This is a genomic window from Rhizobium sp. CF122, assembly GCF_000282035.1.
Classification (GTDB): domain Bacteria; phylum Pseudomonadota; class Alphaproteobacteria; order Rhizobiales; family Rhizobiaceae; genus Rhizobium.
On the sequence record NZ_AKKA01000024.1, the window covers coordinates 1 to 54,870 of the forward strand.

At 60.4% G+C, this 54,870-nt stretch carries 59 protein-coding genes and 1 pseudogene (1 of these 60 only partly in view); 28 read left to right on the forward strand and 32 right to left on the reverse strand.

What is annotated here, in order from left to right; all coding sequences use genetic code 11:
* The first annotated feature begins 317 nt into the window (after positions 1–317).
* Entirely contained in the window at positions 318–542 is a 225-nt protein-coding gene (locus PMI09_RS06695; protein ID WP_007790177.1) for a hypothetical protein, read from the forward strand.
* A gap of 311 nt (positions 543–853) precedes the next feature.
* On the opposite strand, the gene PMI09_RS06700 is transcribed toward PMI09_RS06695, so the two are convergent.
* From PMI09_RS06700 to PMI09_RS06710, 3 genes are all read right to left on the reverse strand, one after another.
* Positions 854–1,696, reverse strand: a complete 843-nt coding sequence (locus tag PMI09_RS06700) for an aspartyl/asparaginyl beta-hydroxylase domain-containing protein (RefSeq protein ID WP_007790182.1) — start codon at positions 1,694–1,696, stop codon at positions 854–856.
* Between the two features lie 154 nt (positions 1,697–1,850).
* Positions 1,851–2,192, reverse strand: coding sequence for an SMR family transporter (locus PMI09_RS06705; RefSeq protein ID WP_007790183.1), 342 nt, complete (start codon positions 2,190–2,192; stop codon positions 1,851–1,853).
* A gap of 14 nt (positions 2,193–2,206) precedes the next feature.
* On the reverse strand, positions 2,207–2,767 hold the full coding sequence (locus tag PMI09_RS06710) for a TetR/AcrR family transcriptional regulator (protein ID WP_037082118.1): 561 nt from the start codon (positions 2,765–2,767) through the stop codon (positions 2,207–2,209).
* Between the two features lie 146 nt (positions 2,768–2,913).
* On the opposite strand from PMI09_RS06710, the gene PMI09_RS06715 reads away from it, so the two are divergent.
* A complete protein-coding gene (locus tag PMI09_RS06715; RefSeq protein ID WP_007790185.1) occupies positions 2,914–3,303 on the forward strand; it encodes a group II truncated hemoglobin in 390 nt (129 codons plus the stop codon).
* An 8-nt stretch (positions 3,304–3,311) separates the two neighbouring features.
* Positions 3,312–3,680 carry a DUF423 domain-containing protein gene (locus PMI09_RS06720; protein WP_007790187.1) on the forward strand — a complete coding sequence of 123 codons (369 nt, stop codon included), beginning with the start codon at positions 3,312–3,314 and terminating at the stop codon, positions 3,678–3,680.
* 4 nt (positions 3,681–3,684) lie between these two features.
* Here the strand turns inward: PMI09_RS06720 and PMI09_RS32055 are convergent.
* From PMI09_RS32055 to PMI09_RS06745, 6 genes and pseudogenes are all read right to left on the reverse strand, one after another.
* Positions 3,685–4,022 (reverse strand): annotated as a pseudogene (locus tag PMI09_RS32055) (glyoxalase superfamily protein).
* Positions 4,023–4,052: 30 nt separating this feature from the next.
* The gene (locus tag PMI09_RS06725) at positions 4,053–4,367 is read right to left on the reverse strand and encodes an antibiotic biosynthesis monooxygenase family protein (RefSeq protein ID WP_007790189.1); all 315 of its coding nucleotides are present in this window, start codon (positions 4,365–4,367) and stop codon (positions 4,053–4,055) included.
* Between the two features lie 10 nt (positions 4,368–4,377).
* Entirely contained in the window at positions 4,378–4,647 is a 270-nt protein-coding gene (locus PMI09_RS06730; RefSeq protein ID WP_007790195.1) for a hypothetical protein, read from the reverse strand.
* Positions 4,644–5,051: a DUF2325 domain-containing protein gene (locus PMI09_RS06735; protein WP_007790196.1), complete on the reverse strand. Its 408-nt coding sequence runs from the start codon at positions 5,049–5,051 to the stop codon at positions 4,644–4,646. The genes PMI09_RS06730 and PMI09_RS06735 overlap by 4 nt, the downstream gene beginning before the upstream one ends.
* A gap of 112 nt (positions 5,052–5,163) precedes the next feature.
* Positions 5,164–6,438: an energy transducer TonB family protein gene (locus PMI09_RS06740; protein ID WP_007790200.1), complete on the reverse strand. Its 1,275-nt coding sequence runs from the start codon at positions 6,436–6,438 to the stop codon at positions 5,164–5,166.
* A 59-nt stretch (positions 6,439–6,497) separates the two neighbouring features.
* A complete protein-coding gene (locus tag PMI09_RS06745) occupies positions 6,498–6,941 on the reverse strand; it encodes a hypothetical protein (protein WP_443216173.1) in 444 nt (147 codons plus the stop codon).
* A 139-nt stretch (positions 6,942–7,080) separates the two neighbouring features.
* Here PMI09_RS06745 and hemP point away from each other — a divergent pair, with 139 nt between their 5' ends.
* The 7 genes from hemP to PMI09_RS06780 all read left to right on the forward strand — a co-directional run bounded on the left by hemP (position 7,081) and on the right by PMI09_RS06780 (position 12,058).
* Complete coding sequence (hemP, locus tag PMI09_RS06750) at positions 7,081–7,263, forward strand: hemin uptake protein HemP (RefSeq protein WP_037082125.1); 183 nt, start codon at positions 7,081–7,083, stop codon at positions 7,261–7,263.
* Positions 7,264–7,272: 9 nt separating this feature from the next.
* Positions 7,273–8,325 (forward strand): hemin-degrading factor, encoded by a 1,053-nt coding sequence (locus tag PMI09_RS06755; protein WP_007790202.1) that lies wholly within the window; start codon positions 7,273–7,275, stop codon positions 8,323–8,325.
* 7 nt (positions 8,326–8,332) lie between these two features.
* The gene (locus PMI09_RS06760) at positions 8,333–9,229 is read left to right on the forward strand and encodes a heme/hemin ABC transporter substrate-binding protein (protein ID WP_007790203.1); all 897 of its coding nucleotides are present in this window, start codon (positions 8,333–8,335) and stop codon (positions 9,227–9,229) included.
* 2 nt (positions 9,230–9,231) lie between these two features.
* The gene (locus tag PMI09_RS06765) at positions 9,232–10,344 is read left to right on the forward strand and encodes a FecCD family ABC transporter permease (protein ID WP_037082128.1); all 1,113 of its coding nucleotides are present in this window, start codon (positions 9,232–9,234) and stop codon (positions 10,342–10,344) included.
* A 10-nt stretch (positions 10,345–10,354) separates the two neighbouring features.
* Positions 10,355–11,146, forward strand: a complete 792-nt coding sequence (locus PMI09_RS06770; protein WP_007790210.1) for a heme ABC transporter ATP-binding protein — start codon at positions 10,355–10,357, stop codon at positions 11,144–11,146.
* 141 nt (positions 11,147–11,287) lie between these two features.
* Positions 11,288–11,647 (forward strand): DUF883 family protein, encoded by a 360-nt coding sequence (locus PMI09_RS06775; RefSeq protein ID WP_183722415.1) that lies wholly within the window; start codon positions 11,288–11,290, stop codon positions 11,645–11,647.
* A 9-nt stretch (positions 11,648–11,656) separates the two neighbouring features.
* Positions 11,657–12,058, forward strand: coding sequence for a hypothetical protein (locus PMI09_RS06780; protein WP_007790214.1), 402 nt, complete (start codon positions 11,657–11,659; stop codon positions 12,056–12,058).
* Between the two features lie 88 nt (positions 12,059–12,146).
* Here the strand turns inward: PMI09_RS06780 and PMI09_RS06785 are convergent, their stop codons facing one another.
* Both PMI09_RS06785 and PMI09_RS06790 read right to left on the reverse strand, forming a co-directional pair.
* Complete coding sequence (locus tag PMI09_RS06785) at positions 12,147–12,701, reverse strand: RNA polymerase sigma factor (protein WP_007533712.1); 555 nt, start codon at positions 12,699–12,701, stop codon at positions 12,147–12,149.
* A gap of 9 nt (positions 12,702–12,710) precedes the next feature.
* Positions 12,711–12,872, reverse strand: coding sequence for a NepR family anti-sigma factor (locus tag PMI09_RS06790; RefSeq protein ID WP_274533075.1), 162 nt, complete (start codon positions 12,870–12,872; stop codon positions 12,711–12,713).
* 299 nt (positions 12,873–13,171) lie between these two features.
* On the opposite strand from PMI09_RS06790, the gene PMI09_RS06795 reads away from it, so the two are divergent.
* From PMI09_RS06795 to preA, 4 genes are all read left to right on the forward strand, one after another.
* On the forward strand, positions 13,172–13,966 hold the full coding sequence (locus PMI09_RS06795) for a response regulator (protein ID WP_007790220.1): 795 nt from the start codon (positions 13,172–13,174) through the stop codon (positions 13,964–13,966).
* A gap of 197 nt (positions 13,967–14,163) precedes the next feature.
* A complete protein-coding gene (locus PMI09_RS06800; RefSeq protein ID WP_081499027.1) occupies positions 14,164–15,171 on the forward strand; it encodes a sensor histidine kinase in 1,008 nt (335 codons plus the stop codon).
* A gap of 366 nt (positions 15,172–15,537) precedes the next feature.
* On the forward strand, positions 15,538–16,899 hold the full coding sequence (locus tag PMI09_RS06805) for an NAD(P)-dependent oxidoreductase (RefSeq protein WP_007790223.1): 1,362 nt from the start codon (positions 15,538–15,540) through the stop codon (positions 16,897–16,899).
* A 15-nt stretch (positions 16,900–16,914) separates the two neighbouring features.
* Positions 16,915–18,228 carry an NAD-dependent dihydropyrimidine dehydrogenase subunit PreA gene (gene preA, locus PMI09_RS06810; protein WP_007790225.1) on the forward strand — a complete coding sequence of 438 codons (1,314 nt, stop codon included), beginning with the start codon at positions 16,915–16,917 and terminating at the stop codon, positions 18,226–18,228.
* A gap of 109 nt (positions 18,229–18,337) precedes the next feature.
* Here preA and ftrA read toward each other — a convergent pair whose 3' ends face one another.
* Positions 18,338–19,333: a transcriptional regulator FtrA gene (gene ftrA / locus PMI09_RS06815; protein WP_007790227.1), complete on the reverse strand. Its 996-nt coding sequence runs from the start codon at positions 19,331–19,333 to the stop codon at positions 18,338–18,340.
* A gap of 68 nt (positions 19,334–19,401) precedes the next feature.
* Between ftrA and PMI09_RS06820 the strand changes: the two genes are divergently transcribed.
* Both PMI09_RS06820 and PMI09_RS06825 read left to right on the forward strand, forming a co-directional pair.
* The gene (locus tag PMI09_RS06820; RefSeq protein WP_007790230.1) at positions 19,402–19,815 is read left to right on the forward strand and encodes a rhodanese-like domain-containing protein; all 414 of its coding nucleotides are present in this window, start codon (positions 19,402–19,404) and stop codon (positions 19,813–19,815) included.
* 114 nt (positions 19,816–19,929) lie between these two features.
* On the forward strand, positions 19,930–20,997 hold the full coding sequence (locus PMI09_RS06825) for a glycosyltransferase family 4 protein (protein ID WP_007790233.1): 1,068 nt from the start codon (positions 19,930–19,932) through the stop codon (positions 20,995–20,997).
* A 33-nt stretch (positions 20,998–21,030) separates the two neighbouring features.
* Here PMI09_RS06825 and PMI09_RS06830 read toward each other — a convergent pair whose 3' ends face one another.
* On the reverse strand, positions 21,031–21,687 hold the full coding sequence (locus PMI09_RS06830; protein WP_007790235.1) for a TetR family transcriptional regulator C-terminal domain-containing protein: 657 nt from the start codon (positions 21,685–21,687) through the stop codon (positions 21,031–21,033).
* Positions 21,688–21,989: 302 nt separating this feature from the next.
* On the opposite strand from PMI09_RS06830, the gene PMI09_RS06835 reads away from it, so the two are divergent.
* The 3 genes from PMI09_RS06835 to hydA all read left to right on the forward strand — a co-directional run bounded on the left by PMI09_RS06835 (position 21,990) and on the right by hydA (position 25,416).
* On the forward strand, positions 21,990–23,243 hold the full coding sequence (locus PMI09_RS06835; protein WP_007790237.1) for a Zn-dependent hydrolase: 1,254 nt from the start codon (positions 21,990–21,992) through the stop codon (positions 23,241–23,243).
* Between the two features lie 63 nt (positions 23,244–23,306).
* A complete protein-coding gene (locus tag PMI09_RS06840; RefSeq protein WP_007790238.1) occupies positions 23,307–23,942 on the forward strand; it encodes a LysE family translocator in 636 nt (211 codons plus the stop codon).
* 16 nt (positions 23,943–23,958) lie between these two features.
* Positions 23,959–25,416 carry a dihydropyrimidinase gene (hydA, locus tag PMI09_RS06845; protein ID WP_007790240.1) on the forward strand — a complete coding sequence of 486 codons (1,458 nt, stop codon included), beginning with the start codon at positions 23,959–23,961 and terminating at the stop codon, positions 25,414–25,416.
* Between the two features lie 9 nt (positions 25,417–25,425).
* On the opposite strand, the gene PMI09_RS06850 is transcribed toward hydA, so the two are convergent.
* Positions 25,426–25,839 carry a cupin domain-containing protein gene (locus tag PMI09_RS06850; protein ID WP_007790241.1) on the reverse strand — a complete coding sequence of 138 codons (414 nt, stop codon included), beginning with the start codon at positions 25,837–25,839 and terminating at the stop codon, positions 25,426–25,428.
* Between the two features lie 53 nt (positions 25,840–25,892).
* On the opposite strand from PMI09_RS06850, the gene PMI09_RS06855 reads away from it, so the two are divergent.
* From PMI09_RS06855 to PMI09_RS06885, 7 genes are all read left to right on the forward strand, one after another.
* Positions 25,893–26,723: an ABC transporter ATP-binding protein gene (locus tag PMI09_RS06855; RefSeq protein WP_052026516.1), complete on the forward strand. Its 831-nt coding sequence runs from the start codon at positions 25,893–25,895 to the stop codon at positions 26,721–26,723.
* 36 nt (positions 26,724–26,759) lie between these two features.
* Entirely contained in the window at positions 26,760–27,644 is an 885-nt protein-coding gene (locus tag PMI09_RS06860; protein WP_007790243.1) for an ABC transporter permease, read from the forward strand.
* Complete coding sequence (locus PMI09_RS06865; protein WP_007790251.1) at positions 27,641–28,768, forward strand: ABC transporter permease; 1,128 nt, start codon at positions 27,641–27,643, stop codon at positions 28,766–28,768. Before PMI09_RS06860 ends, PMI09_RS06865 begins: the two co-directional genes overlap by 4 nt.
* A gap of 55 nt (positions 28,769–28,823) precedes the next feature.
* Positions 28,824–29,795 (forward strand): ABC transporter substrate-binding protein, encoded by a 972-nt coding sequence (locus PMI09_RS06870; RefSeq protein WP_007790253.1) that lies wholly within the window; start codon positions 28,824–28,826, stop codon positions 29,793–29,795.
* A 402-nt stretch (positions 29,796–30,197) separates the two neighbouring features.
* A complete protein-coding gene (locus PMI09_RS06875; RefSeq protein WP_007790255.1) occupies positions 30,198–31,388 on the forward strand; it encodes an efflux RND transporter periplasmic adaptor subunit in 1,191 nt (396 codons plus the stop codon).
* Between the two features lie 10 nt (positions 31,389–31,398).
* On the forward strand, positions 31,399–34,692 hold the full coding sequence (locus PMI09_RS06880) for an efflux RND transporter permease subunit (RefSeq protein ID WP_007790257.1): 3,294 nt from the start codon (positions 31,399–31,401) through the stop codon (positions 34,690–34,692).
* Between the two features lie 142 nt (positions 34,693–34,834).
* Positions 34,835–35,515, forward strand: coding sequence for a Crp/Fnr family transcriptional regulator (locus PMI09_RS06885; RefSeq protein ID WP_007790258.1), 681 nt, complete (start codon positions 34,835–34,837; stop codon positions 35,513–35,515).
* Between the two features lie 3 nt (positions 35,516–35,518).
* On the opposite strand, the gene ureG is transcribed toward PMI09_RS06885, so the two are convergent.
* The 16 genes from ureG to urtA all read right to left on the reverse strand — a co-directional run bounded on the left by ureG (position 35,519) and on the right by urtA (position 49,193).
* Positions 35,519–36,130, reverse strand: coding sequence for an urease accessory protein UreG (ureG, locus tag PMI09_RS06890; protein ID WP_007790259.1), 612 nt, complete (start codon positions 36,128–36,130; stop codon positions 35,519–35,521).
* A gap of 102 nt (positions 36,131–36,232) precedes the next feature.
* A complete protein-coding gene (locus PMI09_RS06895) occupies positions 36,233–36,904 on the reverse strand; it encodes an urease accessory protein UreF (RefSeq protein ID WP_007790260.1) in 672 nt (223 codons plus the stop codon).
* A gap of 6 nt (positions 36,905–36,910) precedes the next feature.
* Positions 36,911–37,381 carry an urease accessory protein UreE gene (ureE, locus tag PMI09_RS06900; protein ID WP_007790261.1) on the reverse strand — a complete coding sequence of 157 codons (471 nt, stop codon included), beginning with the start codon at positions 37,379–37,381 and terminating at the stop codon, positions 36,911–36,913.
* Positions 37,382–37,478: 97 nt separating this feature from the next.
* Positions 37,479–38,330 (reverse strand): GGDEF domain-containing protein, encoded by an 852-nt coding sequence (locus PMI09_RS06905; RefSeq protein ID WP_007790262.1) that lies wholly within the window; start codon positions 38,328–38,330, stop codon positions 37,479–37,481.
* Positions 38,331–38,672: 342 nt separating this feature from the next.
* Positions 38,673–40,382 (reverse strand): urease subunit alpha, encoded by a 1,710-nt coding sequence (ureC, locus tag PMI09_RS06910; protein WP_007790263.1) that lies wholly within the window; start codon positions 40,380–40,382, stop codon positions 38,673–38,675.
* A 3-nt stretch (positions 40,383–40,385) separates the two neighbouring features.
* Entirely contained in the window at positions 40,386–41,009 is a 624-nt protein-coding gene (locus tag PMI09_RS06915) for a hypothetical protein (RefSeq protein ID WP_007790264.1), read from the reverse strand.
* A gap of 16 nt (positions 41,010–41,025) precedes the next feature.
* Positions 41,026–41,433, reverse strand: coding sequence for a lysozyme inhibitor LprI family protein (locus tag PMI09_RS06920; RefSeq protein ID WP_007790265.1), 408 nt, complete (start codon positions 41,431–41,433; stop codon positions 41,026–41,028).
* Between the two features lie 19 nt (positions 41,434–41,452).
* Positions 41,453–41,758 carry an urease subunit beta gene (locus PMI09_RS06925; protein ID WP_007790266.1) on the reverse strand — a complete coding sequence of 102 codons (306 nt, stop codon included), beginning with the start codon at positions 41,756–41,758 and terminating at the stop codon, positions 41,453–41,455.
* A gap of 10 nt (positions 41,759–41,768) precedes the next feature.
* Positions 41,769–42,023: a DUF1272 domain-containing protein gene (locus tag PMI09_RS06930; RefSeq protein ID WP_007790270.1), complete on the reverse strand. Its 255-nt coding sequence runs from the start codon at positions 42,021–42,023 to the stop codon at positions 41,769–41,771.
* Between the two features lie 7 nt (positions 42,024–42,030).
* Complete coding sequence (locus PMI09_RS06935) at positions 42,031–42,333, reverse strand: urease subunit gamma (RefSeq protein WP_007533656.1); 303 nt, start codon at positions 42,331–42,333, stop codon at positions 42,031–42,033.
* Positions 42,334–42,465: 132 nt separating this feature from the next.
* Positions 42,466–43,287, reverse strand: a complete 822-nt coding sequence (locus PMI09_RS06940) for an urease accessory protein UreD (RefSeq protein WP_007790271.1) — start codon at positions 43,285–43,287, stop codon at positions 42,466–42,468.
* Between the two features lie 179 nt (positions 43,288–43,466).
* Positions 43,467–44,162, reverse strand: coding sequence for an urea ABC transporter ATP-binding subunit UrtE (gene urtE, locus PMI09_RS06945; RefSeq protein WP_007790272.1), 696 nt, complete (start codon positions 44,160–44,162; stop codon positions 43,467–43,469).
* A gap of 1 nt (position 44,163) precedes the next feature.
* Positions 44,164–44,919 (reverse strand): urea ABC transporter ATP-binding protein UrtD, encoded by a 756-nt coding sequence (gene urtD, locus PMI09_RS06950; RefSeq protein WP_007790273.1) that lies wholly within the window; start codon positions 44,917–44,919, stop codon positions 44,164–44,166.
* Between the two features lie 6 nt (positions 44,920–44,925).
* Entirely contained in the window at positions 44,926–46,089 is a 1,164-nt protein-coding gene (gene urtC / locus PMI09_RS06955) for an urea ABC transporter permease subunit UrtC (RefSeq protein ID WP_007790274.1), read from the reverse strand.
* Positions 46,086–47,705, reverse strand: a complete 1,620-nt coding sequence (gene urtB / locus PMI09_RS06960; protein ID WP_007790276.1) for an urea ABC transporter permease subunit UrtB — start codon at positions 47,703–47,705, stop codon at positions 46,086–46,088. The genes urtC and urtB overlap by 4 nt, the downstream gene beginning before the upstream one ends.
* Before the next feature lie 195 nt (positions 47,706–47,900).
* On the reverse strand, positions 47,901–49,193 hold the full coding sequence (gene urtA / locus PMI09_RS06965; protein ID WP_007790278.1) for an urea ABC transporter substrate-binding protein: 1,293 nt from the start codon (positions 49,191–49,193) through the stop codon (positions 47,901–47,903).
* Positions 49,194–49,410: 217 nt separating this feature from the next.
* Between urtA and PMI09_RS06970 the strand changes: the two genes are divergently transcribed.
* Together PMI09_RS06970 and PMI09_RS06975 are read left to right on the forward strand one after the other, a co-directional pair.
* The gene (locus PMI09_RS06970; protein WP_007790280.1) at positions 49,411–52,797 is read left to right on the forward strand and encodes a hybrid sensor histidine kinase/response regulator; all 3,387 of its coding nucleotides are present in this window, start codon (positions 49,411–49,413) and stop codon (positions 52,795–52,797) included.
* Positions 52,790–53,701, forward strand: a complete 912-nt coding sequence (locus PMI09_RS06975) for a response regulator (RefSeq protein WP_007790282.1) — start codon at positions 52,790–52,792, stop codon at positions 53,699–53,701. Before PMI09_RS06970 ends, PMI09_RS06975 begins: the two co-directional genes overlap by 8 nt.
* Positions 53,702–53,731: 30 nt before the next feature.
* Here the strand turns inward: PMI09_RS06975 and PMI09_RS06980 are convergent, their stop codons facing one another.
* Both PMI09_RS06980 and PMI09_RS06985 read right to left on the reverse strand, forming a co-directional pair.
* The gene (locus PMI09_RS06980; RefSeq protein ID WP_007790286.1) at positions 53,732–54,703 is read right to left on the reverse strand and encodes a 2-hydroxyacid dehydrogenase; all 972 of its coding nucleotides are present in this window, start codon (positions 54,701–54,703) and stop codon (positions 53,732–53,734) included.
* A gap of 127 nt (positions 54,704–54,830) precedes the next feature.
* Positions 54,831–54,870, reverse strand: partial view of a branched-chain amino acid ABC transporter substrate-binding protein gene (locus PMI09_RS06985; protein WP_007790288.1) — the 3' end only. The gene runs 1,085 nt beyond the window's last position; the window shows 40 of its 1,125 coding nt (coding positions 1,086–1,125); its start codon lies beyond the right edge, outside the window; it ends in the stop codon at positions 54,831–54,833.

The window sequence follows — 54,870 nt, forward strand, 5'->3', positions numbered from 1 at the left end:
CGCGCCGCCAAAGGCAAGCTGAACGACGTGAGGCATCAAGCCCCACAATCGCGGGCAGCCCCATGTAGAATCGGACCATCAGCAAGCGCTTGAACCGCTTGCTGATGGTCCGTTTTAGTTGGTGCTACCTGCCGAAGATATCTTCGTTGAGCCGGTTGCCGCCGGACTCCGATTTTGCGACGATACAAAAATCAGACGCTAAACTGCCGCTTTAATTGGGATATACGGACTTGGCTGCGCCATGCGCTTAACCATACCGGCTAACCACTCTATTAGCATCCTGTTGAAAACGCGTCGGATTGTGGCACCTTGCTGCCATGACGAACATCAATTCTCCGAATTACAGCGCCGAAGATATGGGACGCTCGCGGGAATGCGAAACCGTCTGCAAAACGGCAATCACCGAAGTTGTCCGTCGCGCGGTAGCGGCGGGATGGCGGGAAGAGGAAATTGCTCTTCATCTCGCGGATGCTGCGGAAAACTATGTCATGTATCTGGCCACCAAAGCGAAACGCAAGGTGATGGCAGCCAATAGCAACTGAGCGCCGTCGACCGCTGGCGGGTCCCGTTGGGGCTGCAGTTGACGGTGTGGTGGGCGCCGGCGCAAGTCGCCACCTATCTCCAGTGCAGCTGCGCCGACCGCGCCCGTTGTGATCCAGCAGCCGATCGTCGTCGGCAATCCATTCCGGCCGATGTCGTCGTCACCCCGGTCCCCGCGACAATCCGAAATGGCCTACGCTGTGATCGATGACCACCACATCATCGTTACCCCCGACGCACCGCGCGTGCAGGTTCTCGACCAATCCTCAAACAACTGGCGCGTGGGGGCTATCTATTGGTTCTGCGGTCACGCTCAATTCTGCGGCCTGTTTCTGAACGCTTCCGCTTCCGCATAGAACTTCTTTTCCCATTCCTTGTGGTTATCCAGCCCCTCACGAATGAAGGGTGTAAACACGGCAAGGTTCATGAGCGCCCAATTGACGACGCGGGCCGGGAACTTCAACGGCTTCACGAAGTCAACAAACAGCACGACACGCGTCTTTTCGGTGTGGTTCCAGGCTTCGTGCTCGTAAGCATCGTCGAAAATCAGAGCCTTACCCTCCTGCCAGTGGCAGATCTGGTCCTTGACCCGGATGGCCAGCTTGTCCGCAGGCTCCGGCACGATCATGCCGAGATGCAGGCGAAGCACGCCGTTATAAGGTCCGCGATGAGCCGGCAGATGTTTGCCGGGCTCGAAGATCGAAAACATGGCGGTTTTCAATCCTGGAATCTTCTGCACCGCTTCCCAGGTTTGCGGGCACGCCTTGATGTTCTGTTCCGACTTCACGCCGAAGCCGACAAGGAAGAAGGTCTTCCAGCCGCTATCGCTGGAAATCGTCTTCACGTCAGTCGAGATGTCCTGGAATGTCGGCAGTTCGCTCTGCCGCACGAGCACACGGTCCAGCTCTGACCGGATCTGCGGCCACGCCTTCTCCACTTCGGCGGCCCAGGGAAATGTGGCGGCATCGTAGACAGGCGGATTGCCGAGCTTGGCGTATCTGAAGTTCAGCTTTTCCGCCCATGCGACGATACCCATGAAAAAGCGCGTGATCGCGCTCGGTCGATCCATCGGCGCGATGCCGGCGGTGTTGAAGGATTGGCCCGCGGTTGCGGATGGATTTTCGGAAAGACCTGCGTCAGCGGTACCGTCAGTCATGGGGTGTCCAATGCGTAGAATAAGCGGTGAAAAGTTCAAGAAGATATGGATATGACAGCATTTTTCACAAGCCCGCGCGGCGGCGGTCAAATGTCGCGACGACGTCCGGGGCGGGCGAAGGTGGTTAGCCAGATAAGCCCGGATGTGGGCGAAATCAATGGGAGATGGATTTCGAGAAAAGGTTGACCACCAGCACGCCGGCAATGATCAGCCCGAGCCCGATGATCGCCGGCGCATCAAGCCGCTGCTTGAAATAGATGAGGCCGACGGCGGAAATCAGCACGATGCCGAGCGCGCTCCAGATCGCATAGGCGATGCCAACGGGAATGATCTTCAATGTCATCGACAGGCAATAGAATGCCGCCACGTAGCAGACAACCAGAACAACGGTCGGTCCGACGCGGGTGAACTGCTGCGACAGCTGCAGCGCCGTCGTGCCGATCACCTCGAGCGCGATCGCAGCAACGAGCAGCGCATAAACAACAGCTGGAGCCATGGCGGGGTCCTACTCTACTTGTTCGTCCATTCGACAAGACGGGCGATCAGCGCCTGGCGGTCCCCGCCGTTATCATGACTGCCGAGCATGTCGGCGAGCCAGAGCCCATCGGCAGCGAACCGAACGATCTGCGCGTCGATGGACGAATCCGTGCCGACGTATTCCTCCGTCCGATCCTGCACCCATGCGCGCCAGCGGCGCCGAAGCCGCGGCTCGGCGAGCAGCGCAACCGTTACTTGCGCCCAGTGCGCGGACTCATCGGGACTGTCTCTAAGATCCGCAACAGCATGAAGATAGGCGCGGCTGAAACGGCCATGCGGCACCGGATCCTCGCGCATGCGCTCATCGATATCAGCATCGAACCGATCCAGAAGACTCTCGAAGAGGGCATCAAGCAGCGCGTTCTTCGTCGGGAAATGGTGCAAGAGCCCGCCCTTGCTGACGCCTGATGCGCCGGACACTGCATCCAGTGTCACGGCACCCATACCTTGCTCCATTGTCAGCCGAGCGGCCACGTCCAGCAGCTGCTGGCGCACGACGAGAGGCTGTTTGCGGCGATGATGAGCAAGTGACATATCGACAAAAGATACCGTCCAGACGGTTTTGTCAAGAAATTTGTCATCACCAAGCCGACGACGGACGAATTGCCGCGTCCTGATCCGAGCGGTTGCAGTCCTCTTCCTCGCAGTGCATTAAGAGTTCGATTTCGAGGAATGGAACCGTGACGGAAAAAGTCATTACGCTTTACGAGGCAATTGGCGGCGACGCGGCCGTGCGTGCGCTGACGCACCGCTTCTATGAGCTGATGGAGACGCTGCCGGAGGCAAGGCACGTTCGCGCCGTCCATCCGCCGACGCTGGAAGGCAGCGAAGTGAAATTCTACGAATACCTGACGGGATATCTCGGCGGCCCGCCGCTCTACACGGACAAACGCGGCCATCCGCGCCTCAGAAGCCGCCATTTCGTTGCCGAGATCGGCCCCGTGGAACGCGATGAGTGGCTGCACTGCTTTCGTCGCGCGCTTGAAGAAACCATTGCCAATCCGAAGCTGCGCGAGATCATCCTGCCGCCCATCGAACGGCTCGCATATCACATGCAGAACAAGGAATAGGAACAACCATGACGCTGAACACGCGTATCGCGCCGCTATTCTATCTGTTCGCCGGCCTGTTCGGTTTTGCTGGCGTGGCGCTGTCCGCAGCCGCGGCGCATGGCGGCGGCGATGCGCATCTCGTTGCTTCGGCTTCGGCAATGTGCCTGGCGCACGCACCTGCCCTGCTGGCTCTTGCCATCGGCACCGAGAAACTAAGGACCGCCTGGCTTGCCGGCATACTTATAGGCGCTGGCACGCTTCTGTTTGCCGGCGATCTCGTCGCTTTGCGCTATGCGGGTTCCGGCTTGTTTCCGATGGCGGCGCCCACGGGCGGATTTGCCATGATGTTCGGCTGGCTGGCGATCGCGGTGGGCGCCTTCTTTCGCCGGGGCTGATCGATCAACTGACGGGTATGCGCCCAAACCGCAACAGGTTGCCGTGCCGATCATGGATATAGGATTCTTCCATGCCCCACGGCCGTCCCTCAAGCGGGCCAGATGCGCCACGCGCTTCCCTTGATATTGCGCATGGAGCGCGGCTATCCGACCGCCACGCAGGTAGACGGGCGTCGCCTCGCATAGCGCTCGGTCGCGCGCCAGCCAGAAATGCAACTCCATTTCGTTCCTGCGCAGGATCAGATAGGCTGGAGACGGGTGGATGATCCGGTTGAAGCCAAGCTCGTCGCGATAAAAGGCCAGTGTCTCATCGAGATCAAGCGATGGCAGAACGGGCAGGATTTCAACTCGATCGGGATCGACCTCGGCCGTTCAGATGCCGTGCACCACGTTGAAACCTTCGAAAACCGGCGGCCCCTTGTACATGGCCTTGCGTTCACCGGCACTGCGGTGCGCGGCGCGGAAGTTTTCGGACTTCGTCCAGTTCACGAAGTCTTCCTCGCTCTGCCAGAGCGTATGCGAGGAAAACAGCGTGTATTCCTCCTCCGTATTCGTCTTGCCCCGCAGCAGGCGGAACTCGACGAAGCCGGGAACCTGCGAGAGGCTGGAATCGCGATTGCGCCAGACTTCCTCGAAGTCCGCCTCGGATCCGATCGCAACCTTGAAGCGGTTCATCGCAATATACATGGAATGATCCCTACGCTTTGTTTTTCACACTGTCGCGCGCCGGCGCGAAGGCCACAACATTATTGCCGTTTGCCGCCTCCAAACCAAGCGGCCTTTCGGGCTGCTGCCCGGGCATCCGTGTCTCCCACAGAGGAAACTCCGACACGTTGGGATAGTCTCTACGCCGCTCGGCATTCCGCAGCAGCAGATCGTAAAGCTCCGGCACAAGGCCGTCACCTCTTTGAGCGGCAAGCTTGTGCAGGCCGATCATCATGACCCCGTCGGGGCGTTCTTCGTTCATCGGGAATTGTCTCGTTCGTTCATTGTCTGTAGCGCGCGTTCCAAACTGGACTTGCTGCCGTTTCTAAGCGGGATGAAGGCCTTGCCGAATTTCTTGCAGCCGGTCTTCACGCGCAGGCAGGCATCGTGGCTGATACAGTCGATCGGGCAGAAAACGCAGTCGACCGAGGGAAGCACGGTATCGATGCGGGAGACCGCCTCGCGCAAGCCGCCGTCGTGGTGGATCAGCTCTGCCCCAAAGTTGCTTGCGATCTGGCGAAGATGCGCCACCTGGCAATCCCGTCCGCCGACATACAGGAAACTGCGTCCATCAAGTTTGGACCGCCCGGACGCTTCCTGAACCGTCTCGATACCAGCGAGGACGCGGATCTCGCGGTTGGAACCCTTCTTCGTCTTTCGAGCCATTGCCCACCCGTTCGCTCGTTGATCGTCACACGATTCCTGCGTGTGCCGGGGGACCTTATTAAACTTGATTTTTAGAGTAAAGTATAAAGTTGATTGTATAAGTCATATTTTATCAGCGACCCGTCACCTGAACATCCTGACTGAAAGACCAGACCGGCTTACCCCACTCGGTGGGGAGCGAAGGGAACGGCGCCGCTCGGCGAATACCGTCGACAACAGCCTGATCCAGCTCGGGAATACCTGAACTGCGCGCGATCGAAAGACCGTTCAGATCGCCGCTGGCTCCAATTGTGAGGCGAACGCGAACACTCATGGACGCGCTCATACGCTTGTACTCCGACGGCACCCTGACAGAGCGACGGATCCGTGCCTGCACCTTGCCGGGATAGTTGGCAACGGCTGCGCTCCCGGCACCGCCGCTGCTACCCGAGCCACGCGAATTTTGGCTCGATGTTGCTGTCTCGGTCCCCTCGGCCGATCCCTTCTTGGAATCCTGCTTGTTTTCGCCGCCGGACCCCGCAGATGGTTTGGCCTTCTTCGGCTGCTCCTTCTTCTCGACGGGTTTTGTAGCTGGCTTTTCAGCCTTCGGCTTAGGGTCAGGTGTGGGCTTATCCGGTTCGGGAGCGAGCGTCGCCGTTTCCATCGGCTGGACCGGCTTCACCTCTTCCGGCGCCGCCTGGGCGACGGGAGGCGTCTCCGCAAGAACCTCGGCCGGCACTTCCGTCGCCATCGGCTGCACGACGGACGTCTCTGCAGGCGACAGAGAGGTCAGAACCTCGGGCTCCACAGCGACCACATTCTCCGGGGAAACGCGCGTCACCTCTTGCGTGGGCGCAACAGTCACCGGTTCCGTCGGCGTTACTGCCGTCGGCCGTATAGTTTGGGTCTGCACGGTCTCGGCCACGATCTGCTCGGGCTGAGGCTCCTCAGCTTTCTCGCCCGCTGCCGCCTGATCCGCCTCCCAATCGCCAAGGATGATGACGCTCACCACCTCGCCAGCCTCTTCGGCTGGATCGTGTGGTGTGACCACGAACCCGACGGTCAGGATTGCAATGACAGCCGCATGGCAAGCGAAAGAGCTGAGACAAGCCATCACCACATCGCGCTGACGTGGTTTTGCGCTCTCTTCCTTTTCGACGGTCGCATCCATCGATGGCGCGGCAACGACGGTGTTGCTCGCACTCTGCGGATCCTGCGGGAAGGATTCAATCAATGCCAGGCGGGCGTAGTGAATGGAGACTTCTGCGGCTGGCTGACGTGGCACATTGCGAAGATCAGACAATTCATGCCCGGGATGCATGCCGGGATTGTTGTCGTTCATTCCGCCCTCAGCGACCGGTTCCTCAACGAGAATGACTCTCGATTTGGATTTTGCTGAAACTGCCATTTGCGCCTGCCTCGGCCAGTTGAAACAGAAAACCGCCGGCTGTCATGCCGGCGAACCACTCAACCCTCGAAGGGAACGGAAACCTGTGAACGGGTGACAAGACCCTTCATGCACTCGCCCGCAGCCGGCCCATCGCAGACCGGCGCATCGTTGATCAACAGGCGCGTCACGCTCTCGCACTTGACGTTCGGCATATCGAACTGGCGCACGCGCTTCTTACCTTGCGGCAGATCGCGGAAGTCCAACACGGTGACCCGGTCGACCGCATTCCTGTCGTTGAAGAAAGCAAGCTCGAAAGAGATCTTGTTGATCGGCGCCGCGAGATTGTTGAGCGCAACGAAGGTCATCATGCAGCCCTTCTGCGACGGCACGAGGCCGTTCAGCTCGACCTCAAGGCCCTTGGCCGGCGAGGCCGCTGCAGCATCCTGAGCAAAAACCTGCGATGCACTCGCAACCGCGATCAGACCGCTTGTCAAAAGCGCTGCAACCTTGCTCACTGCCAGTCCTTCCATCAGTAGACACTAAAACTTGACTTATAAACTCCGCTATTGCGTCATTAAAAAATGATGACTATGAAAGTCAAGATAATTATGGATTTCCCCGGCGCTGGGCGCCGCGGATCGAGCGAAATAACCGACCGAAATGATGGTTGAGAAGCCAGGTAGCTTTAGTCACGCGTCGCTGCAGCGCGAACCAACGGCAGAAATGCGCGTTCTGGAAAGTGCAGACATTTTTCGCGGAGCGAGCGAGATCATGATCCGTCACGACGGCGTGGTCTACCGCATGAAAATCACCCGTCAGGGCAAACTCATTCTCAATAAGTAGGGCTAGGACATGACTGAAACCACGAAACCGGCTCCCGCCGACATTCGCGCATTTCGCGCAGAAAATCCGAAGATGCGTGAGCGCGATATCGCTGCTCAGCTTCAGATTTCGGAAGCTGCACTCGTCGTGGCCGAGGTTGGCATCAGCGCAACCCGCATCGACGGCAGCGCCTTGAAGCTTCTGGAGCGGGTCGCTGAACTCGGCGAAGTCATGGCCCTTTCCCGCAACGAAAGTGCCGTTCACGAGAAGATCGGCGTCTACGAGAACATCACCGCCGGACCGCACGCTTCGATCGTGCTTGGGGAAAACATCGACCTGCGCATTTTCCCCAATCGCTGGGCGCACGGCTTTGCCGTTTCCAAGAAGGATGGCGACCAGGAGCGTCTCAGCCTGCAGTACTTCGACAAAGCCGGGAACGCAGTTCACAAGGTACATCTTCGCCCGAACTCCAATGTCGAGGCCTATCACGCCATCGTCCGGGATCTGAAGCTTGAGGATCAGTCGCAGGAATTCGTCGCCGGTCTGGCGCCGTCGTCGACGGACGAGAGCGGTGAGGTCTCGCGCGACGAGCTGCGCCAGCACTGGAGCAAGCTCACCGACACGCATGAGTTCTTCGGCATGCTGCGCAAGCTGAAGATCGGCCGCCAGGCCGCCGTGCGTACCGTTGGCGACGACTATGCCTGGCAGCTCGACAACACGGCGACGGCAGAGATGATGCATGCTTCGGTCAAGGCAGGCCTGCCGATCATGTGCTTCGTCGCCAACAACGGCATCGTGCAGATCCATTCCGGCCCGATCTTCAACGTGCAGCCGATGGGTCCCTGGATCAACGTTCTCGACCCGACCTTCCACCTGCACCTTCGGCAGGATCACATTGCCGAGACCTGGGCCGTACGCAAGCCGACAAAGGACGGCCATGTGACGTCGCTCGAGGCCTATAGTGTCGAGGGAGAAATGATCATCCAGTTCTTCGGCAAGCGCAAGGAAGGCACCGATGAGCGCGACGACTGGCGCTCGATCATGGAAAACCTGCCGCGCGCAGGAACGAGCGTCGCAGCTTGAGAAAGGGATGACGATGCGTAAGGAACCGCGCCACAACTGGCTTTGGGCACTGGCGTTTTCGGCGGCGGCTATTGCGCTGTCGCTGGCTCCTGTCTCAGATGCCCTGGCGGCCGAGAAACTGGATACGACGCGCCTCGTAGCCGTCGGCGGCGACGTGACTGAGATCATCTATGCGCTCGGTGAGCAGGACCGGCTGATCGCGCGCGACACGACAAGCATGTATCCCGAAGCGGCAATGAAGCTGCCCGATGTCGGCTACATGCGCGCCCTGTCGCCGGAAGGTATCCTTGCGATGAACCCGACGGCGATCATCGCCATCGAGGGATCCGGACCGCCGGAAGCGCTGAACGTGCTGAAGAGCGCGAGCGTCCCTTTCGAGACCGTGCCTAACGCGTATACGCGCGAAGGCATCCTCGCGAAGATCGACCGGGTCGGCGATCTCCTCGGTCAGCCCGACAAGGCAAAGGCATTGGAAGAAAAGGTCGGCGCGGACCTCGACGCGGCGATCGCCGACGCTGAGAAGCGCCCCGAAGGCAAGCGCAAGCGCGTACTCTTCATTCTCAGCATGCAGAGCGGCAAGATCATGGCCTCCGGAACCGGCACGGCGGCCGACGGCATCATCAAGCTGTCGGGCTCCGTCAATGCAGTGGGCAACTTCCCCGGCTACAAGCCGCTGACCGACGAAGCGATCGTGGAAGCCAAGCCCGACGTGATCTTGATGATGAACCGCGGCGACGGCTCGGCCACGAAGAATGAAGATCTTCTCAAACAGCCCGCACTGGCCTTGACACCCGCGGCACAGAACAAGGCGATCATCCGCATGGACGGCCTGCACCTGCTCGGTTTCGGCCCCCGCACCGCGAGCGCCGTCCGTGAATTGAACGCGGCGATCTACGGAAGCTGATGATGGCCCTGCAGGACGCCATGGGACAGAAGCGCGCCATGTTTTCGCTGACAGGTCTCCGGGAGCTTCACAGGGCCGGTGACCGGAGCCGCCTCGCTCTGCTGGCGATCGTTCTGCTTGCGGTCGGCTCCGTCCTGTCCCTGTTGTTTTCGGTGACAACGGGCGCTTCTAACGCTTCGTTCCTCGACGTGATTGCCAACATGGCGGGGTCGGATGAGGCGCTGAATGCGCGCGACCGGATCATCATCGTCGATATCCGCATGCCTCGCGCGATCCTGGGCTTCCTGGTTGGCGGTTCGCTTGCCGTCTCGGGAGCCGTCATGCAGGGCCTGTTCCGCAATCCGCTCGCGGATCCGGGCCTTGTCGGCGTCTCCTCGGGTGCGGGCCTCGGCGCAGTGGTGATCATCGTGCTCGCCGGCACCTTTGCCGCGCCGCTCTACGCTCTGCTTGGCATCTATGCGCTGCCGCTCGCAGCCTTCTGCGGCGGCCTTGCCAGCACGTGGCTACTCTACCGGATTGCGACCGGCAACGGCCAGACCTCGGTTGCCACGATGCTGCTTGCCGGCATCGCGCTCGGCTCGCTTGCCGGCGCGCTCACCGGGCTGCTGATCTACATGGCTAACGATCAGCAGCTGCGCGACCTCACTTTCTGGGGCATGGGATCGCTTGCCGGAGCGACATGGGCAAAGATTGCCACCGCCGCCCCGATCATTCTTCTCTCTTTTGCCGCCATGCCGTTCATGACCCGCGGCCTCAATGCCATGACGCTCGGTGAAGCGACAGCGTTCCATATGGGCATCCCCGTACAGCGGTTGAAGAATATTGCCATCCTCAGCGTCGCCGCAGCGACGGGTGCTTCGGTCGCCGTCAGCGGCGGCATCGGTTTCGTCGGCATCGTGGTTCCCCACGTGCTGCGCATGTCGATCGGCCCCGATCATCGCTTCCTGCTGCCCGCCTCCGCGCTTCTCGGCGGCTCGCTGCTGATTTTCGCCGATGTCCTTGCCAGGACGATCGTCGCGCCGGCCGAACTGCCGATCGGCATTATTACGGCCGCTATCGGCGGCCCGTTCTTCCTTTGGATTCTGTTGCGGCATCGCGCACGCCTTGCCCTTTGAGTATCAAGCAATGATCGAAGTATCCGGCGCTTCCGTACGCCTTTCCGGCAAGACCATTGTTAGCGAGCTCGGCTTCAACGCGCAGGCTGGCCAGTTGACGGCGATCGCCGGTCCGAACGGGTCAGGCAAGACGACGACGATGAAGGCCGTCTCTGGCGAACTCCCCTATGCGGGCTCCATTCGCCTCAACGGGCAGGATGTGAGCGCGCTGCAGCCATGGCAGTTGGCGACGATGCGTGGCGTGCTGCCGCAGGCAAACTCGATCTCCTTCCCGTTCACGGTACGCGAAGTGGTGCGGATGGGCTTGACCACCGGTGTCAATCGCAACCCTGAGAAAGCCGAGCAGGCTGCGGCGAACGCACTGGCCGCTGTCGATCTCGGGGGCTTCGAAGGACGTTTTTATCAGGAGCTTTCCGGCGGTGAGCAGCAGCGCGTGCAGCTCGCCCGCGTTCTCTGCCAGATCACTGAACCCGTCGTCGACGAAAAGCCGTGCTGGCTCCTGCTCGACGAGCCGGTGTCGAGCCTCGACATCAGCCATCAGCTGACCATCATGACGCTTGCGCGCAAATTCTGCGAAGCCGGTGGCGGTGTCATCGCCGTCATGCACGATCTCAACCTGACCGCGCTCTTCGCCGACCAGATCATCCTCATGAAATCCGGGCAAGTGGCTGCGAGCGGCAGCGTTCGCGACGTACTGACAGATGAGACCATGGGCTCCGTCTTTGGCTGTGCCCTGCGGATCAATCAGGTTCCAGCAGACGGCACACCCTTCGTGCTTGCTCATAGTGCAGTTCAGGCCTGATACAATCCAGCGTAGCGGAACTTTTGAAGGTCGACCGCGTTAAGCAACTGATCATGTAGGTCATTGCCGGGGGACAATCTTCATGCAAACTTCGGCGACGGCCCTGTGTTGAACCAGGTCGCGTCAAAGCGCGCCTTACAGATGGAGAAAATCGTGGCCTCTTCGCTCCTCCACCCCATTCGCAGCCGGCGCAATGGCGGCGCGCTTCACAACATTGAATCCACCATCGAAGAGCAGATCGAGGCTCTTCGCGATGACATCGCGGCCCTGACGAAGATCGCTGGAAAGCAGTCGCGGAAGTCTGGTGATCGACTTCGCTATCAGGCAGCAACCAGCTACGACGATCTACTGTCACGCAGCGAAGACCTGATCCACGAATTGCAGGAGGGCTACCTTCGCGGCGCGCAGGAAGTGCGCAACACGGTACGCCGGCACCCCGTAGCCACCATCGGCGCGGCGGCAGCCTTCGGGCTCGTCCTCGCCCTCCTCGCTCGCCGTTAAGGAGGCGAGATGCTCTTCCCGCTTCTCAGCCTGCTGGTAGGCACGAGTGTTCACCGAACCGTTGCGCGGACGAAGCGCAACGGTATTTTCATTGCGATTGCCGTCGTACTCTTGTTGACCGCCTATACGCTCGCGGTGGTCGCTGGCGCGATATGGCTCTCAGGCATTTATGGGCCCATAGGCGCGGCGCTATTCCTGGCTGCCGCTGCGCTGCTGATCGCCGTCGTCGTTCTCATCATGATGATGGTGATCAATGCGCAGGAGGCGCGTCGCGCCAAGGAACGCAAGCAGGCGTTGGAATCGCTTGCCGCAGTGGGCATTGGCCTCGTCCGGGCTCAGCCCCTATTGACGGCCGGGGTTCTCGCAGCGATCGTCATGGCTAATCTCATGGGCTCCAAGCGAGACGACTGACACTTAGATAACGCTTCTGCTACTGCGCTACACCAGAAAGGCCGGCGCCTCGAGGCAGCCGGCCTCTTTCTCGGTATCTGGTCAAGTGTCAGAAGGCAAAAGCTTTGGACGTAAGCGGCGACGATGTCGCGTCAGGTCCGAAATCCGCCTCGCCCGAAATCTGAAGGAGCTCCTGCAGGCGCTGGCGAGCGCGGTTTACGCGGCTCTTGATCGTGCCGACGGCACATCCGCAGATTTCCGCGGCTTCTTCGTAGGAGAACCCCGACGCACCGACCAGAATGATCGCTTCACGCTGATCCGGGGGCAACTGATCGAGCGCTTTCTTAAAATCCTGAAGATCGAGCGCCCCGTACTGCGCCGGGTGCATCGCCATCGACTCAGTGAACAAACCATCGCTATCCTGAATCTCGCGTCCGCTCTTGCGCATCTGGCTGTAAAGCTCATTGCGCAGGATCGTGAAGAGCCAGGCCTTCATGTTGGTGCCCATCTCGAAATGGTCCTGCTTTGCCCAGGCCTTCATGATGGTGTCCTGAACCAGATCATCCGCCCTATCGTGACGTCCAATCAGCGAAATGGCAAAGGCTCGAAGACTCGGGAGCGACGCAAGGAGCTCGCGCTTGAAGCTTGGTTGCTGCTTTTCCATGGAGCCACCTTACTTCGCGACCTTGGCCGAAGCGACCAGCTCAGCCTGGTCAAGCTTCTCGAGCAAATCGAGAAAGCGCTCCGGAATTGCCTCGTCCTGCACGGCAGCATAAAGCGATCGCAACTTCACCCCGATCTGGCTGTTCGGGTCGAGGATATCGCTTGCGCGCATTTCCAGCCGCTGCCGATCTTTTTCATTCTTCCGTGTCGTCATCAATCGTCACTTTACTTGTTATCCGCCCGTTTTGCCACGCCGCCATGATTAAGTTCGTCTTAACTAAATCAGCCGCTTGGGCCGGCTGATTGGCGAACATCCCGTCGCGTGTCATGAAACAAATGCGATGAGCCCTCTGTTTGTAGGCACGATAATGCTGCTGAGAAAAAAAAGTTCCTATATCTCAGGAACATTTTTACAGTCCGTCGCGTTTTAATCGCCATTGAGGCCCCTTACCGGCCTGTTGGGAGCTATAAATGACACTTTCGACTCGAATTGCGCCGCACCTTCCTTATCTGCGTCGTTATTCCCGCGCGCTTACTGGAACGCAGACGTCGGGCGACGCGTATGTAGCCGCCGTACTTGAGGCGATCATTACCGATATATCCATTTTCCCGGATACCGCGGATGACCGCGTTGCACTGTACAAACTTTTCACCTCGCTGTTTGGTTCCGTAACGGTCCAGATTCCTGAACCTGCCTCGCCTTACGCGTGGGAGCAGCGCGCAACGCTGAACCTCGCCAAGGTTTCGCCGCTCGCCCGCCAGGCCTTTATCCTCGCCTCCGTCGAGAACTTTCGGGTTGGAGAAATTGCGGAGATTCTGGGCGTGGAAGAAGACGAAGTCGTCAGCCTGCTCGACAACGCATCGCGCGAGATCTCTCGACAGGTTGCCACTGATGTCATGATCATCGAGGACGAGCCGCTGATCGCGATGGACATCGAACAAATGGTGGAAAGCCTCGGCCACCGTGTTACCGGCATCGCCCGCACTCATGCCGAAGCGGTTGCGCTTTATAACAGAACACGGCCGGGCATGGTTCTGGCAGATATCCAGCTTGCCGACGGCAGCTCCGGCATCGATGCGGTCAACGACATTCTCAAGACCGCGAGCGTGCCAGTGATCTTTATCACCGCCTTTCCGGAGCGACTGCTGACGGGCGAACGGCCGGAGCCGACGTTCCTGGTCACAAAGCCGTTCAATCCGGACATGGTCAAAGCATTGATCAGTCAGGCACTTTTCTTCAACCAATCCACCAAGGCCGCCGCCTGAGGAAATGGCGACTCGAGGAACAAAGAGAACGGAAACGCGTTTTCGGAGAATCTGGAACGCTTTTCCGGCCTTAAGGTTTTTTTTTAGCGCTTTCTTCTAGGATAAGTTTCCCGATCAATGGGCACCCTCCTCCGCCGTGAGGAAGGATCAAAAATGGGAAAGGCGACTAGGTGAACAGGAATGAACCGGTGCCCGGCATGCCCTTCGCGCTGGAAGGCAGAGTGCTTCTACTGCAACGCTCGCTCGCAAGTGCCGGGATTTCAGTGATCTACCAAGATCCTGGCCTGTCGATCACCTATGCCGATAACCTTCCTCCTTATTTTCAGCCGCTTGCAATACCGGGCGGAACTGACGCCGATCTCTTCGGCGAGACACATGGGCGCAATCTGGAGAAGCTCAAGCAGCAGGTATTCGAAACCGGGAAGCAGACGACAACCGAGGTCGACATTTCGATCGACGGGGAAATGCGCACGTACGAACTGAAGATTCAGCGCGTTGGCACGGATCACGCCATGGGCATCCTTACCGTCATATCCGAGGTGACGGAGGCGCGGCATCGCGAAAAAGTGCTGAAGTCCCTTCTTCGCGAGCTATCGCACCGCTCGAAGAACCTCCTGGCCATTATTCAGGGCATCGCCACACAAACGGCCCGCAACACCATATCGCTGGATAGCTTCCTGGCGAAATTCCGCGGGCGATTGCAATCACTGTCGAATTCGCAGGACTTGATTACCGACTCCAGTTGGCGCGGCGCCTTCCTGTTCGAACTCGCTGAAAAGCAGTTCGCCCCCTATTGGCCTGAGACCGCAGGGCCGCTGCCGATCTCCGGGATAAACGTCCACCTGACACCCAATGCCGCCGTGCATGTCGGCCTGGCACTGCACGAATTGATCGTCAATTCGGCCTCCTATGGAGCGATCGCCGGCAGCAAACCTGCTGTCACCTTGAGCTGCCAGGAAGTCGCCTCCGCCGGGCGAAAGGCAATCGAGGTTTCATGGGCGGAGACGCTGTGCGATCCGACAGAGATTCATGAATTCAGCGAAAACAGCTTCGGTAAGACGGTGCTCGAGCGGGTCGTCCCCTCCTCCGTAAACGGCAAGGCCGAACTCACGCTGGTACCAGGCCGGATCGAATATCATCTGGTCATTCCCGACGCCGAGTTCGAGATTCTCCGGCGTCCTCCTCGGCAGGCAGCCATGCACTAAACGAAGAACAGCCAGTGCGAGGGCGGCGCACCGGCTGTTCTTTCACTCACCGGGAGGGGACCGTGAGTACGTCCGAACGATGGGTTGGGGGCGCGCATGTTGGGTCGATGCGGTCATCGTTCGGATACCGCAGTAACGGGCAAGTATCCGAATGGTTCCCCGAACGGACGAGAAAAAGTCGATTTTTTCATTTTTTTATTTGCAGGACACGATCGAGGACGGACGGCACTCCGAAGCGGGGAAAATAGCCATATAAAAACAATACGATAACAAGTACGCGAAGCAAAAATTTTACCGTTTGATAAATTTTTGAACCTGAGTTACGCTTTCCCTCACTGGCCGTTTACCAATAATGAGGGAACTTCAATGGAACGACTGGGAACTGGGATTCGTGCAGGCCGGCTTTCGCCCGCCGAGTACGAGTCGAACTTCTCCGATCTTCATCCGCGCCTCGACAAGCACGAGGCGCTGGTCGCCGCCGACCGCTGTTATTTCTGCTACGACGCGCCGTGCATGACGGCCTGTCCCACCTCCATCGACATTCCGCTCTTCATCCGGCAGATCGCCACCGGCAACCCGCTCGGATCAGCCAAGACGATCTTCGACCAGAACATTCTGGGCGGCATGTGCGCTCGCGTCTGTCCCACCGAAGAGTTGTGCGAGCAGGCCTGCGTGCGCAACACAGCGGAAGAGCGTCCCGTCGAAATCGGCCGCCTGCAGCGCTTTGCCACCGACACGGCCATGCAGGCGGACAAGCAATTTTACAGCCGTGCTACCTCGAGCGGAAAGAAGATTGCCGTCATCGGCGCGGGCCCGGCCGGCCTTGCTGCTGCCCATCGCCTTGCCGTGAAGGGCCATGATGTCGTGATCTACGACGCCCGGCCGAAATCCGGCGGCCTCAACGAATATGGCATCGCCACCTACAAGACGGTCGACGACTTCGCGCAACAGGAAGTGGACTACGTTCTGGCGATCGGCGGCATCGACGTCCGCCACGACCAGCAGCTCGGCCGCGATTTCTCGCTCGCCGATCTGCAATCGCAGTATGACGCCGTTTTCCTCGGCATCGGCCTTGCCGGCGTCAATGCGTTGCGTGTCGATGGTGAAAACCTGCCAGGCGTCGATGACGCCGTCGATTTCATCGCCGGCCTGCGCCAAGCCGCAGACAAGGGTGACGTTGCGATCGGCCGCCGCGTCGTCGTTCTCGGCGGCGGCATGACGGCAATCGATGCCGCCGTGCAGGCAAAGCTCCTTGGCGCCGAGGAAGTGACGATCTGTTATCGCCGCGGCAAGGAGCACATGAACGCCTCGGAATTCGAACAGGATCTCGCTACCTCCAAGGGCGTCATCATCCGCCACTGGCTGGCGCCAAAATCCATTCTCGCACAGGATGGCAAGGTTGCCGCAATCGAGGTGGAATACACCAAGCTGATCGATGGCCGCTTGTCGACAACGGGCGAGACCGGCGTCATTGCCGCTGATCAGATCTTCAAGGCGATCGGCCAGACCTTCGACGCTTCCGGCCTCGGCGCGCTGCGCATGGAGTCCGGGCGCATCGCCATCGATGCGGAAGGCAAGACCTCACTGGATGGCGTGTGGGCAGGCGGCGATTGCGTCTTCGGCGGTGACGACCTGACCGTCTCGGCCGTCGCGCAAGGCCGCGATGCCGCTGAATCCATCAACCGCGTGCTTGCTGCCGGCGCGCAGCCGGCCGTTGCCGTCGCTTGAAGGGGAGAATGAACAATGGCTGATCTCCGCAATAATTTCGTCGGCATCAAGTCGCCCAACCCGTTCTGGCTGGCCTCCGCACCGCCGACCGACAAGGCTTACAATGTCGAGCGCGCCTTCAAGGCCGGCTGGGGCGGCGTCGTCTGGAAGACCCTCGGCGAGGAAGGCCCGCCTGTTGTCAACGTCAACGGCCCGCGCTACGGCGCGATCTGGGGCGCCGACCGCCGGCTGCTGGGCTTGAACAACATCGAGCTCATCACCGATCGCGACCTCTACACCAACCTGCGCGAAATGAAGCAGGTGAAGATGAACTGGCCGGACCGCGCACTGATCGCTTCGATCATGGTTCCCTGCGAGGAAAATGCCTGGAAGGCGATTCTGCCGCTGGTCGAGGAAACCGGCGCTGACGGCATCGAGCTCAACTTCGGCTGTCCGCACGGCATGTCGGAACGCGGCATGGGCTCCGCGGTCGGACAGGTGCCGGAATATATCGAAATGGTGGTGCGCTGGTGCAAGCAATACACGCGTATGCCCGTCATCACCAAGCTGACGCCCAACATCACCGATATCCGCAAGCCTGCGCGGGCTGCCAAGGCCGGCGGCACCGATGCGGTATCGCTGATCAACACGATCAACTCGATCACCGCGGTCAACCTCGACACCTTCTCTCCGGAGCCGTCCATTGACGGACGCGGCAGCCACGGCGGCTATTGCGGCCCGGCGGTGAAGCCGATCGCGCTCAACATGGTCGCCGAGATCGCTCGCGATCCGGAGACCTACGGCTTGCCGATCTCGGGCATCGGCGGCGTCACCACATGGCGCGACGCAGCGGAGTTCCTCGTGCTTGGCGCTGGCAACGTGCAAGTCTGCACGGCGGCGATGACCTACGGCTTCAAGATCGTGCAGGAGATGATCACAGGCCTCTCCGACTGGATGGACGCCAAGGGCCACCGGAACCTCGACGATATCACCGGTCGCGCCGTTCCCAACGTCTCCGACTGGCAGTATCTCAACCTCAACTACATCGCCAAGGCGAAGATCGACCAAGACGCTTGCATCAAGTGCGGCCGCTGTCACATCGCCTGCGAGGACACCTCACATCAGGCGATCACCCAGTTCGTCAATGGCGTCAGGCACTTCGAGGTGATGGAAGAGGAATGCGTCGGCTGCAATCTCTGCGTCAACGTCTGTCCGGTCGAGAACTGCATCACCATGGAACAGTTGCCAGTCGGCGATCTCGACAAACGCACTGGCAAGATCGTCGATCCGAACTATGCGAACTGGACGACCCATCCGAACAACCCGATGGCTCGCCAGGCAGCAGAGTAGGTTAAAGACGAACGCCGCGGAAATATCTCCGCGGCGTTTTGCTTGCTGAATCCCTCTCCTCATTGCGCTGTCAGAGAAGCGTGGGGAGTAGAAAGACCAATTTCCCACCTCAACTGCCAGCCGCAAATGTCTTCCGATATGCTCCGGGGCTCGTCCCCAGCCGCTTGCGGAAGTGATGCCGCATCGTTGCCAGCGTTCCGAACCCACTGGCAACGGCAACGTCATCGAGGGTTGCACCAATCTGTCGCTCGAGAAGCTCGCGCGCATAGCGGAGCCGCTCCTTGAGCAACCATTCACCGACGCTGAGCCCGGTCGTGCTTTCGAACCGGCGCTGAAAGGTCCGCTGGCTCATCCCGGCCTTCGCGGCAAGCAGGCTGATCGGCTGCTCCTCATCCAGCTGCTGCCGCATCCAGTCGATCAGCGGGCCGAGCCTGATGCCCTCGCGCTGTTGCGGTACTGGCGCCTGGATGAACTGTGCCTGCCCGCCTTCGCGATGTGGCGGCAGCACCAGGCGCCGTGCCACGCTGTTGGCAGCCTCCGCACCGAAATCACCACGAACCACATGCAGACAGAGATCAATACCGGCGGCGCTGCCGGCCGCCGTCAGGATACTGCCATCGTCGATGTAAAGCACATCGGCATCGAAGCTGATGTCGGGATAGCGTTCCGAGACGGAAGCGACGTATCGCCAATGCGTGGTTGCTCGCCGATGGCGAAGCAACCCGGTGGCGGCAAGCACCGCAACACCCGAGCAGAGGGACATGATCCGCGCACCACGCTGATGGGCCAAGCACAAAGCATCAATGACCACCTCCGGAACCTCTGCATCGATCGCGCGCCAGCCAGGCACGACGATCAGGTCCGCCTCCTCAAGGACCTCCAACCCATGATCGACGGAAACCGTCAACCCGCCTGCCGCACGAAGCGGACCGGGCTCTATCCCGCAGACCGAATAGCGATACCAGCCCTCGCCCATTTCCGGACGCGACAGACCGAAGACCTCGTAGGCAATTCCAAATTCGAAGGTGCACAGCCCGTCATAGGCAAGCACCGCAACATGGGGTCCCTTCAGCGCATTTGGCATGATCTTTACGCTAACCGTCATTCTGGCCAATTTCGCCAAGACATAACATCAGCAATGGTCGGCGACAACTCGAACCGAAAGGACATGCCATGCCGAGCTTCGTCACCGAAACCCCTGCCGCCTCTCCGGAAGCCACCGCCGCCTACTATGCCCGCAAGCTCGCTTTCGAGACCGACTGCTGGGATGTTCACGCATCGCTCGCCGCCGGCCACCGCGACTTCGTGCTGCTGGATGTCCGTTCCCCGACGCTTTATGCCGCCTCTCACGTTCCGTACGCCATCAACCTGCCGCACGGGAAGATGACGGCCCACCGCATGTCGGAGTGGCCCGCAGATACCATCTTCGTCGTCTACTGCGCCGGCCCTCATTGCAACGGCACCGACAAGGCAGCCCTGCGCCTTGCCCGGCTCGGGCTTCAGGTGAAGGTCATGATTGGCGGAATGACGGGTTGGGCCGACGAAGGCTTTGCCTTCGATAGCGGCTCGGAAACCGCTGCAGCCTAACGTCGCACGTGCTGTGGGCCAGAACTGCAGCACCAGAACTGCAGCACATGAGCGGGAGATTGAATTTTCTTCCATCGATGCGATAGTCGGGAGGCGCAAAGGGTAGCCTCCTGCATGAGACGTCACATTATTGCGATCGGCCAGTTGCCTCCGCCGTTCAACGGCTTCTCGCTCGCGACCAGGAGCATGATCGCGCTTCTCGAGGAAGGAAACAGCGTCACCAACCGCGACGTCTCCCCGCCATTCGGCAAACTGTCGTTGCTCAAGCATCCAATCAAGCTCAACCGTGTCCTCGGCGCCTGCCGCCGGCTCTTCCGCGATCGCAAGCATGACAACCGGATTTGCTATCTTGCCTGTGAAGGCGGCCCTGGTTTGGTCTACACGGCGCTGATCGTGCTGGTCGCGAGACTGTTGGCCTACCCAATCTATCTGCATCATCACAGTTTCAGCTATATCGATAGGGCGAGCTTACTGATGCGATGTGTCCTAGCTTTCGGCGATAGCCGATTGCGGCACATCTTTTCGTGCGATGTCATGCGAGACCGCTTTACCGACACCTACCAGCGCCGCATGCGCAGTAGCATCGTCTCCAATGCTGCTTACGTGGTACCAACGGAGCAGAACGACGCACCGCGATACGCCACGACTCTTGTGATCGGAATGCTGAGCAATCTCGGTACCGAGAAAGGTCTCGACACCTTCCTTGATCTCGCAAGGCAAGCGCGGCATGAAGGCTTGTCGATCAGGGCGATCCTCGCGGGTCCGGCCGGCACTGGCGAGCGCGCGGCGATTGACGCCGCCGTCATGGAATTGGGCGATATGCTGGATTACCGGGGTGCGTTGTATGACGACGCGAAAGCCGCCTTCTATCGCGAGATCGACGTGCTCGTCCTCCCCACAACGTACGGCAACGAGGCGCAGCCGCTGGTGATTTTCGAGGCGAAGGCGGCCGGAAACGCGGTGATTTCCACCGACCGCGGCTGTATCAGGAAGCAACTGGACGAAAGCGATTTGCTTGCCCCCGCCGACGACGAGTTCGTGCCGACGGCACTGGCATGGCTGTCCGCCGTGGCGCCGGGACCGGCATTGGACGCAAGACGCAAGGTCATCCGCCAAGCCTATCGCACCCGCCATGCGAAGGCACGTGCGGCAATCGACACGCTCTTCGATTTAGAGGAATGACGCACCATACCGGACGCTAGCGCGCCCATGACATCATGACGCGTTTGGCATGGACTTGACCTTCAGCCCGTCGATGAACAGCTGCTCGAGAAAGCGAGCCGCATCCTCGAAGCGACCGGCGCCTGCATGCTCCTGCCCGAGCACAGCCCTTACCTGAACGTCGAAGTCGGCATAGTGCTGCGTCGTCGACCAGATCGAAAAGATCAGATGATAGGGGTCGCACTTGGCGATCTTCCCCGCCTTTGCCCAGGCGCGGATGACCTCGGCCTTTTCGTCCACGAGTTCCTTCAGCGGCCCTTTCAGCTCATCTTCGACATGCGGTGCGCCCTGCAGCATTTCGTTGGCGAAAAGCCGGCTCTCACGCGGGAAGTCGCGGGCCATTTCGAGCTTGCGGCGGATATAGCTGCGAATCTCGCTTTCGGGATTGCCCTCGGCGTCGAAGGCTCTCAGCGGCTCCAGCCATGTATCAAGCACGCGGTCGATCAGCGCCCGATGCATCGCTTCCTTGGTACGGAAATAATAGAGCAGGTTCGGCTTCGACATGCCGGCGACTTCGGCGATCTGGTCGATGGTGGAACCGCGAAAGCCGCTGACCGAAAACACATCGAGCGCGGCTTCAAGAATCTGCTCTTCCTTCTCCTCCTGGATGCGTGTGCGCCGCTGGGTCTTGGCTGCTCTCGGGATTGCCATGTCGACCTTGTTTCCCCTTCAAATTCAACCGTTTCACTCAAGATTGGACAGGCAGGGCACCTTGCCGCAAAATTGAGCAGATGCCGGTAATTTTGTCTGTATTTTTCCTGATTTTCGTCTTGAGCCCAGCGCCGGAAGTTGTAATGTTTACCAATCGGTCAAATTATCGATCAGATGCAAAACAAAGGCAACTGGCGTTTTTCCGGCGCTAACAAAACAAACAAGAGCGCCGAGAAACTGACCACGGGAACAAGCGGGCATGCCCATTGCATGACCGCAGAAAACAGGTGAGGACTTTAGACATGGTGGCAGCACCAGGCGAGAACATGCGCGTCAACGGGGATCGTCTTTGGGACAGCCTCATGGACATGGCAAAGATCGGCCCAGGCATTGCTGGCGGCAACAATCGCCAGACGTTGACGGATTCCGATGCCGAAGGACGCATCCTCTTCAGGACATGGTGCGAAGGCGCTGGCCTGACGCTCGGCGTCGACAAGATGGGCACGATGTTCGCGACCCGCCCCGGCACCGATCCGGACGCTCTGCCGGTCTATGTCGGCTCGCACCTCGACACCCAGCCGACCGGCGGCAAGTATGACGGCGTGCTCGGCGTGCTCAGCGCACTGGAAGTCGTCCGCACTATGAACGACCTTGGCATCAAGACCAAGCACGCGATCGTCGTTACCAACTGGACAAACGAGGAAGGCGCCCGCTTTGCCCCGGCCATGCTGGCCTCTGGTGTTTTCGCCGGCGTCCATACGCTGGAATATGCCTATGATCGCAAGGATCCCGAAGGCAAGAGCTTCGGCGACGAGCTGAAGCGCATCGGCTGGGTCGGCGACGAAGAGGTCGGCGCGCGCAAGATGCACGCCTATTTCGAATACCACATCGAGCAGGGTCCGATCCTCGAGGTCGAGAACAAGCAGATCGGCGTGGTCACGCACTGTCAGGGCCTCTGGTGGCTTGAATTCACGCTGGCCGGCAGGGAAGCCCATACCGGCTCGACCCCGATGAACATGCGCGTGAACGCCGGGCTCGCGATGTCACGCATCATCGAAATGGTGCAGACCGTGGCGATGGAGAACCAGCCGGGCGCCGTGGGCGGCGTCGGCCAGGTCTTCTTCACCCCGAACTCCCGCAACGTCCTGCCGGGCAAGGTCGTCTTCACCGTCGACATCCGCTCGCCGGATCAGGCAAAACTCGATGGCATGCGTGCCAGGATCGAAGCGGAAGCGCCAAAGATTTGCGAAGCACTCGGCGTCGGCTGCACGATCGAGGCGATCGGCCACTTCGCGCCAGTGACTTTCGATCCGACGCTTGTTTCCCGCGTGCGCAGCGCTGCCGAACGGCTCGGCTACAGCCACATGAACCTGATCTCGGGCGCTGGCCACGACGCCTGCTGGGCAGCAAAGGTCGCCCCGACCACGATGGTCATGTGCCCCTGCGTCGGAGGTCTCTCGCACAACGAGGCGGAGGACATCTCCAAGGAATGGGCAACAGCAGGCGCTGACGTCCTCTTCCACGCCGTCGTCGAGACAGCGGAGATCGTGGCGTGACTGCCAGTCGGCAATGGACGACATTCTTCATGAAGACCCGCGGCTGACATAGGAAAAGCACTCATGGATCTGACAACTATCCTTGCCTTCGTCGCAGTGACAACCTTGCTCGTTATCTCCCCGGGCCCAAACGGTGTTCTGATCGCCAAGACCGTACCCACCTCGGGTCGATTGGCGGGCTTTGCCAATGTCGCCGGCTTCGTCTCCGCCTTTTACCTGCATGGGGCGTTTGTTGTCTTCGGCGTCTCGGTCATTCTCGCGCGCTCGGCCGAGCTGTTCTTTGCAGTCAAGATGCTTGGCGCCGCCTATCTGTGCTGGGTTGGCGTCAAGGCGCTGGCGCAGGCCTGGCGCAATCCGCTTTCATCGCAGCCGATCGCCGCCCCTTCAAAACGCCGACGGACCCTGTTGGCGGCTTATATCGAGGGCTTTCTGACCAATGCACTCAATCCCAAGGTTGCGATGTTCTATCTCGCGGCCTTCCCGCAGTTCGTGCCGATGGAAAAAGCGACCGCCGCCAATATCTTCCTTTTGGTATTCATTCATTCGATGATCAACCTGGTCTGGTTTAGCGCCATGGTCGTCGTGTTTTCCCGCCTTGCTACGCTGACGCGTGGAGGCAGAGTGCAACGCTGGATCAAGGCGGCAACAGGCGTCGTCTTCGTCGGCTTCGGTCTAAAACTCGCAACCATGCGCGCCTGAAAAGCGGAGGTTCATCATGACATCAAAGATCATCAAGAACGGTACCATCGTCACCGCGGACCTGACCTACAAGGCGGACGTGAGGATCGAAGGCGGCAAGATCGTCGAGATCGGCCCCAACCTCTCCGGCACCGAAACGCTCGATGCCACGGGCTGCTACGTCATGCCGGGTGGTATCGACCCCCATGTCCATCTCGAAATGCCGTTCATGGGAACCTACTCCTCCGACGACTTCGAAAGCGGCACCCGTGCGGGCCTTGCCGGTGGCACGACCATGGTCGTCGATTTCTGCCTGCCGGGACCGGAACAGTCGCTGCTTGAAGCGCTGCAAATGTGGGACAACAAGACGAGCCGCGCAAACGCCGACTACTCGTTCCACATGGCCATCACCGGCTGGAACGAGCGCGTCTTCAACGAGATGGAGACGGTGGTCAAGGACAAGGGCATCAACACCTTCAAGCATTTCATGGCCTACAAGGGCGCGCTGATGGTGAACGACGACGAGATGTTCGCCTCTTTCCAGCGCTGTGCCGAGCTCGGCGCCCTGCCTCTGGTCCATGCCGAGAACGGTGACGTCGTTGCCTCGATGACCGCGAGGCTTCTCGCCGAAGGCAACAACGGTCCCGAGGCACATGCCTATTCACGCCCGCCCGAGGTCGAAGGCGAGGCAACCAATCGCGCCATTATGCTCGCCGACATGGCCGGCGTGCCGCTTTATGTCGTGCACACTTCCTGCGAACAGGCGCATGAAGCGATCCGCCGAGCCCGCCAGAAGGGCATGCGGGTCTATGGCGAGCCACTGATCCAGCACCTGACGCTCGACGAAAGCGAATATTTCAACAAGGACTGGGATCACGCCGCCCGCCGCGTCATGTCTCCACCCTTCCGCAACAAGCAGCACCAGGACAGCCTTTGGGCCGGCCTGCAGTCCGGCTCGCTGTCTGTGGTGGCGACCGACCATTGCGCCTTTACCACCGAGCAGAAGCGCTTCGGCGTCGGCAACTTCGCCAAGATCCCCAATGGCACCGGCGGCCTCGAGGACAGACTGCCTATGCTCTGGACTTATGGAGTGAACACTGGCCGCCTGACAATGAACGAGTTCGTTGCGGTCACCTCGACCAACATCGCCAAGATCCTCAATGTTTATCCGAAAAAGGGCGCCATCCTCGTCGGCGCCGATGCGGATATCGTCGTCTGGGATCCGAAGCGCTCGAAGACGATCTCGGCCAAGACGCAGCAATCGTCGATCGACTATAACGTCTTCGAAGGCAAGGAAGTCACCGGCCTGCCGCGCTACACGCTGACGCGCGGCGAAGTGGCGATCGAGGAAAGCACGGTCAAGACGAAGGAGGGCCACGGCCAGTTCGTCAAGCGCGAGCCGTTCCAGGCAGTCAATAAGGCGCTCTCGACATGGAAGGAGCTTGTGGCGCCCCGCAAGGTCGAACGGTCCGGCATTCCGGCGACGGGGGTCTGATCCTTGGCATCACTCCTGCACCAGCCGATCAAGCTCCGGAAGCAAAACGACGCTTTCCTGCTCGTTCGGATCGGTGCGGGCGATGATCGCGGTGCAGGGGGTACTGCTGAGGTTGGCGGGCAGATGCGGCACACCGGCGGGGATGTAGAACAGCTCGCCGGCGTGCACGACGACATGATGCTCCAGCTCGTCGCCATACCAGGTGTGAGCCACGCCGGAGAGCATGTAGATCGCCGTTTCATGCGACTCGTGCAGATGCGCCTTGGCCCGAACGCCGGGCGGAATCGTCAGCAAATGCATGCAGATGCCCTTGGCGCCGACCGTCTCGGCCGCGATGCCTTCGAAGTAACTGAGCCCCTGCTTGCCGTCGTAGGCATGACTGGGGCGCACAATGTGACAGGTGGGCTTTGATGTCGCGTCCATCGTCATCCTCCATGGACCTTGCCGGAACAATGAAAACAGCTACTCATACTATCATGCAAAGCGCAGAAGCGCGGGGAAAACAGGATACACAAGCATTGACGCAAGCTGCCTCCGTCGTATCCGCCAAGGACCTCTGTCTGACCTATGATGCCAGCGATGCTCCCGTGCATGCGCTGACAAACGTCAATCTCGACGTGCGCAAGGGCGACTTCGTCTCCTTCATCGGCCCTTCAGGTTGCGGGAAGACGACCTTCCTGCGCGTGATCGCCGATCTCGAAAGGAAAACATCGGGCGAGATCACGGTCAATGGCATGACGCCGGAGGAAGCCCGCAAGGCTCGCGCCTACGGCTACGTCTTCCAGGCGCCGGCACTTTATCCCTGGCGTACGATCGAGAAGAATATCGCTCTACCGCTCGAAATCATGGGCTACGCCTCGGCTGACCAGAAGAAACGCATCGCCGATGCGCTCGATCTGGTGAACCTATCCGGCTTCGAGAGGAAATTCCCCTGGCAGCTGTCCGGCGGCATGCAGCAGCGCGCCTCCATCGCCCGCGCACTCGCCTTCGATGCCGACCTGCTCTTGATGGACGAACCCTTCGGCGCCCTCGACGAAATCGTCCGCGACCACCTGAACGAGGAACTTCTCAAGCTCTGGGCGCGCACGAACAAGACCATCTGTTTCGTCACCCACTCGATCCCCGAGGCCGTCTACCTCTCCACCAAGATCGTGGTCATGTCACCCCGCCCCGGCCGCGTCACTGACGTCATTGACTCGCCCCTTCCCAAGGAGCGGCCGCTAGACATTCGCGAGTCGCCCGAGTTCCTTGAAATCGCCCATCGCGTGCGCGAGGGCCTGAGATCGGGGCACAGCTATGAGCACTAAGCCATTGGGTGTTAAAACCGGTGCGCGGGGGCGCTCATGAAATCAGATACCCTCAAGGATCGGATCGTTCCCGTCCTCACAATCCTCCTGGCATTGATCGCGATCTGGTACGTCGCGGCGATCTTGATGAACGCCTCCTTCCAGCGCGACATGGATCAGCGGGCCAACCAGACGCCTGGCACCATCGAATTCATCGAAAAGACGCTCTCGCAGCCAAAGCCGTTGCTGCCCGCGCCGCATCAGGTGGTGCAGAACGTCTTCGAGAACACCTTCCTGCGGAAGCTTTCGAGCAATCGCAGCCTCGTCTACCATAGCTGGGTCACACTCTCTTCGACGCTGCTCGGTTTCGGCTTCGGCACACTGCTCGGCATCGTGATCGCCGTCGGGATCGTGCACATCAAGGCGCTTGAGCGCAGCCTCATGCCATGGGTCATCGCCTCGCAGACCATACCGATCCTGGCAATCGCGCCGATGGTGATCGTCGTCCTCGGCGCCATCAACATCACCGGCCTGATCCCTAAGGCGCTGATCTCGACCTACCTCTCCTTCTTCCCGGTCACGGTCGGCATGGTGAAGGGTCTTCGTTCGCCCGAAGTCATGTTCCTCGATCTGATGCGGACCTATAACGCGACAGCCTCGCAGACCTTCTGGAAGCTTCGCGTTCCCGCCTCTGTGCCATTCCTCTTCACCTCGATGAAGGTCGCGATCGCCGCAAGCCTGGTCGGCGCAATCGTCGGCGAGCTTCCGACCGGTGCCGTCGCCGGCATCGGCTCGAAGCTGCTCGCAGGCTCCTACTACAGTCAGACGATCGACATCTGGGCGGCTCTCGTCGCAGGCTCGGTACTGGCCGCAAGCCTGGTCGCCATCGTCGGTCTTGTCGCAAAGATCGTCGATCGTTCGATGGGCGGGAGGGCGGCATGAGCCAGATGACGTTCTCATGGCAGGGCGTTCTTGCCCTGGTGCTGACGGCGATTGCGATCATCGCCTTGCCGATCATGGCCGAAGGCGCACCGGACCCGGTGTCGTCAATAACGGTGGGCCTGACGATCGCGCTGATCGTCGCCCTCGCCTTCGTTTCCTTTGCACCATTGCCGAAGCCATACATCGCCGCCGTTTTGCTGGTCGGTGCGCATTGGGCGGCGTGGGTGCTGCTCGCGGACGTGACCGGAAACGAAGGTTTGGCGACCAAATCCTTCTTCCTGCTGATGGCAGCCTGCTGGCTGCTTGCCTGGCGCTGCGTCACCGAGCTTTCGGCAATGACGCCAAGTTCCAGTTTTGTCCGCTCCTGCCTCCGGCTGCTGATCCCGGCAATCTTCGGCGCCTGGATCCTGATAATTTGGGAAGCGCTGACGCGCGGCGCCGGCATTCCCTTCGTTCTGCTGCCGCCGCCGAGCGCCATCGGCGCCAGGATCGCCGGCTCGCTGCCGATCCTGGCCGACGACGTACGCCAGACGATCTTCAAGGCGGTATTCGCCGGTTACATTATCGGCTGTGGTGCAGGCTTTGCCGTCGCGATCCTCGCCGATCGCGTCGCCTTCCTGCGCCTGGGATTGCTGCCGATCGGCAATATGGTGTCGGCACTGCCGATCATCGGTGTCGCGCCGATCATGGTGATGTGGTTTGGCTTCGACTGGCAGTCGAAGGCGGCCGTCGTCATCATCATGACCTTCTTCCCGATGCTGGTGAACACCGTCGCCGGCCTCGCTGCATCTGGTCCGATGGAGCGCGACCTGATGCAGACCTACGCTTCAAACTATTGGCAAACACTGCTGAAGCTCCGGCTTCCGGCGGCCATGCCCTTCATTTTCAATGCATTGAAGATCAACTCGACGCTGGCGCTCATCGGTGCCATCGTTGCGGAGTTCTTTGGTACGCCGATCGTTGGCATGGGCTTCCGTATCTCCACCGAGATCGGGCGCATGAATGTCGACATGGTCTGGGCCGAAATCGCCGTTGCGGCGCTGGTCGGCTCGATCTTTTATGGCGTCGTCGCCCTCGCCGAAAGGGCGGTGACTTTCTGGCATCCGTCTATCCGTGGTGGCTAGGCGTCGCTTTATTCCCGCAAATGGGATTGGGCATAACTTCAGAGGGAAAAAGAAAATGAAAAAACTGATTATTGCGATGATGGCGAGCGCGATGTCGCTCGCAGCAGCCCAGGCGATGGCTGCCGACAAGGTGACGCTGCAGCTCAAGTGGGTGACGCAGTCGCAGTTCGCCGGCTACTACGTCGCCAAGGAAAAGGGCTATTACGAAGAAGAGGGTCTCGACGTCACCATCAAGCCGGGCGGCCCTGACATCGCGCCGGAACAGGTGATCGCCGGCGGCGGCGCCGACGTCATCGTCGACTGGATGGGCGGTGCGCTCGTTGCCCGCGAAAAGGGCGTTCCGCTCGTCAACATCGCCCAGCCCTACCAGAAGTCGGGCATGGAAATGATCTGCCGCAAGGACGGCCCGATCAAGTCCGAAGCCGATTTCAAGGGGCGTACGCTGGGCGTCTGGTTCTTCGGCAATGAGTACCCGTTCTTCGCCTGGATGAACAAGCTCGGCCTGAAGACCGATGGCGGTGCTGACGGCGTGACCGTGCTGAAGCAGAGCTTCGACGTGCAGCCGCTGCTGCAGAAGCAGGCCGACTGCATCTCCGTCATGACCTACAATGAATACTGGCAGGCGATCGATGCCGGCTTCAAGCCTGAAGAACTGCTCGTCTTCAACTACACCGCCATGGGCAACGACCTTCTCGAAGACGGTCTCTATGCCATGGAAGACAAGCTGAAGGACCCCGCCTTCAAGGAGAAGATGGTCAAGTTCGTCAAGGCTTCGATGAAGGGCTGGAAATACGCAACCGAGAACCCCGATGAAGCTGCCGAAATCGTCGTTGATGCCGGCGGCCAGGACGAAAACCACCAGAAGCGCATGATGGGCGAAGTCGCCAAGCTGATCGGCGACGGCACGGGCAAACTCGACACCACCCTCTACGATCGCACGGCCAAGGCTCTCCTCGATCAGAAGATCATCAACAAGGAGCCGACCGGCGCCTGGACGCACGACGTCACGGACGCGGCTTCCAAGTAAAACAGTGACGTAAAACAGTGACTGCAACGGCGAAACGCGCGGAGCTTCCGCGCGTTTTGCTTTTTTGGCGAAAAGTTCGCGATCGATGTCGCATCAGGCGTGGCTCGCACGTCATATGGAGGCGATGCGCGATCAACTAACGGAATGCTTGCATAACCGGACAGTGATTGATCTACATCACAACGGTAATTATTGTGTTCAAATGAGGAATTATTTTCTGCTGGGCTTGCGCGATGGGCAAATCGCTACCACGTACAAACCGAGTTTGCCGGACGAGGGACTTCTTAAGTAAGAGTCGGCAAAGGATGCGGAAATACTTCTGAGAACACCAATACGGGAACCGGCCATTCGCGAGCTGATGACAACGCGCGAGTCGGGCCGAGCAAAACTGGATGACGTCGCATGGCACGTACGCCTGTTAAGATACTTCGCGCCTCAACCCTGCTGATCGCGGCAGCTGTTGCTTCGGCAGCATTTGCCCAGGAACAGCCGGTCGCAAAGCCGCAGCAGAACCTGCCGGCAATCGTTGTGACGAAGGCGTCCACCCGCACCCTCGTCGACCGCGTTGTTGCGACCGGTACGGTAAAGCCTGTCGAGGAAGTTTACATTCAGCCTCAAGTCGAAGGATTGTCGGTCCGCACGCTGAATGCCGATGTTGGCGACAGGGTTCAAGCTGAAAGCACGCTGGCGACCCTGAACGACGACGCACTCATCCTACAGAAGAGCCAGATGCAGGCCACGAAGGCCAAAAACGAAGCGAGCCTTGCGCAGCTTCGCGCTCAGTTGATCGAGGCGCAGGCCAATGCAGAGCAGGCGCGCCAACAGCAGGCACGCGCCCAGGAAATGGGCAAGAAGGGCACGGTTTCCACGGCGACCGTCGAGCAGGCTGATGCCGCAGCGGCATCAGCCAATGCCCGTGTCGATTCCGCAAAGCAGGCGATCCAGGTAGCCGTCGCGGAGATCAAGGTGACTGAAAGCCAGATTGCTGATGCCGATCTGAAGCTGGCGCGCACCGATGTCAAGACGCCCGTCGGCGGTACCGTCGCAGCCAAGAACGCCAAGATCGGCGCGATTGCACTCGCTACCGGCGACCCGCTCTTCACGATCATTCGCGACGACGAGATCGAGCTGGTAGCGGAAGTGGGTGAGAGCGACATCGTCAAGGTTCAGCCCGGCCAGAAGGCCACTCTCTCGCTCTCCGGCAGTCGCGAGAAGGTTACCGGCTCCGTACGCTTGGTTTCGCCAACGGTCGATCCGCTCACACGCCTCGGTTTGGTCCATATTTTGATCGATGACTCCAGCAAGGCACGCTCGGGCATGTACGGCAGCGCTGACATCGTCGTGCGCACCACGGAAAACGTGGCGCTCCCGGTCTCAGCCGTGCTGTCGAGCAGCGAGGGATCCTCGGCCCGCAAAGTCGAAAACAGCGTCGTCAAGTTTGCCAAGGTCGAAACCGGCATCCAGGACGGTGCCTATGTTGAAATCGTAAAGGGATTGAAAGCCGGCGACGAAGTCGTAGCCAAGGCGGGCGCCTACGTCCGTGATGGCGACCGCATTACGCCGGTTCGTGAACAGCCACCGGCTTCCAACTGAGAGACGACCGATGAACTTTTCAGCCTGGTCTATCCGAAATCCAGTCGCGTCGCTTCTGGCGTTTGCACTTCTGCTTTTCGTCGGCATCCAGTCCTTCAACAAGCTGCCGATCACGCGCTTTCCGAACATCGACGTTCCGCTCGTTTCCATCGTCGTCACGCAAAGCGGCGCTTCGCCCGCCGAGCTCGAGACACAGGTGACGAAGGAGATCGAGGACGCCGTTGCCAGCATAACCGGGATCGATGAGATCCAGTCGACGGTGACAGATGGCCAGTCGCAGACGGTCGTCATGTTCCGCATGGAAATTCCGACCGAGCAGGCTGTTCAGGACACCAAGGATGCGATCGACCGCATCCGCAGCGACCTGCCGGCAAACGTGGAAGAGCCGATCGTCTCGAAGGTCGACGTAGAGGGCCAGGCGATCCAGACCTTCGCCGTCTCCTCACCCGATATGACGCTTGAAGAGCTTTCCTGGTTCGTCGATGACACGATCAAGCGCGCCCTTCAGGGGCAGGCCGGTATCGGCCGCGTGGACCGTTACGGCGGGGCAGAGCGTGAAGTACGCATCGAGCTCAATCCCGACAAGCTGAACGCCCACGGCATAACCGCCGCGAGCGTAAACCAGCAGCTGCGCGGCACCAACGTGGACCTCGGCTCCGGCCGCGGCCAGGTGGCGGGTAGCGAGCAGGCGATCCGGGTGCTCGGCGATGCCCGCAACGTGGCGGAACTCGCCAACACAACGATCGCGCTGCCGAACGGTCGTTTCGTCAAGCTGTCCGACCTTGGCGCCATCAAGGACACCTATCAGGAGCCGAAGTCCTTCTCGCGTTTCGATGATACGCCAGTCGTCACTTTCGGCGTGTTCCGCTCGAAGGGCGCCAGTGAGGTCAGCGTTGCGGAGACTGTCGCCAAGAGCCTCGACAAGGTTCGGGCCGAGAACCCGAACGTCGGTATCGAGCTGATCAGCGACTCCGTCTACTTCACATACGGCAACTATGAAGCGGCCATCGATACGCTGATCGAAGGCGCGGTACTTGCAATCATCGTCGTCTTCCTGTTCCTCCGGAACTGGCGTGCAACGTTAATTTCGGCAGTCGCACTGCCGCTGTCGGCGATCCCGACGTTCTGGATTATGGACCTGATGGGCTTCTCGCTGAACCTAGTCAGCTTCCTGGCCCTGACGCTCGCGACAGGTATTCTCGTTGACGATGCGATCGTCGAAATCGAGAACATCGCCCGTCATATTAAGATGGGCAAGACTCCCTATCGCGCGGCAATCGAGGCCGCCGACGAAATCGGCCTCGCGGTGATCGCAACGACCTTCACGATCATCGCCGTGTTCGTGCCGGTGTCGTTTATGCCCGGCATCCCAGGCCAGTACTTCATTCAGTTTGGTCTCACGGTCGCCTTCTCCGTCTTCTTCTCGCTCATGGTGGCACGCCTCATCACGCCGATGATGGCTGCATACCTAATGCGTGCGGAAGACGGCATCGAGGACCATCACGACAATGATGGTCTCTTCTTCCGCGGTTACACGCGCCTCGTGCGCGCCACGACCCGGCGGTGGTGGACGCGTTATGCGACGCTGCTTGCGGCGATCGCGTTCCTCGTTGGCTCCGTCATGTTGCTTGCGCAGGTGCCCGGCAGCTTCCTGCCGCCGGAAGATGCATCGCGCATCGTGCTGTCCGTCGAACTGCCGCCGAACGCGACGCTCGACGATACCGATGCGACAACGGATGCGATCTACAAAGACGTCAAGGATATCGACGGCGTTGAAAGCGCATTCGTCCTCGGCGGCGCGTCTCCGAAGGGCGACCTCGAACTGCGCCGCGCGACCGTTACGCTCACGCTCCATAAGCTCGACCAGAGGCTTTCGAAAAAGCTTGTCGATGATTTCCTTGGGAAACTGCCGATCATCGGCCCGTATCTGCCGAAGGTGGAACCGAAGGGTCGCGTTCGCCCGCAGTGGGATATCGAAAAGGAGGTCTTTGCCAAACTCCGCCATATCCCTGACGTGCGTATCCTGAAGCTCAACGATCGCGGCGAGCGCGACTTGTCGTTCAACTTCCTCTCGAAGAACGAGAAGGACCTGAACGGCGCTGTCGGCATCCTGGAGTCAAAGCTGCGTGCCGATCCGCTGCTGGCAAACGTCAGCGCCGAGGGCGCCCTGCCCCGTCCTGAACTTCAGGTCCGCCCCCGCAAGGACCAGGCTGCCCGTCTTGGCATCACGCCGCAACAAATCTCCGAGACCATCCGCGTCGCCACCATCGGTGACATTGATGCGGCCCTCGCCAAGATCAACCTGGACGATCGCCAGATTCCGATCCGCGTCCAGGCGTCGCTCGACATGCGCCGCGATCTTGCCGCCCTGCGGGCACTGAAGATCCAGACCGCGAGCGGCGGCACCGTGCCGCTCTCCACCGTCGCCGATATCGACTATTCGGAGGGCGTCAGCTCAATCAAGCGCAACAACCGCTACCGCGTGGTCTCGATCGGCTCCGACCTGCCGCAGGGTGTGGCGCTCGACACGGCATCCGCTCGGTTCCGGCAGATCGTCACTGAGGCCAAGATCCCTCCGACGGTCCAGCTGGCTGAAAGCGGCGATACGAAGGTCCAGACCGAAATGCAGCAGAGCTTCGTCAACGCCATGTTGATGGGCCTCATGCTGGTGCTGACTGTGCTGATCCTCCTCTTCAAGGACGTGATCCAGCCCTTCACCATCCTGTTCTCGCTGCCACTTGCGATCGGCGGCGTGGCAGTCGGGTTGCTCGTCACCCAGAACCCGCTCTCCATGCCCGTCATGATCGGCATCCTGATGCTGATGGGTATCGTGACGAAGAACGCCATCCTGCTCGTCGACTTCGCGATCGAGATGCGACATCGCGGCATGGAGCGGGTGGAGGCCATGGTCGAGGCAGGCCGCAAGCGCGCCCGCCCGATCATCATGACCTCTATCGCGATGTCGGCAGGCATGCTGCCGTCGGCGCTCGGCGTTGGCGAAGGCGGTTCATTCCGCGCGCCGATGGCGATTGCCGTGATCGGCGGCATTATCGTGTCGACCGTGCTTTCGCTGGTCGTCGTGCCTTCGTTCTTCCTGATCATGGACGATCTCTCCCGTCTGCTTGCCTGGATGTTCGGCCGTCTGGTGGGCAGGAAGGACAAGGAAGATCTGGCAATGTCCCGCGAAGAGCTCACGCAGGTTGTTGGCGCCCTTGAAGGCCGGGTAACCGCAATCGAGACTCCGGAAGGCAAGCGCGGCAAATCAGGCAATGTCGTGCGCCTGCCGCCTTTCGCGGCGGAGTAGCCGCCAATTCAGAAGCCGGGGTCACGCCCCGGCTTTTTTATTAGGCCACATTTGATCGAGATCAAGTTCTGAACTGCACCCCCCGGTTACCCTTACCAGTATCAGGTAGGGGCGGCACTTGCCGCGCCACAGGGAGAAACAGATGACCAGAGCTTTGAAACTGAGCGGCGCGCAGCGTGCGGTGCTTGGTGGTGCATTGATCGCGTCCAGCCTCGACCGGCAGGAGCAAGATGCTCTGCTGTCTTGCGCGGTGGCGGTGCGTTATGAGCCGCAGGACGTTCTCTTCCGCGAACGCGAGAAGGCACGTTACTTCTACTGCGTGCTGAGCGGCTATGTTCGCCTCTTTCGCGACGCCGAAGGCCGCGTAGCCGATATCAGCATCTGCGAGCCGGGCGACAGCTTCGGCGAATGCCTGGTGCTTGCCGGCGAAGGATACAATTACAACGCCCAAGCGATGGAACACGCGATCCTCGCCCGCTTCGACATCGCACAGGTCAAAGCGCTACTGGACGCGCGCCCGCGCATTGGCGGCGCGATCGCGCGTAGCCTCTCGCAGCATCTGCTTTCGACCATGGATTGCCTGGCGCGGGATCGCATGCAGACGAGCCCGCAGCGCGTCGCGCATTACCTGCTGACACACTGCACGAATGAAGGCACGCGCGCCTCCTTGCGCCTTCCATTCCAGAAGAGCCTTCTGGCACGAAAGCTGGGCCTTGCGCCGGAGGCACTGTCACGTGCCTTCTCCACCTTGCGCACATCAGGCGTAAGCGTTAGCGGCCGCGCCATCGCGATCGAGGATATCAATGTGCTGAGGCAGGTCTGACCTCTAGAGGCCACCGTGTTCCTTCAGGAAGCTGACGATGGAATTGACGCCATCGCCGCGTTTCATGTCGGAGAAAACGAAGGGGCGTGCCTGGCGCATGCGGGTCGCATCGCGGTCCATGACTTCCAGGTCCGCGCCGACATAGGGAGCCAAATCCTTCTTGTTAATGACGAGAAGGTCGGATTTGGTAATGCCGGGGCCACCCTTGCGCGGGATTTCCTCGCCCTGGCAAACCGAGATGACGTAGATCGTGATATCCGCCAGATCAGGAGAGAAGGTGGCAGCCAGATTGTCGCCGCCCGACTCGATGAAAACAACATCGAGATCGGGAATCCGCTCGTTGAGGCCGGCGATGGCCTGCAAATTGATCGTAGCGTCTTCACGGATTGCCGTATGCGGGCAACCGCCGGTTTCGACGCCAACGATCCGATCCGACGGCAAAGCCTGCATGCGCATCAGCGCCTCGGCATCCTCAGTCGTGTAGATGTCGTTCGTGACAACGGCGACGGAATATTCGTCACGCATGGCCTTGCAGAGTTTTTCGGTGAGCGCCGTCTTGCCGGAGCCAACCGGCCCACCGATGCCTACGCGTAAGGGTCCGTTTCCTGATTTCATGTTCTGAACTCCAATAACAGCCGATGATAGCGCCCCGCTCGAAGAGCGACCACCGGCAAATGACGCAGGTCGTGACGGCTGGCCGGACCTGCCTGGATAAAGTCATGATCGAAAGAGCCGCGTCGGCTGCGTCTCGTGGCGCAGCGACATGATATCGGCCTGGATGGTCGCCGATCCGAGATCGTCGAGTGTCGACGCGGCTGCCCGCTTCGCGACGGAGGCTATTTCGCCTTCCAGCCGCGACAGAATGGCAACGCCATCCTTCTGCCCGGCAACGCCGAGACGGATGCCTGCGGAAACTGCCTGCGAGAGATAGGCATGGAGGAATGCCGCGATCGCCTTCTCCGACGCCACCCCATGCGCACCCGCAACGGCGCCGATGGCCACTGGATACGCCACGGGTCGTGGCAATCGATCGAAGACCTCGTCTGGCCACGCACTGGCGGCAGACAGGAACGCATCGCCAAGCAGCATCGTTTCCTGATGACGCTCGCGCGAGCCGGCAAGCGCCTCAGCGAGTTCCGCCAGTTCGCCAAGCCGCTCCAGTTGTCCGTGACAGCGGTGGCTCTCAGCGAGAAGAACGGCATCATTCCACACAGCCCCACGCGCGATCAGGTTCGATGCCCACCCCGCAAGCGAATGGGCATCGGTGACCAACCCATCGTGGACGGCACGCTCCAAACCACCTGAATAAGCGAACGACCCGACGGGGAAGGCTGGCGAAAGCCATGCCATCAGCCGCAGCAGAGCTTGCAGATCAGCGTCATCAGTCATGTTTGCTCAGTCGTGCGAGTGATGGTCATGCCCATGCGAGGGTGCGTGCGAATGATAGGCGCCGCGCGCCGGCTGGAACGGCTCGGCAACTTCCCGGACCGTCGCACCAAGCCCTTCCAGCATGGAGCGGATCACATGATCCCGCAGGATGAGAATGCGGTCTTCCTCGATCTGCGCGCCGAGATGCCGATTGCCGAGGTGCCACGCGAGCTCGATCAGGTGCAGGCGATCCTTGCCCTTGACCTCGAAAAGCTTCTCGTCGGCCGCCACGATTTCGATGAGTTCGCCGTCCTCGAGAACCAGCATATCGCCACTTGCAAAAAGCACCGGCTCCTTGAGATCGAGCATGACCATCTCGCCGTCTTCGAGATGGAGCAGCTTCCGCCGCAAATGCCTCAAGTCGTGCGGCAGAACGACTTTTCCGATCGGGTTCGAGGAAGGCGTTCCGACAGGTAGATAGGAAGTAACGCGTTGCATGACATGTCCAATTCGCTTGAGATTGCGACCATGCAAAATAGCCCCGTACGATGCAAGATGGAATGAGGCGCTGGACAATAGCGCCGCCCGAATTTCTTCAGGCCAGCCGCGCCTCATCGCAATCCATATTCATCGCGCGAGCAGCCGCAGCTTCCGCCGGCAGATGCCTGCGCCAACCCGGATGCAGTCCCTCGTTCTCATGCACCACGCGGTTTCGACCGAGCGCCTTTGCCAGGTAAAGTGCCTTGTCTGCCGCTGAATAGGCACCCTCCTTGCTGCGCCCCGGCTCGAGCTCGGCAATACCGGCCGACACAGTAAGTGCAACCACGCAATCGTCGGCAACGACGGGATGCGCCGCCAAACGTGCGCAGACCGACCGCACTCTCTCGATCCGCTGTTCCTGCGAGCCACCGACAACGATCGCGCCGAACTCTTCTCCGCCCAGCCTCCCCGCGACGGAGTGCCCGTCGAAGGCGGCGGCCAGAATGGCCGACACGGCCACGATCACGGCGTCGCCACAGCCATGACCGAAGCGATCATTGATGGCCTTGAAACGGTCCACATCGAAGATCGCGAGGCAGGCATTTCCATCAACCTGCCCCAATGCCTCGGTAAAGGCGCGTCGGTTGAGAAGACCTGACAGCACGTCCGTACGGCTTAAGTGCTCGAACTCTGCGCGCGAGACGCTGAGCTGATGCATCGCGTGACCTGCCACGAGAGACAACATGCTCGAAACTGCACCGCCGATAAGCCACGACAGCAAGACGCCATAGACAACGCCGTGAGCGAGCGGGACAGGCAACATTCCCATCCAGTCGAGCGGAGGCAATACGAGCGTTATCACGACCGACGACAGCGTCACCGCCAGGAAGCTCATCTTGAGAGCGAACACGTAAATTGTGTGGCGATCCTGAAAATCGCCAAGCTCCGCCTGGAGTGAAATTCTCATGCGAATCGACCTTCTTGCCCACCGCTAGGGAGATTGCTTAGAGGCCAACTCCTGCCGAGTTCTTAAGTCAATTGTTAAGATTTGAGCGAGTTTTATGAATTGATCGCCGGTTGAAAAGTGCCCGAAAACGCAACGCTTTCTGCCGTGAATCAACCAATAAAGCCGAAATCATAAGCCACTGTTTTTGCCTATGTTTTCAAGCCGCAACAACAACAATGTTCCAATATGAACAGGCCGCCTCAAGGTGGAACATCGAAAAATAAAAAACAACCCAGGGAAGATTCAGTCTTAACGCAAGATGTTAGGACCGACCGGCCTCTGACACCGGTCGGCTCCAAACAGTCAAAACAGGAAGTAACGTTGCGCCATCGGCAGCACCGTCGCCGGCTCGCAGGTCAGCAACTCGCCGTTGGCACGGACCTCGTAGGTCTCGGGATCGACCTCGATTTCAGGCGTCAGGCTGTTGTGGATCATCGACGCCTTGGAAATACCGCCACGGGTGTTCTTCACCGCGACGAGATTCTTGGCGACGCCGAGACGGCTCTTCAGACCGGCGTCGAGCGACGCCTGCGAAACGAAGGTTACCGACGAATTGGTGCGTAGCTTGCCGTGGGCGGCAAACATCGGCCGGTAGTGCATCGGCTGCGGCGTCGGGATCGAAGCGTTCGGATCGCCCATCGGAGCTGCCGCGATCGAACCGCCGAGCAATACCATCTCCGGCTTGACGCCGAAGAAGGCAGGGTTCCACAGGACCAGATCGGCGCGCTTGCCCACTTCGACCGAACCGATCTCGTGGCTGAGGCCCTGGGCGATCGCAGGGTTGATGGTGTATTTCGCAATGTAGCGGCGAACGCGGAAGTTGTCGTTCTCGCCCGTCTCTTCCTTGAGGCGTCCGCGCTGACGCTTCATCTTGTCGGCCGTCTGCCAGGTGCGGATCGCTACCTCGCCGACGCGGCCCATGGCCTGGCTGTCGGACGAGATGATCGAGAAGGCGCCAATATCGTGAAGAATATCTTCAGCGGCGATCGTCTCCTTGCGGATGCGGCTTTCGGCAAAGGCGATATCTTCCGGGATCGACGGCGACAGGTGATGGCAGACCATCAGCATGTCGAGATGCTCGGCAACCGTGTTGACGGTATAGGGCCGGGTCGGATTGGTCGACGACGGAATGACGTTCGACTGGCCACAGATCTTGATGATATCAGGCGCATGTCCGCCGCCCGCGCCCTCCGTGTGGAAGGCGTGGATTGTGCGGCCCTTGATAGCGCCGATCGTATCCTCCACGAAGCCGCTTTCGTTCAGCGTATCGGTATGGATCATCACCTGGATGTCGTATTCGTCGGCGACCGAAAGGCAGCAGTCAATCGCCGCCGGCGTCGTGCCCCAATCTTCGTGCAGCTTTAGCGACGACGCGCCGGCCAGCACCATTTCCTCGAGCGCCGCCGGCAGCGAGGCGTTGCCCTTGCCGGCAAGCGCGAGGTTCATCGGAAAGCCGTCGAAGCTCTCGATCATCCGCTCGATATGCCAGGCGCCGGTGCAGGTGGTGGCCAGCGTGCCATGTGCGGGGCCCGTGCCGCCGCCCAGCATGCAGGTGACGCCGGACATCAGCGCTTCTTCGATCTGCTGCGGGCAGATGTAGTGGATATGCGCGTCCATGCCGCCGGCCGTGATGATCTTGCCTTCGCCCGCGATTGCCTCGGTCGAGGGACCGACGATGATGTTGACGCCCGGCTGGGTATCGGGATTACCCGCCTTCCCGATCGCCGCGATACGGCCGTTCTTGAGCCCGATATCGGCCTTGTAGATGCCGGAGTGATCGATAACCACGGCATTGGTGATAACGGTATCGACGGCACCCTGCGCCCGCGTTGCCTGGCTCTGCCCCATGCCATCACGGATAACCTTGCCGCCGCCGAACTTCACCTCTTCGCCATAGGTGGTGAAGTCCTTCTCGATCTCGATGAAGAGCTCCGTATCGGCAAGACGCACCTTGTCGCCGGTGGTCGGGCCGAACATGCTGGCATAGGCGGCGCGGGAAATCTTGTAAGGCATATGTCAGGCTCCTTGGGAGGAAGAAAGGGATGTGCTCGCCGGCAGCCGCGTGACGCGGCCGGCGGCGACATAACTGTCGACAAGCTGCCGTTCGGCAGCAAAGGGATGCCATTCCCAACCCGCATGGCCGAAGCCCGCGAGATCGATGGCCGCCTCGGGAAATCTGTTCATCACTTCAGCGATCACGATCATGCCGCTGCTCGGCACGACGTAAGGCGCCGGGTGGTAAGCCGCGAGCGCCGTGTCGACGGCCTCATGAATCACTTTATCAACGACCACATGCGCCTTTCCAACGGCCGTGCAGAACGCATTGAATTGACTCGTGTAATCGTCGCAGAAATCACCCAGCTCGGGATGCGATACGGCAAGTGGCGCACGCAGCTCCGCGAATTTCTCCGGATCGCGCACGCTCCAGATCGCCGCCGCTTCCCGCACGCCGGGATGTTCCCGCCACGCATCGGAGCCGAGCATTGCCTTTGCTGGCCGCCCGGTATTGCAGATCGCGACGACATCGGTGCGGCCCGGGCTCGCCTCATAGGACCGGCATTCGTTGAAGCGGATCACGAATGCGGCATCCACCACCGCGGCCGCCGCTTCTGCTCCGATCTCTCCGTTGCCGACGATCATGATCCTGCCAACCACCTCAGTTGCCCATCGTTTCTGCAAGTTCCTTGAGCTGCTTGGTGCGTTCGTCCGTCAACTCGGCGATGCAGCCGGCGACCAGCATCGGCTCCATCGTGCCGCCGCGCGCCTGGAAGCCTGCCGCCTCGCACTCCGCATCGCGAAAATCGACCCACGCCCGCTGTGCCTTTACAAGCGCCTTCTCGGCACCGCTATCGGCGCCGAGATCCTTGTCGAGCGTAGCAAGCGCCGCGCGCGTAATCTTGTATTGGGCGTTCAGCGCCTTGTCGGCGGTTTCCTGACGCACCTGCTCACAAGCGGTCATGTCGGCCTGCGTGACGGGATTTTTGCAGTCCAGATCCTCGGCACTGGCGCCGAAGGCGATGAACATCGCAACGCCGGCCGCCAGAAGATGCAAGCTCGCGCGCATCGTTTCCTCCCGGACCACTTTAGAGCTTGCCCATCACGAGCTGGCGGAAACCATAGACCTCGCGCTTGCCGGAAAGCGGGATCAGCGTTACCGATCGCGTCTGGCCGGGCTCGAAGCGCACGGCAGTGCCTGCCGGGATATCAAGTCGCATGCCGTGCGCTTTCTCTCGTTCGAAGGACAGGCCCGCATTCGTCTCCGCGAAATGATAGTGGCTGCCAACCTGCACCGGACGATCGCCGGTGTTCGAGACCTCGAGCGTTACCGTCGGCGCACCGACGTTCAGCTCGATCTCGCCGCTTGCGGCAATGATTTCTCCTGGGATCATGATCTTCTCCTCACGTGGCCTTGATGGGCATACAGCCCTCGGCCTTCAGAACGCGCTTTGTCGAGGCGGGGTATTTGGCAAGCTTGGCCGCCGGGCGCACCGGGCGGCGCACGAGCTCGCCGCCGCAATTCGGGCAGACACCGCCGAGGACATCGGCGACACAATCGGTGCAGAATGTGCATTCGAAGGTGCAGATCATCGCCTCGGAACTGTCAGGCGGCAGATCCTTGTCGCAGCATTCGCAATTGGGGCGCAGCTCCAGCATGTGAACCTCAGCGGATCGGCTCGTGGACCGTCACGAGCTTGGTGCCATCGGGAAAAGTCGCCTCGACCTGCACGTCGTGGATCATCTCCGCGATGCCTTCCATGACCTGGTGACGGCCGATGACATGGGCGCCGGCTTCCATCAGTTCCGCGACCGGGCGACCATCACGCGCGCCTTCGACGACGAAATCGGTGATCAGCGCGATCGCTTCCGGATGGTTGAGCTTGACGCCCCGCTCCAACCGCCGCCGCGCGACCATGGCCGCCATCGAAATCAACAGCTTGTCTTTTTCTCTCGGTGTGAGGTTCATCGTGCATCCATCTGCTTGGTCAGTGCATGATGCCGAAAAGTCTGAAGCGGTTTTCGGACGACATCATGCTCTACTTCTTTAATTTAGAACCGGATTCAGATTTCAGGTCGGAGAACCTGAAATCATCCGGTTCTAGAGATTCCAGACTTTCGGTACCGGCGCTCCATTGCGCAAGGTCGAAATGATCGGGATTAGGATTTTTCTCAAGGCGAAACCGTCGGGCGCCGAAAGACGCACGACGAGCTTGCCGGCCCAGCTGCTGGCGCCGCCCATATGATCTTCGAGCAAGGGACGCACTGCGCTGAGATAAGCTTCCGCACGCGGCCCGACATAGAGCACCGTCGCAAACGCGACCTTGCCACCGAGCACAGCATCCGCACAGGCAAGCGATGCGACACTCCCCTGCAATTGCAGGTCTTCCGCGTGGCAGAGTCGGCCTGCCTTGCGGATACGCCAGCGGTCGCGAAAGAGGCCGGTGTCCACCGCCTCCCCCATCGCCTTGCGGCCAAGCAGGATCGCTTCGACGGCCAGGAATTCGGCATCATCATCGAGATCGACGTCGAGTCTTCGAAACAGCGACGAGCGATCGAACAGAATGGTTTCCTGCGGCAGCCAGTCCACCCGAGCGTTGGCGCCAACAGAAATGCTGGTGTTGACCTCGGCCGTTCCCGCTGACGCCTTGTAAATCTTCTCGCAGGCCTGGGTGGTGACGTCGATGCGCGTGCTTGGACCGGCATTTACGTTCCAGCTCATCCGGTCGCCGCCGGTGAGGCCGCCTGCCGTATTGATGATGACAGCCTCCATGGAGGAATCGAATGTATCGGGAAGGCGGATTTTTGCCGCTCCCTCCTGATAAAGCTCCTGCAGGCGCGTGCGCCCGTCGAGCGTCTTTGCAGCCAGATGCCCGCACCCCTCGGCTCTTTGCGGTCTCGTGGCTACCGCCCGGTTCGTCATTCCATCCCTTTCCAGTACACCGCCGGTTGACCCCAGCCGTTTTCATTGAAGTTAGTAACCAGCTGAAAGCAAGCAATTCCTGTGCCGCGCCCATGCGTTCCGCGCCTTCGGACCAGCAGCTTCGACGCACTCAGGAATTGCCGAAGAAAGCAGCATCTGCCCAATGGATTGCCGCAGGATCAGACGGTCAGATGACGACGCGCTTCGGGTGTATCAAGCGTTTCGGCAAGCCCCTCATGAACGATCTCACCGCGATCCATGATGTAGACATAGTCGGCGAGCTCGCGGCAGAAATCGAGATACTGCTCGACCAGCAGGATCGCCATGCCGGTGCTGTCGCGCAGATAGCGGATCGCCCGGCCGATATCCTTGATGATCGACGGCTGGATGCCTTCGGTCGGCTCGTCGAGCACGAGGATCTTCGGCCGCGTCACCATCGCCCGGCCGATCGCCAGTTGCTGCTGCTGTCCGCCCGACAAATCGCCGCCGCGCCGCCCGAGCATCGACTGCAGCACCGGAAACAGGCTGAAAATATCATCAGGGATGGAACGGTCCCGGCGCCCCAGCGGCGCAAAGCCGGTCTCGAGGTTTTCCTTGACCGTCAGCAAGGGAAAGATCTCGCGGCCCTGAGGCACATAGCCGATGCCCTGCTTGGCGCGGGCAAATGGCGGCAGTCCGTTCAGCTTCACGTCGTTGAAGCTGACACTGCCAGCCGACAGCGGATGCTGGCCGGTAACGGCGCGGAGAAGAGAGCTCTTGCCCACGCCGTTACGCCCCAGCACGCAAGTGATCTTGCCCATGTCAGCCTTGATGGAGATGCCGCGCAACGCCTGTGCCGCGCCGTAGTGAAGGTTTGCATTCTCGACTGTCAGCATCTCACCGCCCCAGATAATTCTCGATCACCTTCGGATCGGAGCTTACGAAATCGATCGACCCTTCGGCCAGCACAGAACCTTCCGCAAGGCAGGTCACCTTGACGCCCAGTTCGCGAATGAAGCCCATGTCGTGCTCGACGACGACCACCGAGCGCGTCTTGGCAATCTCCTTGAGCAGGATCGCGGTTTCCGTTGTCTCGGCGTCTGTCATGCCGGCGACCGGCTCGTCGACCAGGAGCAGCTTCGGCTCCTGCGCCAGAAGCATGCCGATCTCCAGCCACTGCTTCTGGCCGTGCGAGAGATTGGCAGCCAGCTCGTCACGCCGATGCGTCAGCCGCACCGTTTCAAGGATCTCCTCGATACGTGCCTTGTCGTCGGCGGAGAGCCGATAGAACAGCGTCGCAAAGACGCCGCGCTTGCGGTTCAGCGCCAGTTCCAGATTGTCCCATACCGTGTGGCTTTCGAAGACCGTCGGCTTCTGAAACTTGCGGCCGATCCCGAGCTGGGCGATATCGGCCTCGTCTCTCTTCGTCAGGTCCACGTCGCCGTTGAAGTACACTTCGCCTTCGTCCGGTCGGGTCTTGCCGGTGATGATGTCCATCATCGTCGTCTTGCCGGCGCCGTTCGGGCCGATGATGGCGCGCAGTTCGCCGGGTTCGATGACGATCGAGAGCGAATTCAGCGCCTTGAAGCCGTCGAAGGAAACCGAGACGTTGTTGAGATAGAGAACGCTGATTGGTTTGACATCAGGGATCATGATCGCTCACTCCGCCGGCTGGATTTTTGCGTCGACGCCCTCTTCCTGAAGCGCGGGCGGTGTGGCCTCCATATTCGGCTTGCGGCGTGACAGATACTGGCCGATCGTGCCGACGATGCCCTTCGGCAGGAACAGCGTGACGAGCACGAAGAGACCGCCAAGCGCGAACAGCCAGAATTCCGGAAACAGGCCGGTAAAGATGGTTTTGCCGCCGTTGACGAGAATGGCGCCAATGATCGGGCCAATTAGCGTCGAACGTCCACCGACCGCCGTCCAGATGACAACCTCGATCGAGTTCGCAGGAGCAAATTCGCCAGGGTTGATAATCCCGACCTGCGGCACATAGAGCGCCCCGGCGATGCCGGCCATCATCGCCGAGACGACGAAGGTGAAGAGCTTGAAGTGTTCGACGCGGTAGCCGAGAAAGCGCGTACGGCTTTCCGCATCGCGTACGCCGACAAGCACCTTGCCAAACTTCGAGCGCACGATGGCGGAGGCGATCAAGAGCGACAACGCCAGGAAGATGGCGGTCGCAGCAAAGAGCGCTGCGCGCGTGCCATCGGCCTGCACGCTGTAACCGACAATCTCCTTGAAGTCGGTCATGCCGTTGTTGCCGCCGAAGCCCATGTCGTTGCGGAAGAAGGCAAGCAGCAGCGCGTAGGTCATCGCCTGCGTAATGATCGAGAGATAGACACCGTTGACGCGCGAGCGGAACGCAAACCAACCGAAGACGAAGGCAAGCAGGCCGGGCACCAGCAGAACCATCAGCGCTGCAAACCAGAACTTGTCGAAGCCGTACCAGAACCAAGGCAGTTCCTTCCAGTTCAGGAACACCATGAAATCGGGCAGAACAGGGTCACCGTAGACGCCGCGCGAGCCGATCTGCCGCATCAGATACATGCCCATCGCATAGCCGCCGAGCGCGAAGAAAGCACCGTGCCCAAGCGAGAGGATTCCGCAGAAGCCCCAGACCAGGTCGAGCGCCAGTGCCAGCAGCGCATAGGTCAGGTATTTGCCAAACAGCGCCATGATGTAGGTCGGGATATGCAGGCGGTTGGTCGGTGCGGTCATCAAGTTGAGCGCGGGCACCAGCACGGCGACCGCGAGCAGAATGACGATCGCAGCGATGATCTTGCGGTCGAGAGACCGGAGCAGAAAGGCCGTAATCATGCTTCCACCGCCCTTCCTTTAAGTGCGAAGAGCCCGCGCGGACGCTTCTGGATGAAGAGAATGATGAGAACGAGCACCAGGATCTTGCCGAGCACGGCGCCAGCGAAGGGCTCGAGGAACTTGTTGAGGACGCCGAGCGACAGGGCACCGACAAGAGTGCCCCAGAGATTGCCGACTCCGCCGAAGACCACGACCATGAAGCTGTCGATGATGTAGCTCTGGCCGAGGTTCGGCGACACGTTGTCGATCTGCGAGAGTGCGACGCCAGCGATGCCGGCAATGCCGGAACCCAGCGCAAAGGTAAATGCGTCGACCCAACCGGTACGGATGCCCATCGACGACGCCATGCGGCGGTTCTGAGTAACCGCGCGCATCTGCAATCCGAATGCCGAGCGCTTCAAGAGAACAAGCAGCGCAAAGAACACCACCATCGAGAAGACGATGATCCAGAGACGATTCCAGGTGATCGAGAGACCGCCCAGTTCGAATGCGCCGGACATCCAGCTCGGATTGCGCACCTCGCGGTTGGTCGGGCCGAAGATTGTCCGCACCGCCTGCTGCAGGATCAGCGACACGCCCCAGGTGGCGAGCAGCGTTTCGAGCGGGCGGCCGTAGAGATAGCGGATGACGACGCGCTCGATGACGAGGCCGACGAAGCCAGTGAAGAGGAAGGCCGCGGGAACGGAGAAGGCCAGCGAGTAGTTTCCAAGTTGCGGAAATGCGGAGCTGATGTACTCCTGCACGACGTAGGTCGTGTAGGCACCGATCATCACCATTTCGCCGTGCGCCATGTTGATGACGCCCATGACGCCGAAGGTGATGGCAAGGCCGATCGCCGCGAGCAGCAACACCGACCCGAGCGATAACCCGTACCATACATTCTGCCCGACATCCCAAAGGGCGAGGCTGCGGTTGATCGCATTGATATGGGTCTGGATGGCGCCCTTCAGTTCGTCAGGCGCGGTCGCCATCGCCGAATTCAGGATGGTCAGCGCATCGCGCCCACCGCGCGCCGCGACCGTATCGATCGCAGCCTTTTTCTCTTCGGCGCTGACGTCGCTCTTCGCCACCATAACGGCGCGCGCCGCTTCCATCGCATTCCTAACTTCGGCGTCCTTCTCTTCGGCCAGCGCCGAGGTGAGAAGATCAAGGTTTGCTGGATCGGCGTCCTTGAGCAATCCTTGAGCCGCCGCAAGCCGCGCGCCGCGATCCGGGCTCAGCAGCGTCAGCTGGCTCGTAGCGGTGGCAATCACCGTGCGCAACGAATTGTTGATCTTGACCTTGGACATGTAATCCGGATCAACGTCGGAGACGACCTCACCGGAAATCGGGTCGGCGTAGGTCGGCTCATCCTCGGCGCCGCCCTGCACCAGCACAGGGCCGCCGGTCTCGGAATTCACGTAAAGCTGGCCGTCGCTCAGCAGCTGCAGAATCTCACCGACACGCGGGTCCTTGGAGGCGACCAGTGCCTTGATCGCGGCTTCGCGCTCAGGGAAATCGCCGACGCCAAGCGCATCGATAAGCGGATGAATATCTTCCTGCGCTTTGAGCGCAGTCGCAAAAGCCGGCACTGCCAGGCATAGGGTCAAAAGCAAAATCTTGATGGCGCGATACATCGGCTTTGTTGCCTCGGTTATCGTTGGCCTTCCGGCGCAAGCGAGAAAATTAAGCCTTCAAATCGGCATCGATCCTAACCGTGGAACCGGCGCCGTCCGAAGCATCAAGGCTGCGCTTCGGAGATGGACCTTCCGCCCGGACAGGAGAGACCGGGCGGAAGTCTTCAGGCGTCAGAGTGACGGGGTGGAACGCACTCAGGAGCCCTTGCCGCCGCACTTGCCCGAGGCAACATTGAAGTTGCCGCAGTTCATTGGCTTGCGCCAATCGGAGATCAGGTCCTTGGAGTCGGGCAGGTAGTCGGACCATTCGTCGCCGACGACCGCCGGGGTCTGCTGAACGATTTCGAACTGGCCGTCGCCCTGGATTTCGCCGATCAGCACCGGCTTCGTGATGTGGTGGTTCGGCATAACGGTCGCATAGCCGCCCGACAGGTTCGGAACGGTGGTGCCGATGATCGTGTCGAGAACCTTATCCGTGTCGGTCGTGCCGGCAGCCTGAACAGCCTTAACCCAGGCGTTGAAGCCGATATAGGCGGCTTCCATCGGGTCGTTCGTCACGCGCTTGTCGTTCTTGGTGAACTCGTGCCACTGCTTGATAAACTTCTTGTTGGCCGGGCTTTCGACCGACTCGAAGTAGTTCCAAGCAGCGAGGTGGCCGACGAGCGGCTTGGTGTCGAGACCGGCAAGCTCTTCTTCACCGACCGAGAAGGCGACGACCGGGATATCGGTTGCCTTGATGCCCTGGTTGCCGAGTTCCTTGTAGAACGGAACGTTCGCGTCACCGTTGATGGTCGAGACCACGGCCGTCTTCTTGCCAGCGGAACCGAATTCCTTGATCTTCTTCACTTCCGTCTGCCAATCGGAGAAGCCGAACGGCGTGTAGTTGATGATGATGTCTTCCTTCGGAATTCCCTTGGATTCGAGATAGGCTTCCAGAATCTTGTTCGTCGTGCGCGGATAGACGTAGTCGGTGCCTTCGAGAACGAAGCGCTTAACGCCTTCCTTTTCCATCAGGTAGTCGACCGCAGGGATCGCCTGCTGGTTCGGAGCAGCACCCGTGTAGAAGATGTTGCGCGAAGACTCTTCGCCTTCATACTGGACTGGGTAGAAGAGGATCGAGTTGAGCTCTTCGAATACAGGCAGAACCGACTTGCGCGACGAGGACGTCCAGCAACCGAAGACGGCCGCAACCTTGTCCTTTTCGATCAGTTCGCGTGCCTTTTCGGCAAACAGCGGCCAGTCGGAAGCCGGGTCGACGACGACAGCTTCGAGCTTCTTGCCGAGAAGGCCGCCCTTCTTGTTCTGCTCGTCGATGAGCATCAGCATGGCGTCCTTCAGCGTCGTTTCGGAGATCGCCATCGTGCCGGACAGCGAATGCAGAACGCCGACCTTGATGGTGTCGTCAGCCGCAACGGCTCCATGGAAAGCGGCCGTGGCCGACAGGACGGCGCCGAGTGCGGCGCCCGTGATATAGGACTTGAGATTCATCTGGTTGATCCCCTCTTCTTGTTGGACAACAGGCCGAAACCGGCAGTTAACTGTTGCTTAAGGGACTATCCGGTGCTGCACTGCGAAAGCGTATACGTAATATGACGTAGTGGACGGGGCGAAATGTGCAGTTTTGCGCTGCACGGCACTCTTAAGCCTCGTGTCGTTCCGTGTTACGAACGCATGACAAGGGGAACAAAGGGGCTGGCACCAAGGCATGGCAGCGCGGCAACGCATCATTCCGGTCAGGCGCGAATACAATCGCTGGGTGGCGAACCAGACGCTGGAAGACTACGCGCTGCGCTTTACCGCAAAGAGCGCCCGGCAGTTCTCGTCGCAGCGCATCTCGCAGACGGCGATCGGCGCCATCTCTTTCCTGGCGCTGGAAGCGATCGGCGGTGCGATCACCCTTTCTTACGGTACGACCAACGCCTTTTTCGCCATTGTCGTCGCCAGCATCGCCATGCTCGCCATCGGCCTGCCGATCAGCCGCTATGCGATCCGCCACGGCGTCGATATCGATCTGCTCACCCGCGGCGCAAGCTTCGGCTATATCGGCTCGACGGTCACATCCCTGATCTATGCCAGCTTCACCTTCATGTTGTTTGCGATCGAGGCATCGATCATGTCCGGCGCGCTGGAGCTGACGCTCGGAATCCCGCTATGGATCGGTTACATCATCAGCGCCGTCATGGTCATTCCGCTGGTCACGCACGGCGTCCGGCTGATCAGCCGGTTCCAATTGCTTACTCAGCCTTTCTGGATCGTCCTCAACGTTTTGCCCTTCCTCTTCATCGCCGTGATGGATTGGGAGAAGTTCGATCTCTGGCGCGCCTTTGCCGGTATCCGCCATGCTTCCGGGCCGCCGGGCACCGTAGCACCGTTCGATCTCGTCGAGTTCGGTGCCGCCTCGGCCGTCATCCTGGCGCTGATGTCGCAGATCGGCGAACAGGCCGACTTCCTGCGCTTTCTGCCGCCGGAAAAGCAGCGCAACTGGCGCCACCGGCTCGCGGTGTTTCTGGCCGGTCCCGGCTGGGTGATTATCGGGGCGCCGAAGCTGCTTGCGGGCTCCTTCCTCGTCGTACTCACCTTCGCTTCGGGCGTGCCGGTCGATCGTGCCGCCGATCCGGCCCAGATGTACCTGACGGCCTTCGGTTACATGATCCCCTGGCACAATGCCGCGCTTTTGCTGATGGCGGCCTTCGTGGTGGTCTCGCAGTTGAAGATCAATGTGATGAACGCCTATGCGGGGTCGCTCGCCTGGTCGAACTTCTTCTCCCGCCTCACGCATAGCCATCCCGGTCGCGTCATCTGGCTCGTCTTCAACGTCGCGATCGCCCTTCTGCTGATGGAACTCGGCATCTACAAGCTGCTCGAGGAAACGCTCGGCATCTTCTCGATCATCGCCATGGCCTGGCTCTGCACGATCTCGGCCGATCTCTTCATCAACAAACCGCTCGGCCTGGCCCCTCCCGGCATCGAATTCAAGCGCGCCCACCTCTACGACATCAACCCGGTTGGCCTCGGCGCAATGACACTGTCGGCTAGCATTGCGCTAATCGCGCATTTCGGTGTGTTCGGCTCCATCGCCGCATCGCTGGCGCCCTACATCACACTTGTCGTCGCGCTGATCGCTTCGCCCCTGATTGCCTGGGGGACAAGAGGCCAGTTCTATCTGGCCCGCAAGCCGCGCCACAGCTGGAAGAACCTCACCAACATCACCTGCTCCGTCTGCGAGCATCCCTTCGAGCCGGAAGACATGGCCTGGTGCCCGGCCTATGCGGCGCCGATCTGCTCGCTCTGCTGTTCGCTCGACAGCCGCTGCCACGATATGTGCAAGCCGAAGGCGCACTTCAACGCGCAGATCGGCACGGTCGCCAAGGCAGTGCTGCCGGAAACCGTGGTCGAGAAGCTGACCACCCGCCTCGGTCGCTACGGCATCGCCGTCGTGCTGGCGCTGACGGCCGTCGGCGTCATCCTCGCGATGATCGCCCATCAGGTTTCCTCAGCGTCCCCTGAGACCGCCGAGGTCGTCAACGGAACGATCCTCGTCGTCTTCTTCGTCTTTGCCGTGATTGCGGGCGTCGTCTGCTGGTTCTATGTCCTGGCGCACGACAGCCGCGTGGTAGCCGAAGAGGAGTCGTCCCGCCAAAACACGCTGCTGTTGAAGGAAATCGCTGCCCACAAGAAGACTGACGCCGCCTTGCAGACCGCAAAGGAGACGGCGGAGGCGGCCAACCGGGCCAAGAGCCGCTATGTGGTCGGTCTCAGTCATGAACTGCGCACGCCCCTGAACGCGGTGCTCGGCTACGCGCAGATTCTCGAGCGCGACGAAACGATCCCGGCTCCACGCCAGTCCTCGATCAAGGTCATCCGCCGCAGCGCGGAGCATCTGTCCGGCCTCATCGATGGCCTCCTCGATATTTCCAAGATCGAAGCCGGGCGTCTGCAGGTCTATTCCAATGAGATCAACATCCAGGATTTCCTGGATCAGGTCGTCGACATGTTCCGCCCGCAGGCGCAAGCCAAGGGACTGACCTTCCATCACGACCGCTCGCCCGCCCTGCCCCATTTCGTGCGCACCGACGAAAAGCGGCTCCGCCAGATTCTGGTCAACCTGCTTTCCAATGCCATCAAGTTCACGGACGAGGGCAGCGTCACCTTCGACGTCGGCTATCGCAGCCAAGTCGCGACCTTCACCGTCACCGACACCGGGCGCGGCATCGCCGAGAAGGATCTGACCCGCATCTACGAGCCGTTCCAGCGTGGAGAAGCCGACAGCATCCGGCCGATGCCAGGCCTCGGTCTTGGCCTGACAATCACGCAACTGCTGACCAACACGCTCGGCGGCGAAATCTCGGTGAGCAGCGAGAAGGATCATGGAACCGTGTTCCGGGTTCGGCTCATGCTTTCAGCGGTCCTTCGCGAAATGGTCGTCCCGCCGCAGGAAAAAAAGATCGTCAGTTACAACGGCCCTCGACGCACGATCGTCGTCGTGGACGATAACGAGGATCACCGCGAAATGATGCGCGAGGTGCTTGCCCCACTAGATTTCATCGTCCTGACGGCGGCGAGCGGGGCGGACTGCCTAACCTTGATCGAAGGCATTCAGCCCGATCTGTTCCTCGTCGACATCTCGATGCCCGGCATGAATGGCTGGCAACTCGTTTCTCGCCTGCGGGCCAATGGACAAACCGCTCCGATCGTCATGCTGTCCGCCAATATCGGCGACGCTGCAGCTCACCGCGACAGTGACGACAGCCACGACGATGCGATCGGAAAACCCGTCGACATCAGGCAGCTGCGGGACAAGCTTGCGCTCCATCTCGGCTTGAAATGGCTCTATGCGGAGGACGTCCAGCCACCCGCTGTCAAGCGCGAACAACCGTTGGTCAGCCCGGGGCCTGCACACGTCCAGGAATTGTTGCGGCTCGCCGAGATCGGCTACATCAGAGGCATCGAAGCAAAGCTCACCGACCTTGCCAAGGATGAGGCAAATCAGCCATTTACAGAGGAGCTTCGTTCCTATGCGGCCTCATTCGATCTGAATGGCCTCATGAACTTCCTCCACCGTTTTGATGAGAAGGTAGAAACCCTTGGCTGAGCTCCCGCGCGATATCGTTTTGCTGGTGGATGACTCGCCGGAAGCATTGGGGTTCCTGACCGATGCTCTGGAGCAGTCCGGCTTCTCCGTACTGATCGCCACATCGGGCTCGGCTGCGCTGAATATTGTGGAGCGCATTACCCCAGACCTCATTCTCTTGGATGCGGTCATGCCATCTATGGACGGCTTTGAGACTTGCAGGAAACTCAAATCGAACCCGGCAATCAGCCAGATACCGGTCATCTTCATGACCGGTCTGACGGAAACCGAGCATGTCGTTCGCGCTCTTGAATCCGGAGGCGTCGACTACCTGACGAAGCCGATCAATATCGACGAGCTGCGAGCGCGGATCGGTGTCCACCTGCGCAACGCACGTTCGACACAGAGCGCGCGCGTTGCGCTGGACGCTGCCGGCCGGCATTTGCTTGCGGTCAAGGGCGACGGCGACATTCACTGGTCGACGCCACAGGCAACACGCCTCGTCAACGCTGCAATGGACAGAGACGACGCCATGGACACGGTGGTCACTAAGATTGCCGAGTGGATGAAAACCCGCCCGGCCTCAGCTCGCGACGGCGCGATCTCGCTTTCGCATGCCGGCAAGGAGGTGCTTCAGCTTGCCTTTTTGGGCGCGATCGGTGCTGACGAATATCTGTTTCGCCTGACGGCAAACAATGCGCGCGCCGATGACGAGGTGCTGCGCCGGCATTTCTCGCTAACACAGAGAGAATCCGAAGTGTTGTTGTGGATTGCGAAGGGCAAGGCCAACCGCGATATCGGCGAGATTCTCGGCCTGTCGGCGCGCACCGTAAACAAGCATCTCGAACAGATCTATGTGAAGCTCGGCGTCGAAAACCGCGCCTCCGCCGCCGTCAAGGCCGCTCATGTCCTGCACGAGACCTGATCCCACCATCCGGCAGATCGAGCCGACAGCTCAAACAACGCGATCCGGCGGCGACCTTCCTTCGAAGAAGGCGGTTACGTTATCCACCACCTTCATCCCCATCGCCGTACGGGTTTCCTCCGTTGCGCTCCCGAGATGAGGCAGTAGAACGACATTCTCCATGGCTCTTAGCGCATCAGGCACGTTTGGCTCGGCCGCGTAGACGTCGAGCCCCGCACCGCGGATGACACCGTCCTGCAGAGCCGCAATCAACGCGGCCTCATCGACGACATCGCCACGCGCCGTATTGATCAGGAACGCGCCCGGCTTCATCGTCGCAAGCCGCGCAGCATTCATCAGGTGCCGGTTTTCCGCGCCGCCGGGGCAATGCAGGGAAACGAAATCGGATAGCGCCAATACGTCCTCGACCGTTTGCAATTGCCGCGCGCCGTGGCGCGCCGCTTCAGCAGGATCGACTGGTGACCTGTTGTAGAAGACCACGTCCATGCCGAAACCGAAATGACAGCGCTGTGCGAACGCCTTGCCGATACGCCCGAAGCCGATAATGCCGACCGTTTTGCCGGTGACCTTCGTTCCGATCATGTGTGTCGGGCACCAACCGGCCCACTCACCGGAACGCACCTGCCGCTCGCCCTCACCACCCCGCCGGGCGACCGTCAGCAGCAACAGCATCGCGATGTCAGCCGTGCAGTCCGTCAGCACGCCGGGAGTGTTTGTCACCACGATCCCGCGATCCTTGGCTGCATTGGTGTCTATATGATTGTAGCCGACCCCGAAATTGCCGAGTATGCGCGCGCGCGGCATCGCACCGTCGAAGACAGCCGCCGGCAATCGGTCGGAGACAGTAGGCAGAACCGCATCGTACTCTGCCAGCGCCTCGCTCAACGCCTCCCCGCTCATGGCGACGTCATCCAGATTCAGCGTTGTATCAAAACGGTCAAAGAGAATGCTTTCGACCGCTGCGGGCCAGCGGCGCGTGACCAGAATGCGTGGCTTGGACATGGTGACTTCTTCCGGATGCTGTGATTGGCTTTCTAGCCAGTAGCGCAAAAGGACCGAGGGGCCAAACGGAAGAAGCCCGGTCTTGCGACCGGGCTTCCTGAAACCGCACCAAAGTGGGTCTGACCCCTTACTTGGCGTCCTGCGGGAAGTAGCTGTACTTGCCGTCC

Excerpts from the sequence above, each read along its gene's own strand:
- PMI09_RS06695 (WP_007790177.1), top strand. The coding sequence starts at position 318 with ATGACGAACATCAATTCTCCGAATTACAGCGCCGAAGATATGGGACGC.
- PMI09_RS06700 (WP_007790182.1), bottom strand. The coding sequence starts at position 1,696 with ATGACTGACGGTACCGCTGACGCAGGTCTTTCCGAAAATCCATCCGCA.
- PMI09_RS06705 (WP_007790183.1), bottom strand. The coding sequence starts at position 2,192 with ATGGCTCCAGCTGTTGTTTATGCGCTGCTCGTTGCTGCGATCGCGCTC.
- PMI09_RS06710 (WP_037082118.1), bottom strand. The coding sequence starts at position 2,767 with ATGTCACTTGCTCATCATCGCCGCAAACAGCCTCTCGTCGTGCGCCAG.
- PMI09_RS06720 (WP_007790187.1), top strand. The coding sequence starts at position 3,312 with ATGACGCTGAACACGCGTATCGCGCCGCTATTCTATCTGTTCGCCGGC.
- PMI09_RS06725 (WP_007790189.1), bottom strand. The coding sequence starts at position 4,367 with ATGTATATTGCGATGAACCGCTTCAAGGTTGCGATCGGATCCGAGGCG.
- PMI09_RS06730 (WP_007790195.1), bottom strand. The coding sequence starts at position 4,647 with ATGAACGAAGAACGCCCCGACGGGGTCATGATGATCGGCCTGCACAAG.
- PMI09_RS06735 (WP_007790196.1), bottom strand. The coding sequence starts at position 5,051 with ATGGCTCGAAAGACGAAGAAGGGTTCCAACCGCGAGATCCGCGTCCTC.
- PMI09_RS06740 (WP_007790200.1), bottom strand. The coding sequence starts at position 6,438 with ATGGCAGTTTCAGCAAAATCCAAATCGAGAGTCATTCTCGTTGAGGAA.
- hemP (WP_037082125.1), top strand. The coding sequence starts at position 7,081 with ATGATGGTTGAGAAGCCAGGTAGCTTTAGTCACGCGTCGCTGCAGCGC.
- PMI09_RS06755 (WP_007790202.1), top strand. The coding sequence starts at position 7,273 with ATGACTGAAACCACGAAACCGGCTCCCGCCGACATTCGCGCATTTCGC.
- PMI09_RS06760 (WP_007790203.1), top strand. The coding sequence starts at position 8,333 with ATGACGATGCGTAAGGAACCGCGCCACAACTGGCTTTGGGCACTGGCG.
- PMI09_RS06765 (WP_037082128.1), top strand. The coding sequence starts at position 9,232 with ATGGCCCTGCAGGACGCCATGGGACAGAAGCGCGCCATGTTTTCGCTG.
- PMI09_RS06770 (WP_007790210.1), top strand. The coding sequence starts at position 10,355 with ATGATCGAAGTATCCGGCGCTTCCGTACGCCTTTCCGGCAAGACCATT.
- PMI09_RS06775 (WP_183722415.1), top strand. The coding sequence starts at position 11,288 with ATGGAGAAAATCGTGGCCTCTTCGCTCCTCCACCCCATTCGCAGCCGG.
- PMI09_RS06780 (WP_007790214.1), top strand. The coding sequence starts at position 11,657 with ATGCTCTTCCCGCTTCTCAGCCTGCTGGTAGGCACGAGTGTTCACCGA.
- PMI09_RS06785 (WP_007533712.1), bottom strand. The coding sequence starts at position 12,701 with ATGGAAAAGCAGCAACCAAGCTTCAAGCGCGAGCTCCTTGCGTCGCTC.
- PMI09_RS06790 (WP_274533075.1), bottom strand. The coding sequence starts at position 12,872 with ATGCGCGCAAGCGATATCCTCGACCCGAACAGCCAGATCGGGGTGAAG.
- PMI09_RS06795 (WP_007790220.1), top strand. The coding sequence starts at position 13,172 with ATGACACTTTCGACTCGAATTGCGCCGCACCTTCCTTATCTGCGTCGT.
- PMI09_RS06800 (WP_081499027.1), top strand. The coding sequence starts at position 14,164 with ATGCCCTTCGCGCTGGAAGGCAGAGTGCTTCTACTGCAACGCTCGCTC.
- PMI09_RS06805 (WP_007790223.1), top strand. The coding sequence starts at position 15,538 with ATGGAACGACTGGGAACTGGGATTCGTGCAGGCCGGCTTTCGCCCGCC.
- preA (WP_007790225.1), top strand. The coding sequence starts at position 16,915 with ATGGCTGATCTCCGCAATAATTTCGTCGGCATCAAGTCGCCCAACCCG.
- ftrA (WP_007790227.1), bottom strand. The coding sequence starts at position 19,333 with ATGACGGTTAGCGTAAAGATCATGCCAAATGCGCTGAAGGGACCCCAT.
- PMI09_RS06820 (WP_007790230.1), top strand. The coding sequence starts at position 19,402 with ATGCCGAGCTTCGTCACCGAAACCCCTGCCGCCTCTCCGGAAGCCACC.
- PMI09_RS06825 (WP_007790233.1), top strand. The coding sequence starts at position 19,930 with ATGAGACGTCACATTATTGCGATCGGCCAGTTGCCTCCGCCGTTCAAC.
- PMI09_RS06830 (WP_007790235.1), bottom strand. The coding sequence starts at position 21,687 with ATGGCAATCCCGAGAGCAGCCAAGACCCAGCGGCGCACACGCATCCAG.
- PMI09_RS06835 (WP_007790237.1), top strand. The coding sequence starts at position 21,990 with ATGGTGGCAGCACCAGGCGAGAACATGCGCGTCAACGGGGATCGTCTT.
- PMI09_RS06840 (WP_007790238.1), top strand. The coding sequence starts at position 23,307 with ATGGATCTGACAACTATCCTTGCCTTCGTCGCAGTGACAACCTTGCTC.
- hydA (WP_007790240.1), top strand. The coding sequence starts at position 23,959 with ATGACATCAAAGATCATCAAGAACGGTACCATCGTCACCGCGGACCTG.
- PMI09_RS06850 (WP_007790241.1), bottom strand. The coding sequence starts at position 25,839 with ATGGACGCGACATCAAAGCCCACCTGTCACATTGTGCGCCCCAGTCAT.
- PMI09_RS06855 (WP_052026516.1), top strand. The coding sequence starts at position 25,893 with ATGCAAAGCGCAGAAGCGCGGGGAAAACAGGATACACAAGCATTGACG.
- PMI09_RS06860 (WP_007790243.1), top strand. The coding sequence starts at position 26,760 with ATGAAATCAGATACCCTCAAGGATCGGATCGTTCCCGTCCTCACAATC.
- PMI09_RS06865 (WP_007790251.1), top strand. The coding sequence starts at position 27,641 with ATGAGCCAGATGACGTTCTCATGGCAGGGCGTTCTTGCCCTGGTGCTG.
- PMI09_RS06870 (WP_007790253.1), top strand. The coding sequence starts at position 28,824 with ATGAAAAAACTGATTATTGCGATGATGGCGAGCGCGATGTCGCTCGCA.
- PMI09_RS06875 (WP_007790255.1), top strand. The coding sequence starts at position 30,198 with ATGGCACGTACGCCTGTTAAGATACTTCGCGCCTCAACCCTGCTGATC.
- PMI09_RS06880 (WP_007790257.1), top strand. The coding sequence starts at position 31,399 with ATGAACTTTTCAGCCTGGTCTATCCGAAATCCAGTCGCGTCGCTTCTG.
- PMI09_RS06885 (WP_007790258.1), top strand. The coding sequence starts at position 34,835 with ATGACCAGAGCTTTGAAACTGAGCGGCGCGCAGCGTGCGGTGCTTGGT.
- ureG (WP_007790259.1), bottom strand. The coding sequence starts at position 36,130 with ATGAAATCAGGAAACGGACCCTTACGCGTAGGCATCGGTGGGCCGGTT.
- PMI09_RS06895 (WP_007790260.1), bottom strand. The coding sequence starts at position 36,904 with ATGACTGATGACGCTGATCTGCAAGCTCTGCTGCGGCTGATGGCATGG.
- ureE (WP_007790261.1), bottom strand. The coding sequence starts at position 37,381 with ATGCAACGCGTTACTTCCTATCTACCTGTCGGAACGCCTTCCTCGAAC.
- PMI09_RS06905 (WP_007790262.1), bottom strand. The coding sequence starts at position 38,330 with ATGAGAATTTCACTCCAGGCGGAGCTTGGCGATTTTCAGGATCGCCAC.
- ureC (WP_007790263.1), bottom strand. The coding sequence starts at position 40,382 with ATGCCTTACAAGATTTCCCGCGCCGCCTATGCCAGCATGTTCGGCCCG.
- PMI09_RS06915 (WP_007790264.1), bottom strand. The coding sequence starts at position 41,009 with ATGATCGTCGGCAACGGAGAGATCGGAGCAGAAGCGGCGGCCGCGGTG.
- PMI09_RS06920 (WP_007790265.1), bottom strand. The coding sequence starts at position 41,433 with ATGCGCGCGAGCTTGCATCTTCTGGCGGCCGGCGTTGCGATGTTCATC.
- PMI09_RS06925 (WP_007790266.1), bottom strand. The coding sequence starts at position 41,758 with ATGATCCCAGGAGAAATCATTGCCGCAAGCGGCGAGATCGAGCTGAAC.
- PMI09_RS06930 (WP_007790270.1), bottom strand. The coding sequence starts at position 42,023 with ATGCTGGAGCTGCGCCCCAATTGCGAATGCTGCGACAAGGATCTGCCG.
- PMI09_RS06935 (WP_007533656.1), bottom strand. The coding sequence starts at position 42,333 with ATGAACCTCACACCGAGAGAAAAAGACAAGCTGTTGATTTCGATGGCG.
- PMI09_RS06940 (WP_007790271.1), bottom strand. The coding sequence starts at position 43,287 with ATGACGAACCGGGCGGTAGCCACGAGACCGCAAAGAGCCGAGGGGTGC.
- urtE (WP_007790272.1), bottom strand. The coding sequence starts at position 44,162 with ATGCTGACAGTCGAGAATGCAAACCTTCACTACGGCGCGGCACAGGCG.
- urtD (WP_007790273.1), bottom strand. The coding sequence starts at position 44,919 with ATGATCCCTGATGTCAAACCAATCAGCGTTCTCTATCTCAACAACGTC.
- urtC (WP_007790274.1), bottom strand. The coding sequence starts at position 46,089 with ATGATTACGGCCTTTCTGCTCCGGTCTCTCGACCGCAAGATCATCGCT.
- urtB (WP_007790276.1), bottom strand. The coding sequence starts at position 47,705 with ATGTATCGCGCCATCAAGATTTTGCTTTTGACCCTATGCCTGGCAGTG.
- urtA (WP_007790278.1), bottom strand. The coding sequence starts at position 49,193 with ATGAATCTCAAGTCCTATATCACGGGCGCCGCACTCGGCGCCGTCCTG.
- PMI09_RS06970 (WP_007790280.1), top strand. The coding sequence starts at position 49,411 with ATGGCAGCGCGGCAACGCATCATTCCGGTCAGGCGCGAATACAATCGC.
- PMI09_RS06980 (WP_007790286.1), bottom strand. The coding sequence starts at position 54,703 with ATGTCCAAGCCACGCATTCTGGTCACGCGCCGCTGGCCCGCAGCGGTC.